The organism is Mesorhizobium sp. M1E.F.Ca.ET.041.01.1.1 (assembly GCF_003997355.1).
Taxonomy (GTDB): Bacteria; Pseudomonadota; Alphaproteobacteria; order Rhizobiales; family Rhizobiaceae; genus Mesorhizobium.
Map to the genome: position 1 here is coordinate 1 of NZ_RZSL01000003.1, position 57,671 is coordinate 57,671.

At 59.4% G+C, this 57,671-nt stretch carries 51 protein-coding genes and 3 pseudogenes (1 of these 54 running past the window's edge); 31 read left to right on the plus strand and 23 right to left on the minus strand.

What is annotated here, in order from left to right; translation table 11 throughout:
• A partial coding sequence (groEL, locus tag EOA38_RS00760) for a chaperonin GroEL (RefSeq protein ID WP_127298276.1) occupies positions 1-852 on the plus strand: 852 nt, incomplete at its 5' end.
• A gap of 157 nt (positions 853-1,009) precedes the next feature.
• On the opposite strand, the gene EOA38_RS00765 is transcribed toward groEL, so the two are convergent.
• The gene (locus EOA38_RS00765) at positions 1,010-2,011 is read right to left on the minus strand and encodes a zincin-like metallopeptidase domain-containing protein (RefSeq protein ID WP_126059319.1); all 1,002 of its coding nucleotides are present in this window, start codon (positions 2,009-2,011) and stop codon (positions 1,010-1,012) included.
• Positions 2,012-2,622: 611 nt separating this feature from the next.
• Between EOA38_RS00765 and EOA38_RS40065 the strand changes: the two genes are divergently transcribed.
• Positions 2,623-3,192: a hypothetical protein gene (locus EOA38_RS40065; protein WP_245454735.1), complete on the plus strand. Its 570-nt coding sequence runs from the start codon at positions 2,623-2,625 to the stop codon at positions 3,190-3,192.
• Positions 3,193-3,198: 6 nt separating this feature from the next.
• Here the strand turns inward: EOA38_RS40065 and EOA38_RS00775 are convergent, their stop codons facing one another.
• Positions 3,199-4,398 (minus strand): cation:dicarboxylase symporter family transporter, encoded by a 1,200-nt coding sequence (locus EOA38_RS00775; RefSeq protein ID WP_306462679.1) that lies wholly within the window; start codon positions 4,396-4,398, stop codon positions 3,199-3,201.
• Positions 4,399-5,105: 707 nt separating this feature from the next.
• Here EOA38_RS00775 and EOA38_RS00780 point away from each other — a divergent pair.
• Complete coding sequence (locus EOA38_RS00780) at positions 5,106-5,495, plus strand: hypothetical protein (RefSeq protein ID WP_024505560.1); 390 nt, start codon at positions 5,106-5,108, stop codon at positions 5,493-5,495.
• A 189-nt stretch (positions 5,496-5,684) separates the two neighbouring features.
• Here EOA38_RS00780 and EOA38_RS00785 read toward each other — a convergent pair whose 3' ends face one another.
• The 3 genes from EOA38_RS00785 to EOA38_RS00790 form a co-directional block, all read right to left on the minus strand.
• On the minus strand, positions 5,685-5,930 hold the full coding sequence (locus tag EOA38_RS00785; RefSeq protein WP_063169243.1) for a hypothetical protein: 246 nt from the start codon (positions 5,928-5,930) through the stop codon (positions 5,685-5,687).
• A 174-nt stretch (positions 5,931-6,104) separates the two neighbouring features.
• Complete coding sequence (locus EOA38_RS40915) at positions 6,105-6,239, minus strand: hypothetical protein (RefSeq protein WP_256754986.1); 135 nt, start codon at positions 6,237-6,239, stop codon at positions 6,105-6,107.
• Positions 6,232-6,702 (minus strand): hypothetical protein, encoded by a 471-nt coding sequence (locus tag EOA38_RS00790; protein ID WP_245454734.1) that lies wholly within the window; start codon positions 6,700-6,702, stop codon positions 6,232-6,234. The genes EOA38_RS40915 and EOA38_RS00790 overlap by 8 nt, the downstream gene beginning before the upstream one ends.
• 599 nt (positions 6,703-7,301) lie before the next feature.
• Between EOA38_RS00790 and EOA38_RS40070 the strand changes: the two genes are divergently transcribed.
• The gene (locus EOA38_RS40070; protein ID WP_063169245.1) at positions 7,302-7,550 is read left to right on the plus strand and encodes a DUF6074 family protein; all 249 of its coding nucleotides are present in this window, start codon (positions 7,302-7,304) and stop codon (positions 7,548-7,550) included.
• 366 nt (positions 7,551-7,916) lie between these two features.
• Here EOA38_RS40070 and EOA38_RS00800 read toward each other — a convergent pair whose 3' ends face one another.
• From EOA38_RS00800 to panB, 4 genes are all read right to left on the minus strand, one after another.
• Complete coding sequence (locus tag EOA38_RS00800) at positions 7,917-8,549, minus strand: acyl-homoserine-lactone synthase (RefSeq protein ID WP_126057769.1); 633 nt, start codon at positions 8,547-8,549, stop codon at positions 7,917-7,919.
• Between the two features lie 92 nt (positions 8,550-8,641).
• Positions 8,642-9,361 carry a LuxR family transcriptional regulator gene (locus EOA38_RS00805; protein WP_126057768.1) on the minus strand — a complete coding sequence of 240 codons (720 nt, stop codon included), beginning with the start codon at positions 9,359-9,361 and terminating at the stop codon, positions 8,642-8,644.
• Between the two features lie 98 nt (positions 9,362-9,459).
• Positions 9,460-10,368, minus strand: coding sequence for a pantoate--beta-alanine ligase (gene panC / locus EOA38_RS00810; RefSeq protein WP_024505565.1), 909 nt, complete (start codon positions 10,366-10,368; stop codon positions 9,460-9,462).
• Entirely contained in the window at positions 10,365-11,201 is an 837-nt protein-coding gene (panB, locus tag EOA38_RS00815; protein ID WP_126063927.1) for a 3-methyl-2-oxobutanoate hydroxymethyltransferase, read from the minus strand. Before panB ends, panC begins: the two co-directional genes overlap by 4 nt.
• Before the next feature lie 171 nt (positions 11,202-11,372).
• Here panB and EOA38_RS00820 point away from each other — a divergent pair, with 171 nt between their 5' ends.
• The 10 genes from EOA38_RS00820 (at position 11,373) to EOA38_RS00865 (ending at position 22,766) form a co-directional block, all read left to right on the plus strand.
• Positions 11,373-12,335, plus strand: a complete 963-nt coding sequence (locus EOA38_RS00820) for a hypothetical protein (RefSeq protein ID WP_126063926.1) — start codon at positions 11,373-11,375, stop codon at positions 12,333-12,335.
• A gap of 62 nt (positions 12,336-12,397) precedes the next feature.
• A complete protein-coding gene (gene nadA, locus EOA38_RS00825; RefSeq protein ID WP_126063925.1) occupies positions 12,398-13,372 on the plus strand; it encodes a quinolinate synthase NadA in 975 nt (324 codons plus the stop codon).
• Positions 13,369-14,910 carry an L-aspartate oxidase gene (locus EOA38_RS00830; protein WP_024505569.1) on the plus strand — a complete coding sequence of 514 codons (1,542 nt, stop codon included), beginning with the start codon at positions 13,369-13,371 and terminating at the stop codon, positions 14,908-14,910. The genes nadA and EOA38_RS00830 overlap by 4 nt, the downstream gene beginning before the upstream one ends.
• 1 nt (position 14,911) lies before the next feature.
• Positions 14,912-15,793 carry a carboxylating nicotinate-nucleotide diphosphorylase gene (gene nadC / locus EOA38_RS00835; RefSeq protein WP_024505570.1) on the plus strand — a complete coding sequence of 294 codons (882 nt, stop codon included), beginning with the start codon at positions 14,912-14,914 and terminating at the stop codon, positions 15,791-15,793.
• Positions 15,794-15,967: 174 nt separating this feature from the next.
• Positions 15,968-16,936, plus strand: coding sequence for a biotin synthase BioB (gene bioB / locus EOA38_RS00840; protein ID WP_245454882.1), 969 nt, complete (start codon positions 15,968-15,970; stop codon positions 16,934-16,936).
• Entirely contained in the window at positions 16,933-18,072 is a 1,140-nt protein-coding gene (locus tag EOA38_RS00845) for an 8-amino-7-oxononanoate synthase (protein WP_024505572.1), read from the plus strand. Before bioB ends, EOA38_RS00845 begins: the two co-directional genes overlap by 4 nt.
• Positions 18,069-18,704, plus strand: a complete 636-nt coding sequence (bioD, locus tag EOA38_RS00850) for a dethiobiotin synthase (RefSeq protein ID WP_063169254.1) — start codon at positions 18,069-18,071, stop codon at positions 18,702-18,704. Before EOA38_RS00845 ends, bioD begins: the two co-directional genes overlap by 4 nt.
• Positions 18,704-19,969, plus strand: a complete 1,266-nt coding sequence (locus EOA38_RS00855; protein WP_126080683.1) for an adenosylmethionine--8-amino-7-oxononanoate transaminase — start codon at positions 18,704-18,706, stop codon at positions 19,967-19,969. Before bioD ends, EOA38_RS00855 begins: the two co-directional genes overlap by 1 nt.
• Positions 19,966-20,949, plus strand: a complete 984-nt coding sequence (locus EOA38_RS00860) for a beta-ketoacyl-ACP synthase III (RefSeq protein WP_126063924.1) — start codon at positions 19,966-19,968, stop codon at positions 20,947-20,949. Before EOA38_RS00855 ends, EOA38_RS00860 begins: the two co-directional genes overlap by 4 nt.
• 173 nt (positions 20,950-21,122) lie before the next feature.
• Positions 21,123-22,766: an MFS transporter gene (locus EOA38_RS00865; RefSeq protein WP_126063923.1), complete on the plus strand. Its 1,644-nt coding sequence runs from the start codon at positions 21,123-21,125 to the stop codon at positions 22,764-22,766.
• A gap of 234 nt (positions 22,767-23,000) precedes the next feature.
• Here the strand turns inward: EOA38_RS00865 and hemN are convergent.
• Positions 23,001-24,327: pseudogene (gene hemN, locus EOA38_RS00870) on the minus strand (oxygen-independent coproporphyrinogen III oxidase).
• A 470-nt stretch (positions 24,328-24,797) separates the two neighbouring features.
• On the minus strand, positions 24,798-25,154 hold the full coding sequence (locus tag EOA38_RS00875; protein WP_024505577.1) for a hypothetical protein: 357 nt from the start codon (positions 25,152-25,154) through the stop codon (positions 24,798-24,800).
• Positions 25,155-25,836: 682 nt separating this feature from the next.
• Here EOA38_RS00875 and EOA38_RS00880 point away from each other — a divergent pair.
• On the plus strand, positions 25,837-26,976 hold the full coding sequence (locus EOA38_RS00880) for a porin (RefSeq protein ID WP_126063922.1): 1,140 nt from the start codon (positions 25,837-25,839) through the stop codon (positions 26,974-26,976).
• 482 nt (positions 26,977-27,458) lie between these two features.
• On the opposite strand, the gene EOA38_RS00885 is transcribed toward EOA38_RS00880, so the two are convergent.
• The 9 genes and pseudogenes from EOA38_RS00885 to glyA form a co-directional block, all read right to left on the minus strand.
• Positions 27,459-29,330, minus strand: coding sequence for an acyltransferase family protein (locus EOA38_RS00885; RefSeq protein ID WP_126080682.1), 1,872 nt, complete (start codon positions 29,328-29,330; stop codon positions 27,459-27,461).
• An 83-nt stretch (positions 29,331-29,413) separates the two neighbouring features.
• Entirely contained in the window at positions 29,414-29,974 is a 561-nt protein-coding gene (locus EOA38_RS00890; protein WP_063169261.1) for a CpaD family pilus assembly lipoprotein, read from the minus strand.
• Positions 29,975-29,986: 12 nt separating this feature from the next.
• Complete coding sequence (locus EOA38_RS00895) at positions 29,987-31,408, minus strand: type II and III secretion system protein family protein (protein ID WP_050580548.1); 1,422 nt, start codon at positions 31,406-31,408, stop codon at positions 29,987-29,989.
• Positions 31,409-31,479: 71 nt separating this feature from the next.
• Complete coding sequence (locus tag EOA38_RS00900; protein WP_127298277.1) at positions 31,480-32,166, minus strand: response regulator transcription factor; 687 nt, start codon at positions 32,164-32,166, stop codon at positions 31,480-31,482.
• Between the two features lie 812 nt (positions 32,167-32,978).
• A pseudogene (locus EOA38_RS40075) lies at positions 32,979-33,147 on the minus strand (transposase); the annotation flags it as partial.
• 714 nt (positions 33,148-33,861) lie between these two features.
• Entirely contained in the window at positions 33,862-34,896 is a 1,035-nt protein-coding gene (tdh, locus tag EOA38_RS00910; RefSeq protein WP_126063920.1) for an L-threonine 3-dehydrogenase, read from the minus strand.
• A 65-nt stretch (positions 34,897-34,961) separates the two neighbouring features.
• On the minus strand, positions 34,962-35,975 hold the full coding sequence (locus EOA38_RS00915; protein WP_126063919.1) for an adenosine kinase: 1,014 nt from the start codon (positions 35,973-35,975) through the stop codon (positions 34,962-34,964).
• Between the two features lie 100 nt (positions 35,976-36,075).
• Positions 36,076-37,251 carry a methionine adenosyltransferase gene (metK, locus tag EOA38_RS00920; RefSeq protein ID WP_063169265.1) on the minus strand — a complete coding sequence of 392 codons (1,176 nt, stop codon included), beginning with the start codon at positions 37,249-37,251 and terminating at the stop codon, positions 36,076-36,078.
• A gap of 57 nt (positions 37,252-37,308) precedes the next feature.
• A pseudogene (glyA, locus tag EOA38_RS00925) lies at positions 37,309-38,629 on the minus strand (serine hydroxymethyltransferase).
• Between the two features lie 100 nt (positions 38,630-38,729).
• On the opposite strand from glyA, the gene EOA38_RS38900 reads away from it, so the two are divergent.
• Positions 38,730-38,930, plus strand: a complete 201-nt coding sequence (locus tag EOA38_RS38900; protein WP_024505365.1) for a hypothetical protein — start codon at positions 38,730-38,732, stop codon at positions 38,928-38,930.
• A gap of 1,137 nt (positions 38,931-40,067) precedes the next feature.
• Here EOA38_RS38900 and EOA38_RS00940 read toward each other — a convergent pair.
• Entirely contained in the window at positions 40,068-42,002 is a 1,935-nt protein-coding gene (locus EOA38_RS00940; RefSeq protein ID WP_024505366.1) for an HrpF/NolX family T3SS translocon protein, read from the minus strand.
• Positions 42,003-42,303: 301 nt separating this feature from the next.
• Entirely contained in the window at positions 42,304-43,002 is a 699-nt protein-coding gene (locus tag EOA38_RS00945) for a secretin N-terminal domain-containing protein (RefSeq protein ID WP_024505367.1), read from the minus strand.
• 187 nt (positions 43,003-43,189) lie between these two features.
• Between EOA38_RS00945 and EOA38_RS00950 the strand changes: the two genes are divergently transcribed.
• From EOA38_RS00950 to EOA38_RS01005, 12 genes are all read left to right on the plus strand, one after another.
• Positions 43,190-43,699 carry a nodulation protein NolB gene (locus EOA38_RS00950; RefSeq protein ID WP_024505368.1) on the plus strand — a complete coding sequence of 170 codons (510 nt, stop codon included), beginning with the start codon at positions 43,190-43,192 and terminating at the stop codon, positions 43,697-43,699.
• A 9-nt stretch (positions 43,700-43,708) separates the two neighbouring features.
• Positions 43,709-44,572 (plus strand): type III secretion inner membrane ring lipoprotein SctJ, encoded by an 864-nt coding sequence (gene sctJ, locus EOA38_RS00955; RefSeq protein WP_024505369.1) that lies wholly within the window; start codon positions 43,709-43,711, stop codon positions 44,570-44,572.
• Positions 44,517-45,203 (plus strand): nodulation protein NolU, encoded by a 687-nt coding sequence (locus EOA38_RS00960; protein ID WP_269470858.1) that lies wholly within the window; start codon positions 44,517-44,519, stop codon positions 45,201-45,203. The genes sctJ and EOA38_RS00960 overlap by 56 nt, the downstream gene beginning before the upstream one ends.
• Positions 45,200-45,823: a type III secretion system stator protein SctL gene (sctL, locus tag EOA38_RS00965; protein ID WP_024505371.1), complete on the plus strand. Its 624-nt coding sequence runs from the start codon at positions 45,200-45,202 to the stop codon at positions 45,821-45,823. Before EOA38_RS00960 ends, sctL begins: the two co-directional genes overlap by 4 nt.
• Positions 45,820-47,178, plus strand: a complete 1,359-nt coding sequence (sctN, locus tag EOA38_RS00970; protein WP_127298278.1) for a type III secretion system ATPase SctN — start codon at positions 45,820-45,822, stop codon at positions 47,176-47,178. The genes sctL and sctN overlap by 4 nt, the downstream gene beginning before the upstream one ends.
• The gene (locus EOA38_RS00975) at positions 47,154-47,666 is read left to right on the plus strand and encodes a hypothetical protein (RefSeq protein ID WP_032899688.1); all 513 of its coding nucleotides are present in this window, start codon (positions 47,154-47,156) and stop codon (positions 47,664-47,666) included. The genes sctN and EOA38_RS00975 overlap by 25 nt, the downstream gene beginning before the upstream one ends.
• Before the next feature lie 89 nt (positions 47,667-47,755).
• On the plus strand, positions 47,756-48,784 hold the full coding sequence (gene sctQ / locus EOA38_RS00980; RefSeq protein WP_095769044.1) for a type III secretion system cytoplasmic ring protein SctQ: 1,029 nt from the start codon (positions 47,756-47,758) through the stop codon (positions 48,782-48,784).
• Positions 48,777-49,442 (plus strand): type III secretion system export apparatus subunit SctR, encoded by a 666-nt coding sequence (sctR, locus tag EOA38_RS00985; RefSeq protein ID WP_029354851.1) that lies wholly within the window; start codon positions 48,777-48,779, stop codon positions 49,440-49,442. The genes sctQ and sctR overlap by 8 nt, the downstream gene beginning before the upstream one ends.
• A gap of 29 nt (positions 49,443-49,471) precedes the next feature.
• On the plus strand, positions 49,472-49,720 hold the full coding sequence (locus EOA38_RS00990; RefSeq protein ID WP_081714428.1) for an EscS/YscS/HrcS family type III secretion system export apparatus protein: 249 nt from the start codon (positions 49,472-49,474) through the stop codon (positions 49,718-49,720).
• Between the two features lie 8 nt (positions 49,721-49,728).
• Positions 49,729-50,547 (plus strand): type III secretion system export apparatus subunit SctT, encoded by an 819-nt coding sequence (sctT, locus tag EOA38_RS00995; protein ID WP_024505376.1) that lies wholly within the window; start codon positions 49,729-49,731, stop codon positions 50,545-50,547.
• Entirely contained in the window at positions 50,544-51,581 is a 1,038-nt protein-coding gene (locus tag EOA38_RS01000; RefSeq protein ID WP_024505377.1) for an EscU/YscU/HrcU family type III secretion system export apparatus switch protein, read from the plus strand. The genes sctT and EOA38_RS01000 overlap by 4 nt, the downstream gene beginning before the upstream one ends.
• 356 nt (positions 51,582-51,937) lie before the next feature.
• Entirely contained in the window at positions 51,938-52,741 is an 804-nt protein-coding gene (locus EOA38_RS01005; protein WP_024505378.1) for a hypothetical protein, read from the plus strand.
• A gap of 525 nt (positions 52,742-53,266) precedes the next feature.
• Here the strand turns inward: EOA38_RS01005 and EOA38_RS01010 are convergent.
• Complete coding sequence (locus EOA38_RS01010; protein WP_245454733.1) at positions 53,267-55,381, minus strand: hypothetical protein; 2,115 nt, start codon at positions 55,379-55,381, stop codon at positions 53,267-53,269.
• Between the two features lie 1,348 nt (positions 55,382-56,729).
• On the opposite strand from EOA38_RS01010, the gene EOA38_RS01015 reads away from it, so the two are divergent.
• From EOA38_RS01015 to EOA38_RS01025, 3 genes are all read left to right on the plus strand, one after another.
• Positions 56,730-57,059, plus strand: coding sequence for a hypothetical protein (locus tag EOA38_RS01015; protein ID WP_081714433.1), 330 nt, complete (start codon positions 56,730-56,732; stop codon positions 57,057-57,059).
• Between the two features lie 71 nt (positions 57,060-57,130).
• Positions 57,131-57,373, plus strand: a complete 243-nt coding sequence (locus EOA38_RS40080) for a nodulation protein NopA (protein WP_224570034.1) — start codon at positions 57,131-57,133, stop codon at positions 57,371-57,373.
• Between the two features lie 117 nt (positions 57,374-57,490).
• Positions 57,491-57,671 carry the beginning of a hypothetical protein gene (locus tag EOA38_RS01025; protein ID WP_024505382.1) on the plus strand. The gene runs 710 nt beyond the window's last position, so the window shows 181 of its 891 coding nt (coding positions 1-181); its start codon is at positions 57,491-57,493; its stop codon lies beyond the right edge, outside the window.

Here is a 57,671-nt window from a genome sequence, read left to right on the forward strand (position 1 = left end):
GGTGGCCTGAAGATCGCCGCCGTCAAGGCGCCGGGCTTCGGTGATCGCCGCAAGGCCATGCTGGAAGACATCGCCATCCTCACCGGTGGCCAGGTCATCTCGGAAGACCTCGGCATCAAGCTCGAGAACGTCGGCCTCAACATGCTCGGCCGCGCCAAGAAGGTGTCGATCTCCAAGGAGAACACCACCATCGTCGACGGCGCCGGCAAGAAGGCCGAGATCCAGGGCCGCGTTGCCCAGATCAAGCAGCAGATCGAAGAGACCACTTCGGACTACGACAAGGAGAAGCTGCAGGAACGTCTGGCGAAGCTCGCCGGCGGCGTTGCGGTGATCCGCGTCGGCGGTGCGACGGAAGTCGAAGTCAAGGAAAAGAAGGACCGCGTCGATGACGCCCTCAACGCGACCCGCGCGGCCGTCGAAGAAGGCATCGTTGCTGGTGGTGGCGTCGCGCTGCTGCGCGCTTCGGCCAACATCAAGGCCACCGGCGTCAATGCCGACCAGGCCGCCGGCATCAACATCGTGCGTCGTGCGCTTCAGGCTCCGGCCCGCCAGATCGCGGCCAACGCCGGTGCGGAAGCATCGATCGTTGCCGGCAAGATCCTTGAGAACAAGGGCGCGACCTTCGGCTACAACGCCCAGACCGGCGAGTATGGCGACATGATCGCCATGGGTATCGTCGATCCGGTCAAGGTTGTCCGTACGGCTCTTCAGGACGCGGCCTCGGTCGCCGGCCTGCTGGTCACCACCGAAGCCATGATCGCGGAGGCTCCGAAGAAGGAGTCGGCTGGCGGCGGCATGCCTGGCGGCATGGGCGGCGGCGGCATGGGCGGCATGGGCGGCATGGATTTCTAATCCAGCTCTGGCAGCTTTCGCAACGAGAGGGCGGCATCAATGCCGCCCTCTTTTTTTGCGAACCTCGGTCCGATGAACGATCGACGCCAACGCCGGCCATCGGCGTTAGGGCAACCTCAAAAGAACTGTCGAGTTGGTTGCGCGCGGCTTTGCGTCATCAGAGGCGCAAGGCGGTCGCGTGTGAGGATTGCGCGCTCCCATAGGCGGTTTCGGCATGTGCCTCGCCTTCGACATCGACATTGCGGCCAAGCAGGAAATCGGCGGCTTTCGAGGCATGGCTTGCGGCGCGGAAGATGGCGCGGTTGTCCTCGCGCAAAACCGTCAGCCATGAGCCGATGTAGTCGGCATGGCGCACGCTCGGCTCGATGCCGAGACTGCTGCAGATGAAGGCTGATGCGATTTCGGCGACCAGTTCCTCGCGCGCATAGGTGTTGGACCCGAAGGAGCCGGACAGGTCGCGCGCGAGTCGCCTCGGGTGGCCGGTCCAGTGTCCAAGCTCGTGAAAGCAGGTCCGGTAATAGTCGATCTGGTGGAAGAAAGCCGGCTGCGGCGGCACCTGTATGGTGTCGCTGCCGGGCATGTAGAAGGCGCGCTCGCCGCCGATGCGAAAATCAGCGCCGGTTGCATGAATGAGCGCCTCGGCCTGCGGGACCATCTCGCGCTCAGGCAGAGGCTCGCCGGCGGCGTAAAGATGTTCGGGCAGATTATCGCACTGCGCGACATCGAAGACGGTGAAGCGCTTCAGGAAGGGCACCGCCTGCGGTTCGTCGCCATCGGTGTCGGCGCGTTGCTTTTCGTTCTTGGGAACAAAGCGGTCAGCGTGAACGATGGTGGTGCCGTGCTCGCCCTTCCTGACATTGCCGCCAAGCGAAAGCGCCTGCCGGAAGGTGAGCCAGTTCTGGCTGGGGAAACCGCGCTCGATGACCGCGCCCCACAGGATCAGGATATTGATGCCGGAATATCGGCGCTGGGTGGCCGCATTCCGCGGCAGGCCGAGGCCTGTCCTTGCCCTGCCCCACGGCTTGACCCATGGCACGGTGCCGCGCTCCAGTTCGGCAATGATGCGGTCGGTGATTTCCTGATAAAGGCTGGCGCCGGTGCGCCCGCCACTGTCTGCGCCAGCCTGTCGGCTGCCGCAACGTTTGTTGTTTGCACGCATCGTGATGTCCTCCGCTCTACAATCGCGCGCCCTCCCCGGAAGCGGGGTGGGCGGCAAAAGCGACCGGAAAGGCCCGCCGTCGGAGGCGGACTGCATCAGCAGGACCGGAACGGAGTGGAGGACCCGAAAGCGACAAGCGAAGGGTTGCGGGACGCCGCGGCGGGCCTAGAAGGGAGTGCTGCCCACCCTGCGCCAGGGGGAAGGCCACAATAGAAAGACGCCGGCCGACAGGCCGGCGACCGTCAGCAGCCGAAGGCTGCCCCGCGCCAGGGGGCGATGCCGCAGGGCCAAGACCGCCTGAGCTTGCCGAAGAAAAGCGGGCTCGGTTCACGAGCACCCGGCCAGCGACTTCAGGCGCGGGCGCTCAGGATTGTTGTTGGCGCCCACGGCAGCTGGATGACCGCAACAAGATTACGAGGAGCGACAGCAAAGCCAGCTGCCACAAACGGCACGCTCCGGCAACAACAGCGTGGCCGGTCTACAGATGCTGCCCCGCACGAGAGCCAGCACGCTTTGAGCGCGCATCGGCGATGCAAGCGTTGCAAGCTGGCCATGTCCACAAGGTCGGCGACCACTATATCGCCGACCACCAACGCGGGCGTACCGTCTAAGTGCAGACCTTTCGCGAGTGCGCGGACCGCGCATTTCATCTGCGATGGCCGGATCTTGCATTCCCGCTTGAGCTGCTCAACGTCAAGGCCTACACGCGCTGCGATCTTGAGAGTGACCCTTCAACTGGGGGAAATCATAAGGGCGCGGTGGAATTCGTCGAACTTTCCCTGTTTTCTCGAGGCGAGTGCGGCGAAGGCTGGGAATTGGGAATCCGGTCCCAGGACCGGGAACTGTTTGATCACAAGCTTCAGATTGGGTTCATGCTTGAAGGCTTTTTGGTAGTTGATATCAGCCAGTCTGCAATGCGGACAGTTGTGGTAGTCATTGAATATGACCAGAACGGCATCGCCTTGCGGGTTGCCGGCGATTGGCGAAGGAGATCGTTGTCGAATGCGCCGCTCCACTTTTGCCTGTCGGTCGACCACGCCTGCCGGTGCAGGTTCGCGCTATATTGGCTCGCCAGCAAGGCGAGGAGTAAAAGAAGAGCTGCGACAGTGATGGCAGTCGGCTTAGACATGAGTCTCCAATCCATGGACGGCGTGGCAGCAACGGCCGCCTTTTTGGTGTAAAATGGGTCAGTTTTGATCGTGCCCCGCAGTTGCTACAGGCGCACAGGTGCCGGTGCGATCTGGCGGTTTCTCAAATACGGCTTTGCGCCATCGGGTCCACCCCAATAGCTGAGCGTCGTTCGCACGGGGAATTGTGTTCACCACGCCGGGCGACTTGACCGTCCACCGCCGGAGCGCTGAACGGTCCGCTAGTGAGGCGCTCCCCGAATCGTCGTTTATCCCGCTCGCCCCGGACCGGGTGACAGCCAGCGTTGCCGCTACGCTGCGGAGAAAAACCGTCAGCGCGTGGCATTCGGACATAAGCTGATCGACGCCAAGAATAAGCCCCACGGAGGTGACCGGTGCGGCCGGAACAAGAAAGAGCGTTGCAGCCATTGTGACGAGGCCTGCACCGGTAATGCGGGTTGTTCCGTTCGAAGGGAACAATGCGACAAACAGCATGAGGATCCGGCAGCCGATCGGGAGATCAGTTTTCGTCGCTTGGGCGATGAAAAGGGCGGCGAGCATCATATTCGTGCCGTCCAGATTGAATGGAATGAGACCCACGACCGAATGCGTGGCGCCGGCCCTTTCCATCTTCTCCATGAGCGAGGCCAGCGCGGCCTCTGAGGAGGACATTGCGAGCAGCAGCTCGTCCTTGATGTATCGGACGAGAGAGAAGAGCGAGCGGCCGTTGTAGCGGCAGACCGCGCCGAACAGGACCGAGAGGAACAAGACTTGCAGGATGTCGCCTTCCGCGAAGGCATTGGCAATCGTTGACGGGATGATGTTCATCAGGAAGCTGGTCACGGACTGCTCGTGAGCCGTGGCCACATAGCCCTTAACGGCTTGGACATCGAGCGAGGCCGGATCGATGTTGAGGCCGGCGCCAGGCTGAACGATATTCGCGACAATCAGCCCGACAACAAAAGCGAGCGTCGAAAAGGTGAGAAAATAGACCATCGCCTTGGCGGCAACTCGGCCGACCTTCTGCAGATCGCTCATGCCGGCAATGCCGGTCGCCATTGTCAGGAAGATGACAGGTACGGTGATTATCTTGACGACATCGACGAAGGCATCGCCGAGCGGCTTCAGGCTGTGGCCGGTCTCCAAATGGAAATAGCCGATTGCGGCACCCAGGATTATGGCGGCAAGTACCTGCACGTAGGTCCGGGCAAAATGGCGCTTGCGGGGCGCTGCGATCGCGCGGGGAACTCTTGGAACCAACACCGTCTCTCTCCTTGACCGGATCGGGGTGGGGCTCCTCCCTCTCCCATGCAGTGCTCCGGTCGAACGCTGCGCCCACTTCGGCGCAAACGATGTGCCAAATAGCAAAGAGGGGAAAACGCGCAGGACCTCACGCAATGCTTGCGATTCGCTCTCCCACACTCGTGCAGTGGTTGCCTGTCGCAACTATGGAAGGGTCGATTCTTGGGAACTCCAAAGGCCGCTCTTTGCGTCGAGCAGCTTGGCTGCCTGGAAGGTTCCCTCTTTGCCTTGCGGTCTGCGAGCTGAGTCCAGATCGTCATCATTTGGCTGCGCGCCGCACGGGGCTCGAAAGATTCAATCGAGGACGGGTCCTCTTGGAAAACGGGGGCAGCGTTGGTCAAGCCCTTCCACCCTGCTGTCCCAATGGTGTTCAGAAGCTCAGTTCACGATCAAGCGATGGATCAGCGTCATCTGGCGTTTGCGCCATCGCGGCGGCGTTGCAACGGGTCTGCCAAAGATGAGAAGGCCGCGAGGCAGGGTCCGAGACCTAGACTCCAACCTCATAGCGCGCTCGGCTCGCGTTCGGAAGGTTCGAACCGCAGCACGATCAGGTGGCGACACCGTTGGTCGGAACCGGAACCCGACGAATGATCGTTCGTGACCGACATCTGTGAACAAGCAGTATGTGTCATTGCAATCACCACCCGTTGCGCGGAAATGCCCATATGGCCGTGAATGAACTGGATTTGGTGATTTTCCAGATGGCGGTGGAAAGCGTCCGCTTGCTCTCTTCAAGCTTTGATGAGAAGGCGGCTGAGATAGCCACGAGGAGCCGTGGTAGCCTTCTTTTTGACGTGCGGGTGGACGGTGACCTGGAGGTCCAGCGAGTCGCAGCCATTGGATATCCAGGCGACAAGATCGGTGTGGTGGCATTGGACCGAGAGGGCCTTGTTAGCTGTTGTTGCCTAGTCAATGGCACCTTCTCACCTTTCATTGCACCGTTGGAGAACTGGACCAGCATGCCCCTTTCGATGCAGGCCCAGATCGATGTCACAGGCTATGCGAGGCTCCTTCTGGCCGCCTTGCGAAATGCTGGACATATGCTGGACAGGTAGCATCGCGATGATGTCTGTGATGAGATGGTGCAAACGGCTGGATGAGGCGATCGCTTGCTGGCAGCTTTGGCAACAAAGCGATCGGTGAGTTCGCAATGCTGGAACACGTCCTTTAGACTCTGCAGTTAAGTTAGCGGACTACCATCTGACGAATGCCCTCTGACAGTCTGCATGGCGCGGCATGCCCTCTTAGGAATGCAGCCGTGGTTCTACACCATCGGCTGTTTTTGTGTCGAAGGCGACGGGCACGCCATGAACGAAGGAAGCGGCCGCCAACAGTTCCTCCAACTCGCGGTCGGTGGCCTTGCATGCCGGCATTAGTGTTCGGATGGCGCGGATCGCCTGCGCCATGGAGAGAAAGCGGACCCTTCCCCTGGAAAGGACATAGGCTTCTGCGGCTTTTTCGACGGTGACGGTGTGAAACGAATTGGTCATGACGAATTCCTCCCTGAACCCTGACCAACCCGACTTATGGCACGAATTCGACCGCCTTCAAGCCTATGTCCGATTGCGGACAATAGCTGCGATTCGTTCAAAACCGCTGATGCTTTTGGGCGACCTGGTGAGGGGCAAGGAGACGTCGGCTGAACCCGTTTCAACCGACATGCTTCAGGCAGCGGCCAGGCCGAAATAACGCTGCTCCTCCTTGTCATAAGCGCCATGTGTGAGCTTTATCAATCCGGCACGGTCGATGATCGTGATCTCGCCGCGCTTGGCGTGCACCAGTCCTCGATACTCAAGCATTTGCAGGGCCGTGGTGACCCCGGGCGGTGGGCGCGAGCATGGTCGCCAGAAATTCATGCGTCGGGAGGATCTTATCTCCTTCCGCACGGTCGTGGACCATCAGCTGCCAGCGGGCCAGCCGTTCTTCGATCTTGGAGTGGCCATTGACCAGTGCCGTCCGGCATGATTGGACGAGGAACGCGTGGGCATAATCCAGCACTGAGGTGCGAAGCGACGGGCTAATCGCAGGGCGAAGGTTTTCAACCGGCAGGCGCCAGGTAGTGCTTTCCTTTCCGAGAATGACGGCAATTCCTTTCATCCCGTCATAGCCGACAATGCCGACTTCACCTTGCCGCCCGCCGGTCATGGTGGCGACCACCGACGCGATGCCCCTCTCGGGAAAATATACGTTCTTGATCGGCTGATGCGCGACCTCCAACTGGTCCTTGATGCCCGGTTCGACGTGATGCAGCGATGGTCGCAAAAGCGCGAAGTCCTGCGGGGTGAGGGCTTCAGCACCTGGTCGCGAAAGAGGGATCGGGCAAGGCTCTCTTCCAACGGGGCAAGAGCGCGTACGTCTTACTGTCGGCTGCACCGAAGTAAATGCCGGCCGATGCCAAAGCATAGGCTTCGAAACGCGCGATTGCAAAGCCCTGTCGGGGCAGTGCAGTCATGCTAGAAGTCGCGCCGCCTACGATAGGCAGCGGATGACATGATTCCCTTCTGCGGCGGCCACCAAGAACGGCTCGGGCACGCTTTAATCGTTCATACACAAGCTCGCAGGAATGTAAGCAGCGGAACAATCGGGTGATTCGTACCGCCCTGCCCTTTCAGAGATCAAGTCATTGGACGTCAATTCGGCTGGAACGCCTCGTCGAACGGCCCAGGAAAATGCAGCCGGATGAGCAATGGTGGTTCACCTTATGTGCGGTCCCGGATATGCGGTCCGGCGGCTCATCTCCCAATAGCTTGTCGATGGGGAAGTGGAACTCGTCATGTCGCCGCGAACCGTCACCGCGCTAGCGGGGCTCTTTTGAAGACGCCGGTGTTTTTCTTTGTGGAACTGAATCTGTGAGGTGATTGATGCATGAATCAAACATTTGCGTATTTCCGCTGCATCGGCGACGTATATTGGTCGAAAGTATCGCCCAGGCCCTCGAGACCAAGAACGGCGAGGCGGCGAGTGCGTTCTGGCGCTGTGCTGCCAAGAAAATGCTCATTCAATTGTCCGATGTAGGAATTGCGCCAGAGCTCGCTGCGCAGGAGGTTGGAAGCCTTCTTCATGCGGTCTTGGACGACATGGCCAACCGAACGGTAATGCACAAAGCATAGGCTCGGGCGCTGTTGGACCGCGCGTCAGCTCGGGTCCTTATCAGGGGACTGCTCCGACTGGCCGACGGTCCGGCCAAACCGGCATACCGGCAAAGGTTTGAGGTTGCGATCGCTCACGGCGGCCGGTCCAATATTCTAAGACGACCTCAGAAGCCACGTTGGCTTCTTTGGACGAAGCGGAGGGGCGCCATTTTGGCGTGCTCACGCTGGACTGCGGGTTGCGCCTACGGAAATCCAAAGTCCGGCCGCGCGAGCCAATCGACCGGAACAGTCGAAAGCTCGTGGGGGCGGGTCCGCTCACCCTCACGGCGGCGGTGGCGGCCGTGAGCAGACTTAACTCAAGTCACGGCTGAGCATCCGCAGGCGCTATGCCGATTGGATGAGAACTGGTTGCCACAACACCGGCCCGTTGAGGCGTCCCCTCCAGCGGATGCGCAAGAGACTGGCGTAGGAAATATCGAGGAAGCCGGCGACTGCCTCGGTGTTGCCGACCTGCTTGGGCTGTCCGATACGTGACAACGGCCAGGTGGCGAGACGAAGGATCCTTTCGATGCGCGTATCTGTCACCGTTACGATCCCGGAGAGATTGTTGGCCAAGCCGAATTCGATGATCCCCGCGAAGAGCTCGTAGGTTGCTTGGGCCAGGCCGCCAGCTGCCTTCGGCGCTGTCGCAGGGAGATCGAGCGCGAAACGACTACTCTCCCAGATATCGGCACTCGCAGGGACCACCATCTCATCCAGCAGCGTCGGAAACGTATCGCGCAACATTGTCGGTCCGGTGGTCGGCAAAAGGCGGACGCAGCCGCAAGTTCGCCAATCGGACCCCTTGAGAAGCAGGTAGACGGGGTTCAGGCTGTCAAACGGGTCCGTTTCCATTTCGCCTTCGGTCTGCACTTCCCAATCGAGCCGCTTCTTGAAAACCCGATACCTAAGTCCGTGCATTTCCTTGAGTTCGCTCGCAAACTCGGCGTAGCAGTCGGGTGTTATCAGCTGCATCATTGTCGTCTCCGTGCGGGATGTGTCCACGCAATCGAAGGGCAAAGCCGTCATGAATGCAGCCTGTAGACCTTTACAGCTAGACTTGGAGAGGATCAGGATCTCGCCCGAGCAGCCATCCGCACTACGGCCTGGTTGATGGTTCGCACGCCAAGCTTCGCCTTGGCGTTTTCCTGATGGAAGGTCACGGTGCGTTTCGAGACACCGAGAATCTGGCTGATATCCCAGGCCGACTTGCCGCACGCCGCCCATTTCAGGCACTCGAACTCCCGCCGGGTGAGCGTTATGCCATCTACCACGCAATCTTCGGCGAGCCTGCGCCGGGCATGGATATGAACGTTGATCGCAACCAGTTGCATTGCTTTTTCGTAGCGCGTCAGCGACCTCAGAAATGGCGGATGCGCCTCGTTGGAGGCGAAGGTCAGTGCGGCGAACCGGCCGCGATGATCATGCATCGACATGGTCAGTCCGCCGCGAATGCCGAACTCAGCTGCTTTTTCCAGGACTTCCTGCTGAGAGGTCGGCAAATAACGGTGATCGCGGTCCACACCCCAGTCGAAGGTATCCCAGCCCCGCAGTCCCCGCAGGATCACGGGATCCACGCTGTGGTAGCGCTGTTGCAGGTAATGTGATGTCCATGATGATGGATAATTCGAGATCAATCGCGGCCTGTCGCCGGAAGCGGATGGGTAGGTGAAATAAGCGAAGAGCGGAAAGTCGAACCCGGCTGCGGCGGACGCCATTGCCTCATGGAGATCGACGGCATCGACGCTTGCAGAGAGTTGCTCGACCAAGGTTTCAAATACGCGATGCATCTGCGCTTAGCGTACCTCGCGGAGGTTGCTGGAAGCCGACGGAGACGTGGTTCTAAATGATGGCCTGTCCCTGCAGGGCATACGACGCGCCGCCGTCATCACCGCAATTGCTGTGCTGCTTCCGATTGGAGAGAGCTCCGCCCACCTGACCAACTACCGATGGGTGATATTGCGACGTTATCGATGAGCCGCGTGTCGCCAAGCCAAGCCGCAGCAAGCAAGCGTGCCGGTCGGTCAAGGCTTGCTAACGATTGCAGGTCTGTTTCTCCGCGCAGCTCCAGGTATTCGAGCTCGCGATAGCCGGCAGCCAGAATTGCTGCACGCGCTTCATCAAGCGTAGGCAGGATGGGGGAGCCGCGTGCAAGCCGCTCGGCCGTATCGAGCAGGACCGATGCTAGTTTTGGGGCAATGGCGCGTTGGGCTGGGGAGAGCCGCACGTTACGCGACGATAGCGCAAGACCATCGGCTTCGCGGACTGTCGGACAGGGCACAATAGTGATCGGAATGTCGAGATCCCGGACCAAGCGCCTGACAAGCTGAAGTTGCTGAAAATCCTTTTCGCCAAAAAAGGCGAAGTCAGCGCCGGCCTGCAGGAAGAGCTTGGCCACGACCGTCGCCACGCCATTGAAATGGCCGGGCCGGAATGCGCCGCAAAGGCATTCGCTGATGCCGGACACTGAAACGGCCGTGGCGAAGCCCACCTGGTACATTTCCTCTGTGTCCGGCACATAGAGCAGATGCGTGCCCAGCAGAGCGAGCTTGGCAGCATCGTCGCTTTCCGTCCGAGGGTAGGCAATCAGGTCGGCGGGGCTGTTGAACTGCTTGGGGTTTACGAACAGCGTCACGATCACCCGCTCGGCCCTTTCGAGCGCCTTCCGCACGAGGCTCAGATGCCCGTCGTGCAAGGCTCCCATGGTCGGCACAATACCGATCGTGGCACCCGAGCGACGCCATTGCGCAACGACGCCGCGCAGCTCGCTCACGGTTCGAGCGATCGGCACGCTCATGTGAAGTCACCGGCCTTCAAGGCGTTGACATAGAGATGTTCGACCGCCGGAAAGTGCCGGTTCCGCACATCGGTGGCGTAAGCGGCGATTGCCGCCTCAGCCTGCTCACCGAGCTCGGCATAGCGTTTGACGAACTTCGGCCGAAATGAGGTGAAGAGCCCGAGCATATCGTGGCTCACCAGAATCTGGCCGTCGCAAGCTGGCGAGGCACCGATGCCGATTGTGGGTATGTCGATATCGGCGGTTATCTGCCGTGCAAGCTGCTCCGGTATCTTTTCCAGCACCAAGGAGAAGGCGCCCGCTTCGGTTACCGCCCTGGCGTCGCGCCTGATCCGCTCTGCATCGGCTCCCCGGCCCTGCACACGATAGCCTCCAAACGTGTTTACCGCCTGCGGCGTCAGGCCCACATGGGCCATGACAGGTACGCCGCGCGCGGTAAGGAAGCGGATGGTTTCCGAGATGGTCTCGCCGCCCTCGATCTTTACCGCTGAACAACCGGTCTCACCCATCACGCGCGCAGCGTTGCCGAAAGCGTGCTCTGGGCTTTCCTCGTAGGAACCGAAGGGCAGGTCGACGACCATCAGCGCGTGTTCAAGGCCGCGGCGAACGGCCTGTCCGTGCATGATCATCATGTCGAGCGTGACCCCCAGCGTCGACGACAGGCCGTGCAGCACCATGCCGACGCTGTCGCCGACAAGAACGATGTCGCAGTGGCGATCGAGCAGCCTCGCGACCGGCGTGGTGTAGGCCGTCAAGCATACAAGTGGCGTCTGGCCTTTTCGCGATCGAATATCTGGAGGAGTCATCCCTTTTATCTCACCAGCCGCGCTCAACCGAGGCCCCTTCCCTTACGTTACCAACAGCGGGTGTCGCGTTTGGCATATTTTTGTGCGACTGCGAAGAGCTAAAAACAGCGCTTGAGTACTCTGGTGTTGACGTGCTGGCTTCCAAGGTTACATTCAATCGATTAAGGCGCTCCGTTGGGCCAACCCGCTTTCGCAAACATGGATCCTCAGACAAGAAGAACCAAGAAAGGCAAAGCCGCCGTCAAAGCTGACGAAGCCAAAGTGGACCTGACTGCCGTCGTGGTCGCCGTAAACGACAGTGAGCCCTGTGTCCTCACAGTCGGTCATGCGGACACCCTCCCTTCTGGACCTTTTGCCCTTGAGCATCGATCACTGCAGTCGGGTTTGAGGGGGTGGGTGGAGCAGCAGACCGGCCATGCACTTGGATACATCGAGCAACTCTACACCTTCGCCGATCGCGATCGCATCGGCACTGAGCGCCACCAGCGCGTCATCTCAATCAGCTATCTCGCATTGACCAGGAAGGAACAGGCAACGAACTCGGCCGCGTGCGGCTGGCAAAGTTGGTACGAATATTTTCCCTGGGAGGACCACCGCTTCGGCACGCCGCCTGTGCTGCTCGATAGATTGCGGCCCCGCCTGATTGAGTGGGCCGGCGGCGCCAGCGAGCCGACCACTCAACGCGAGCGCCGGCAGCGCGCTGCGATAGCCTTCGGCTTCGACGACCGCCATTGGAACGAGGAACTCACGCTCCAACGCTACGAGTTGCTCTATGAAGCTGGTCTGATTGAGGAGGCCGGTGGCGGCAGGGACGCGATTGCGGCCGCGGCTGGCAAACCAATGGTCGCTGACCACCGTCGTATTCTGGCAACCGGGATCGCGCGGCTGCGTTCGAAGATCAAATACCGGCCGGTCGTGTTCGAGCTTATGCGGCCTTCCTTCACGCTGCTGCAACTGCAGCGAACCGTGGAAGCTTTGGCTGGCAGGCTGATCAACAAGCCGAACTTCCGGAGATTGGTCGAGCAGCAGGAACTTGTTGAGGAGACCGGGGAGACCTCCCTCGACACGGGCGGCCGACCGGCGAAGCTTTATCGCTTCCGGCATGCCGTCCTCGACGACAGGGCTATCGCCGGGACAAAATTACCGCTGGCGCGGGCTTGACATACTTATAGTCAAGGTAGATATATTCCCTTATTGTCAAACCGAATATAATCGAGGCGCCAATGACTGGGGCGTTACCTATGGCTGCGTCCCTGTATGAGCGTGTCCGGCGGGTGATCCCACCCGTTGAATGGCTCGCGTTCGCCGGCGATATTGAAGCCATCTTAGCGCTGAAGCGTGAGCGCAATGCGGTGGTGCTGGCGCACAATTACCAGACGCCCGAAATTTTTCATTGCGTGGCAGACATCGTCGGCGACAGCCTGGCGTTGGCCCACAAGGCGGTGACGGTCGACGCCGACATCATCGTGGTTGCCGGCGTTCATTTCATGGCCGAGACGGCAAAACTGCTCAATCCGAACAAGACCGTGCTCATCCCGGATCTCCGCGCCGGCTGCTCGCTGGCCGAATCGATCACGGCAAACGACGTGCGGCTAATGCGGCTGCGGTATCCGGGGGTCCCCGTTGTTACTTACGTCAACACTTCCGCCGCCGTAAAAGCGGAGTCCGACATCTGCTGCACGTCCGGCAACGCCAAGGCGGTGGTGGAATCGCTTGGCGTGGCGCGTGTGCTGATGCTCCCGGACGAATATCTGGCGAGGAACGTGGCAGCCGATACAGACGTCGAGATCATCGCCTGGAAAGGCCATTGCGAGGTGCATGAGCGCTTCACCGCAGCAGACATCCGGGAACTGCGCGATGCCCATCCAGGCGTCATCGTGCTGGCCCATCCAGAATGCCCACCAGACGTTGTCGCGGAGGCGGAGTTCTCCGGCTCGACCGCGGCGATGTCGGATTATGTCGAGCGTGAGAAACCGACGCGTGTCGTCCTTCTGACCGAATGTTCGATGAGCGACAACGTCGCGGTCGCGCATCCCGACGTCGAGTTCGTTCGCCCATGCAATCTGTGCCCGCACATGAAGCGCATCAACCTGGCCAACATTCGCGCCGCACTCGAGCAGAACCGGCATGAGGTCCGGATTGATCCCGAAATTGCCGGCCCCGCCCGCCGCGCGGTCGAGCGCATGCTTTCCCTATGAGTCTGGAGGTTCGCGACATCGCCGGGGCGCCGGTCGTCATCGGCGGCGGCATTGCCGGCCTGATGACGGCGCTTCATCTGGCGCCGGAACCGGTCGTGCTTTTGACCAACGCGCCGCTTGGAACCGGAGCCTGCAGTGAACTTGCCCAGGGCGGTCTTGCGGCAAGTCTCGGGGGCGACGACGGCCCAGATTTTCACCTTTGCGACACGATAGCTGCCGGCGACGGACTCTGCGATGAGGCCACGGTGCGGCGAGTGGTACGAGCTGCACCCGAAGCGATTAGGACGATCCAAAGGTTCGGCGTCGACTTCGACCAGCACCCTGACCGCGCGTTGCGACTTGGGCTCGAGGCGGCACACTCGCGACGGCGAATTGTGCATGCAGCCGGCGACGCCACCGGTCGCGAGTTGGTGCGCGCGCTCGTCGCCGCGGTTCGGCGTACAGCCTCGATCACCATTATCGAAAATGTGGAGGTCCGCCGGCTGGTCGTGCAGGACGGGTCGGTCATCGCCGTGGTCGCAGCAGGACGAGCCGGCGCGCTCGCTCTGCCCACGCGTCGCGCGGTGCTGGCGACCGGCGGCGTCGGCGGGCTGTTTTGCGACACGACAAACCCCGCTGGCTCATGGGGTCACGGGCTGGCGCTCGCCGCATGGGCGGGGGCGGAACTCGCCGACTTGGAATTCATACAGTTCCATCCAACTGCGCTCGACGGTCCGCGCCGGCCGATGCCGCTGGTGAGCGAAGCCGTGCGTGGCGAAGGCGCGGTGCTCATCGATGAGCGAGGAGAGCGCTTCCTCGCCGACACACCTGGCGGTGAACTTGCGCCTCGCGACGTCGTAGCGCGCGCCATTTGGCACCAGCTTGCCGTTGGACGCCGCGTATTCCTGGACGCACGGCAAAGTCTCGGCCCGAGATTTGGCAAGCGTTTTCCAGGCATCGCCGAATTGTGCCGGAGCGCAGGAATCGACCCCGCGACCGACCTGATCCCGGTGCGCCCGGCGGCACATTATCACATGGGCGGCGTCGCCGTAGACAGCGCCGGCCGCAGCTCCATCGAGGGATTGTGGGCCTGCGGTGAGGTGGCCTGTACCGGCCTGCACGGCGCCAACCGCCTGGCCAGCAACTCGCTCACCGAAGCGGCGGTCACCGCGAGCTGGGTTGCCGAAAGCGTTGCCGGCACGTCGTATACCCGGCGACCGCGCAGATGCTCCACATTCGTCCCTCCACGACCAGACGCTTCCGTGGTCCGCCCGATTGTCTCCGCCGCCCTGGGTATCATCCGCGACGGCGAGGCAATGCGCGAAGCGGTGGCGACCCTGCTGCCGATCGCAGCCAATAGTGTCGCTGCCTCTGGTCCGGCTTTGGTCTCACTGATGATCGCCGCGGCGGCCCTGAGGCGGGAAGAGAGTCGAGGCGCGCACTGTCGGTCCGATTTCCCGCTCCACGATGCCAACGTGCGCCCATCACGGCTGACACTGCACAGCGCAATGCGGGCCGCGGCCGCACTCGATTGCCGGGCTACCATACGGAGCACTTGATATGACTTCATTCTCCCCCCTCCCCGCGACCCTGATCGAACCGATTGTGCGCGTTGCGCTCCTCGAAGACCTGGGCAGATCCGGCGACCTGACCACCGATGCGGTTATCCCGTATGATTGCACTGCCACGTTGGTGCTCAAAGCGAGGCAGGCGGGCGTCGTTGCCGGGCTCGATCTGGTCTCGTATGCCTTCCTTCTCGTGGAACCGGCGATCAACATCCAGATCTGGCGCCCTGATGGCAGCGAGGTTGGGGCCGGGGAAACCATTGCAAGATTGTCCGGACCCGCACGAGGCCTGCTCACGGCCGAACGCACGGCCCTCAATTTCTTATGCCGGCTGAGCGGCATTGCCACTGCCACAGCGGCCATGGTTGAGGCCGTGCGCGGTCACAAGGCGAGGATTGTATCGACGCGAAAGACGACGCCCGGGCTGCGGGCATTGGAGAAATACGCCGTGCGCGTCGGCGGCGGTGCCAATCACCGGTTCGGCCTCGATGACGGCGTGCTCATAAAGGACAACCACATCGCGATCGCCGGCGATATCCGCACAGCAATAGAGCGGGCGCGCGCCGCAGCAGGGCATATGGTGAAGGTCGAGGTCGAGGTCGACACGCTGAAGCAGCTCGATGCAGCGCTCGCGATTGGTGTTGACGCGGTGCTGCTCGACAATATGTCGGTCGAGGATCTTGCCCGCGCGGTTTCTATAGTGGATGGCCGTACGATCACCGAGGCGTCCGGTCGGGTGATGCCGAAAACGGCGGCGGCGATTGCGGCGACCGGTGTCGATCTCATCTCCATGGGTTGGCTGACGCACAGCGCCCCGATCCTCGACATCGGCCTGGACATGCCGGACCACCAGAACATCTGCAAGCACTTGAACTGAGGATTACGGCGTGAGGAGCAACATCAGCTCGGCAGGCGTAGGAGGTGCTGGAAAGACGTGCCGCAGCTCGCCTTTAGCGAGTGCGCCCCAAAGCCAAGAAGGCGTACCGGACTAGCAAACAAAGGTTTGACGATGACGATTGGAATGAACTCGGAGTTCGACGTGAACCAGACCATGCAATCGGTCGATGGAACGCCTCCGCGATGGAACCGCAAAGAGGCCGAGGCCATCTACGGCATGCCATTCAACGATCTGCTGTTCCTAGCTCAGACGATCCACCGCCAGAACTTCGATCGAAACCGAGTGCAGCTGTCGCGGCTCCTTAGCATCAAGACCGGCGGGTGCCCCGAAGATTGCGGCTATTGCAGCCAGTCTGCGCATTACGAAACCGGTGTGAAGGCGTCGAAGCTGGTGGACGTCAAGCATGTCATCGACGAAGCGGCCATGGCGCGTGATGGCGGCGCAACGCGCTATTGCATGGGCGCGGCGTGGCGAAGTCCCAAGGAGCGCGACATGGAGGTTGTGGTCGCCATGATTGAGGGCGTCAAGGCCCTCGGCATGGAGACCTGCATGACGCTCGGCATGCTCGATCTTGAGCAAGCTGCTCGCCTGAAGCAGGCCGGTCTCGACTACTATAACCACAACATCGATACCTCTGAGCGCTACTATGGCGAGGTTATTTCAACCAGGACTTTTGCCGACCGGCTGGAAACGCTTGGGCACGTGCGCGCGGTTGGGATGAAAGTCTGCTGCGGCGGCATTGTCGGGATGGGAGAAGAAAAGACCGATCGCATCGACATGCTGGTCACGCTCGCGAACCTGCCCGAGCCGCCGGAAAGCGTGCCGATCAACATGCTTATTCCCATCGAAGGCACGCCGCTTGCCGCGGCCGACGCCATCGATCCGATCGATTTCGTCCGCATCGTTGCGCTCGCGCGGGTGATGATGCCGAAATCCTATGTAAGGCTGTCCGCCGGCAGGACGGCGATGAGCGACGAAACGCAGGCGCTGTGCTTCTTTGCCGGGGCCAATTCGATCTTTGTCGGCGACACGCTGCTGACGGCGGGAAATCCCGGCGAGGACAAGGATACCCTTCTGTTCCGGCGCCTCGGCATTGAGCCTATGGAACTCGCCACGCAATGAAGGAGGCAATTCTTGCCCGCTATGACGCAACCTTGCGGGGACTGGGGCGCAAGGACCGGTTGCGGACGCTCGCACCGCGCGCCGGGCTCGACTTCTCGTCGAACGACTATATCGGACTTGCCGCCTCCAAAAGACTGGGCGATGCGGTTTCGACGGCGATTGCGCGGGGCACGCCAGTGGGCGCCACCGGATCGCGGCTGTTGCGCGGCAATGCACCGGAACATGAGCAACTGGAGGCGGACGCAGCGGCATTTTTCGGAGCCGAGCGTGCACTGTTCTTCGGCAGCGGCTATATCGCCAACTTCGCTCTGCTGACGGCCCTGCCGCAGAAAGGCGACCTGCTGGTCCTCGACGAGCTCGCTCATGCCAGCATGCATGAGGGTGCCCAGGCCGGGCGCGCTGAGTTCAAGCTGGCCGCGCACAACGACGTCGACGCTGTCGAGGACGCAATCACCCGCTGGCGCGCCGAAGGCGGCATGGGGCGGGTGTGGATCGCCTTCGAAAGCCTTTACAGCATGGATGGCGACCGTGCGCCGATGGAGAGCCTGGTCGCGCTGGCTGATCGGTACCAGGCATTCATCGTCGTCGATGAAGCGCATGCCACCGGCGTCTGGGGACCGGACGGCCGGGGACTGGCCGCCGCGTATGAAGGCCGCGACAACATCGTCACGCTCCACACATGCGGCAAGGCGCTTGGCGCATCCGGCGCGCTCGTTACCGGACCGCGAACACTGTGCGACTATCTTATCAACCGGTGCCGGCCATTCATCTATGCGACCGCACCATCGCCGCTGATGGCAGTCGCGGCACGTGAGGCGCTGACTATTCTGTCTGACGAGCCTATGCGTCGTGCTCAGTTGCACGAGCGTGTCGCTTTCGCGAGCCGGCAATTGGCCGAACGCTGCGGCGTGATGCCCAGCGGTTCGCAGATCCAGCCGCTTGTGATCGGCGATAACAGCCGCACCATGGCGGTGGCGGCAGGACTGCAGGCACGCGGCTTCGACATACGCGGCATTCGCCCGCCGACAGTGCCTGAGGGTACGTCGCGCCTGCGCATTTCGCTGACTCTCAACGTCGACGAAGCCGACATTTCCGCCATGGTCGAGGCTCTCGTCGGAGTGTTGGCCACAGCATGACCAAACGCATCGTCGTCACCGGAACAGACACTGGAATTGGCAAGACAGTGTTTTCGGCCGGACTTGCCGGGCTGCTCGACGGCTTCTACTGGAAGCCGGTGCAATCGGGCCTCAACGAGGAGACCGACAGCGAGGTCGTCGCCCGGCTTTCCGGCTTGCCCGACGGACGCGTGCTGCCCGAAGTCTATCGACTGACGATGCCGCTGTCGCCGCATCGATCAGCCGAAATCGACGGCGTCGCGATCGAGGCCGACGATCTTTCATTTCCGGTCCTGCCGACACCGCTCGTCATCGAAGGCGCCGGCGGGCTGATGGTGCCGCTCAATCGACAGACAAGGTTCATTGACATATTCGAACAATGGCGGCTGCCGGTCATACTGTGCGCCCGCACCGCGCTTGGCACCATCAATCATACGCTGTTGTCGATCGAGGCCCTGAGAGCCCGCTCCATCCCGCTCATCGGCATTGCCTTCATTGGCGAAGAGGTGGCCGATACACAAAGGACAATCGTGGAATTCGGCGGCGTGCCGCAGCTGGGCAGGCTGCCGCACCTCGGTCCGCTGACGGGTGAAACGTTGAGAGATGCAATGATTTCCGGCTTCGACCTGGCCATGATTGCCGGAGGCGACTGATGGCGGAGTCTCGAGTCTGGCATCCGTTCACGCAGCACGCGCTAGAGCCCTCGGTCCCTGAAATCGTGCTGACTGAAGGCGCCTATCTCCACAAGGCCGACGGCTTCCGCATCCTCGATGCGATTTCTTCCTGGTGGGTCGTCACCCATGGCCATCGCCACCCCCGCATCATGAAGGCCATCGAGACGACCGCGTCGAGCCTCGACCAGATCATCTTCGCGGGCTTCACCCACGAGCCGGCCGAACGGCTGGCCGAGGCGCTTATCGGCATCGCACCCGCCGGCCTCGACCGGGTGTTCTATTCCGACAGTGGCTCCACCTCAGTCGAAGTCGCGCTGAAGATGGCGCTCGGCTATTTCCGCAACATCGGCGCGCCGCGTTCGCGCATCGCCGTCATGGAGCACAGCTATCATGGCGACACGATCGGGGCGATGAGCGTCGGCGCCCGCGGCGTCTTCAACGCCGCCTATGATCCTTTGCTGTTCGAGGTCGACGCCATCCCCTTCCCGGCCGCCGGGCGCGAGCAGGAAACGCTGGATCGGTTCGAGGCCGTTAGCCGCGACCGGCGCGCAGCCGCGCTGATCGTCGAGCCGCTGGTGCTTGGCGCCGGCGGCATGCTGATGTATCCGGCCTGGGTTCTTGCCGAATTGAAGAGGATCGCCGAAGCCTCCGGCACGCTGCTGATCGCCGATGAAGTGATGACCGGCTGGGGGCGCACCGGAACCATGTTTGCCTGCGAACAGGCGTCCGTCTCGCCCGACATCTTGTGCACCTCGAAAGGTCTGACCGGTGGTACCATCCCGCTGGCCGCCACGATCGCCACCGATGCCATCTTCCACGCTCACTTTTCGGAGGATCGCAAGAAGACGTTTTTCCATTCGAGCTCCTACACCGCCAATCCGATCGCCTGCGCGGCAGCACTTGCCAATGTCGAGATCTGGCGTGACGAGCCGGTGGCCGAGCGGATCGCGGTCTTGAGCGCGAGGCAGGCCGCCGGGCTGCAACGCTTCCGGGTCAATCCATATTTCACCGACTGCCGGACAACCGGCACCATCGCGGCACTCGACCTACGCACCGGCTCAGCCGGTTATCTGGCCGAGATCGGGCCAAAACTGCGCGCTTTTTTCCTTGAGCGGGGGCTACTTGTGCGCCCGCTCGGCAATGTCCTCTATCTTCTACCGCCCTATTGCATCACCAGCGACGAATTGGGCGGGCTCTATGACGCGATAGAGGAGGCCGGCGAACGCTTCGGCTCGCGGCCATGAACCTATCGTCGCGCGTTCTCGGCTTCGGCCATCATGCGCCGGCGCGCAAGGTCGAGAACCCGGAAATCGAAGACCGGCTCGGGCTTGAGCCCGGCTGGATCGAGCGGCGCACCGGAATTCGCTCGCGCTTCTGGGCAACAGACGAAGACACGCTGTCGGGCCTTGCCGCCTCTGCCGGCGACATGGCGCTGACCAATGCCGGTATCGACCGCGGCGACGTCGGTCTACTCTTGCTCGCCACGTCGACGCCCGATCACCTTCTGCCGCCAAGCGCGCCGCTGGTCGCACATCGGCTGGGGCTAGGCCGCGCCGGAGCGATCGACCTGACCGGCGCCTGCGCCGGCTTCATCTATGCGCTGATGTTCGCCGACGGGTTCACCCGCCTGCACGGCAAAGCGAGCCTTGTCATCGCCGCCAACATCCTCAGCCACCGCATCAATTTGGCCGAGCGCGCCAGCGCCGTGCTGTTTGCCGATGCCGCCGGCGCCATGGTGATCAGTCCTTGCGATGACCCGGATCGAGGCATTCTCGGCGCTTCGGTGGATTCCGACGGCTCGCGCTACGGGCTAATCCAGATTCCCGCCGGGGGAAGCAACACTCCGTTCCATGCCGACCTCGACCTCGCGCAGACACGGATGACGATCACTGACGGCCGTGAAGTATTCAGCAAGGCCGTGGAGATGATGACCGCCTGCTCGAGAGATGCGCTCACTGCTGCCCGACTGAGGCCGCAAGACCTCGATCGTTTCGTGCCGCATCAGGCCAATGCGCGCATTTTCGACGCGGTCGGCAGGAACCTCGGCATCGCTGATCACTCGATCGTCAAGACGATCGCCGAATATGGCAACTCTTCCGCCGCGACGATCCCGCTCTCATTGTCGCTGGCCCATCGGGCGCAGCCGTTTCGGCCTGGCGAGAAAGTCCTCTTGGCGGCAGCGGGTGCGGGTCTCAGCGGCGGCGCGCTTGTGGTGGGAATTTAGCAAAGCAATGCTTGCGCACAGGACTGCTCATGAATGAGACTATGAGAATGGCTCAATACGTAAATAGTCGCCGGCAAGCTCCATAGAGCTGGGTTCCGTGCGGTGCTCCGCGATGTCTAAGTATCGACCCGCTTGCTCAAATCGCAGCGCTCATCGAAGGCCAGCAATACCTCATGCAGAGCGAAAATCCTCAACCGCCCGTTTCAAAGACGCTCGCCCCATTTCGAAACAAGGTGTTTCGCTCAATTTGGGCGGCCACCCAGATTTCCAGCCTCGGTTGGCTAGTGCAAACGGTCGCCATCAGTTGGCTTATGGCAACGATTTCAGCGTCCGACCTCATGGTGGCACTCGTCCAGGCCGCATCCACATTGCCGGTGTTCTTCCTCTCAGTTTTCGCCGGAGCCATTGCCGACAACTTCAGCCGCCGGTGGGTGATGTTTGCGGGACACTGCCTGATAGCATCGGCGTCGACGACGCTGATGATTTCTGTGGGTCTGGGATTTGTCAGTCCTTGGCTGATTCTCGGGTTAGGTTTCCTGGCCGGCTGCGGCTTTGCCTTGAATGATCCGGCTTGGCACGCTTCGGTCGGCGATATCCTTCACAAACGCGACATTCCGGCCGCAGTGACGCTTATGTCCGTCGGATACAACATTGTGCGCAGCGTTGGTCCGGCCTTGGGGGGCGTGATCCTGGCCGTCTTTGGGCCGCTGGCCGCTTTCGCCTTGGCTGCGGTGAGTGATCTGGCGCCCATAAGCGCGATATGGCGCACCAAATGGGAGGTCCGCTCTTCGCCTCTCCCTCGTGAGAGAATGACGACGGCAATTCATGACGGAGTGCGCTTTACTGCGATGTCTTTGGAGATCAGGGCAGCGACCGCCCGAGCCGCTCTTTTCGGATTGGCAAGCATCTCCATTCTGGCGTTGCTCCCCCTCGTCGTCCGGGATCAGTTGAAGAGTGGGCCAATTGTCTACGGTATCTTATTGGCCGGCTTCGGCATGGGTGCTTTCATCGCGGGCATGGGCAACGGCTTCTTGAGGAAGGTCACGTCTCAAAACAGGCTGGTGGCCTTCGCCTCTGTGGCTTGTGCAGTCTGTTGCCTCTCCCTTGCCCTTACATCGTCGATTCCTGTGGCGGCCATTTCGCTGGCGCTCGGCGGAGCGGGTTGGCTTATCACCTGGACGGGCATTGACGTGTCGGTGCAGTTGGCAAGCCCAAGGTGGGTTGTAGGCCGCACGCTCTCCATTTACTACGCCTTGAGCGCAGGCGGTATGGCTGCTGGCAGCTGGATCTGGGGTTCTGTCGCGCAAAACTATTCCTTGACCTTAGCATTGGAGGGCGCCGCAGGCGCTCTGTTGCTGGTTGCAGCAGCGGGGATCGTGTTGCCGGTCCGTCCCTGGGAAGAAACCGATCAAGAAAGTTCAGTTTTTCATCCGCCGGACGTGGCTCTCGATCTGAAACCCAGAAGTGGCCCTATCGTGGCCAAGGTCGAGTATTTGATATCGGAGGAAAATATCGAGGCCTTTCTGGGCTCCATGCGCACGCGGCGACACGTCCAGAGCCGTGCCGGTGCACGAAACTGGACGCTCCAGCGAAATCTGCAAACACCGTCACTTTGGACGGAGACATTCCGCACCCCCACCTGGATGGACTTTCTCCGCCTAAATCATCGACTCACCGCAGCAGATAAGGAAGTCGCCCAGCATCTCCTGTCACTGCATGAAGGAGAGGTGCCTCCGCAGACAGTGCTTTCGATTGAACGGACGACCGAGGCAATTCGTACCCGTACCTCGACAATCTTTTCTCGTCCTCCAAGATGACGCCATCAAGCTGCTGTCCAGGGACAGGGTGGATCACCGGTGCTTTGCAGAGCACAGCCTCACACCGAGAGCAGCGTGCTCCGGGTTGTGCGCTTTCGCGCGCACCCAGGCGAGATGATGGTGAACGCGGCGTCAAGTGGAAGTCCCCTGCATACGCTTGCGGAGTCTTCTGCGAGAGCCCATGCCGACGAGCGCCAAACAAGGTTTGATGCCTTTCGGCGTCGTGGCCTCAACTCATCGATTCGCGAGAAAAGCATCGAATGCAGCAGCAACGGCGCGAACAACAAAGCGGTGCTCCGGCCGCACGCGGATGAAGCCGTTTTCGACGTCCAGGATCCCCTCCTCAGCCAGCGTCACCAAACTCTCAACTGAATCGAGAAAACGAGCTGGTTCGATTTCGTGGGCGGCACAGATGGTCGGCACGTCGGCCTCCAAATCGCACATCAGTCGCTCGATGATCGCTGCGCGCACCCGGTCATCGTCGGTCAGACGGTGACCCTTTGATGTCGCCAGACGTCCACTTGCGATGTGCCGGGCGTAAGAATCCCGTGTTACTTCGTTCTGAACATACCCCTCGCGGACTCGGCCAATAGCCGACGCGCCTAAGCCGATCACGTTTTGCAAGTATCGGCCGAGTATCCCAGCGAATTACGCCGTAGGCGCGCCCGGTCTTCTGCGCTAGCGCGAGTTCGTCGTCCGGCGGAGCGAAATGATCGAGCCCGATCTCCCGGTAGCCAGCGCCAACCAGTGTCTCGGCGACAGCTGCAGCCTGTTCGGCGCGAAGATCGCCGTCCGGTAGACCTGCCTGCTCGATAGGCGCTGGTTCTTTATCACGGAAGGAATATGCGCGTATCCGAACACCGCAAGCCGGTTGGGGCGCATGGCGACCGCAGCCATCGCGGTCTGGATGCAGGACTGCACAGTCTGTTTCGGTAGACCGAAGATGAGGTCGAAGTTGATATGGCCAACGCCATGCCGGCGGAGATTTTGGACTGCAGCGGCCGTCTGCACCTTACTCTGGATCCGATTGATCGCCTTTGCACATCGGGATCAAAGCTCTGCACGCCGATGCTCGCGCGGTTGACACCGTTAGCTGCCAAGGCTTCGGCCATTTCCGGTGTGAACGTTCGGGGATCGATCTCCACGGTGATCGCAGCAGTTTTGCTGAAAGCGAAGTGGCGGCGTAGAAATTCCATCAGCGCCAAGTGCTCGGCTGGCCCGATAAGGTGAGGCGTTCCGCGCCGAAATGCACATCGCTCACCGGCAGCCCTTGCCGCACTTGCTCCGACACCAAACTGATCTCCTGACGCAGCACCGCTAAATAATTAAGGATCGGGCCGTTGCGACGGATGACCGCGGTAGGGAAGCCGCAATACCAGCACATGGATCGGCAAAACGGAATGTGGAAATAGAGCGACACCGATTCGTCGGCCGGGAGGCCCCCCAGCCATTCCTCATAATCGTCAGCACCAACTGCCGCAGAGAAGTCTGGCACAGTCGGATAGATGGTATACCAAGGCGGCCGGGGGTCCCGGTACTTTGTCAGGATTGAGGTGTGCAAGGAGCTGTCATCCCACGTCGCTGATCCATCATTCTTTCGTTGCGCGCTCGTCCTGGTCTCTGACCTAAGTCAGTGCGTCCCGCTTATGTCGCAGTCTCGTTTGGACAGGATGGGGTCAACCACGCCGGGGAGCGCGCGTGCCATGGTTGCGCCTGAGGTGATGGTGCGGTGCCGCATTCAACGTCTGAGTAGTACGTGACGCCAGTGCAGTGTGCTTGAGGCGTCTGCGGAAGAACTTTGCAATGCGAAATTCATGTCCGACGCAACGGACCTGTCAAGCCTCGTTCAGACGCCATCCAGGTCCAGCCAGCGGCCTTCCCTGCCGGCCGAAAAACCATACCGGCTTTAGCCACCGAGACGCTCTAAAGCTGACGTCGGCTCATTTGATGAAAGGAGGACGCCGCTAGGGGGTGCACAAGGTTCCCCGGCTTGACGTCGCTTCGAGCGAAGAGCGGCGGTGTGGCTTGTCGTCAAGCGCCGGGCAGCGTGCCCCCTACCGATATCCCGAAAAGATCGACCAAGATGGCCATGCCGACGCCACACGCGGTCTGGATGAGGCCGACCATGAAAATGCGATTGGCGCGTTCGTAGATGGGGCGCCGCAAGGAACTCATGTCGAGCAGCATGGACAGCGCTCTCATCTGCAGTGCGATGCCGAGCAGGATCGGCACTACGGCGAACAGATCGTAGAGTTGCCATGGCAAGGGGTTCGCGGCCCAATGAGTGAGGAAGCCGAGCGAAAAGGCAAGCAGGATACCCACGGCAGTGATTGTGCCGTTGCGGAAAATGGTCTCGATCGGTTCTTCCTTCGGATCGTGCTCGTCCAAGCGGCTTCCTTTCGTTGCTCTTTCCGTCGAGACTAAGTTCTCGAGAATGCTGTTCATCGCCAATTACTCGAGGCGAGCCGTAGGCAGCCGTTTCAGGGTGCGCTCCCTCTCGCTTCCGGCCGCGCAATGTACCTGCACGGCGAACTTACAGCGGCGAAAAGGTGCTGCGGCCACCATGCGACGCCTCGGACGCGCACGCCCTCTGTTCCTGGCGCAGCCCTTGCGGAGCGTACGCGCAGTGATCCTTCTCGGTAGCGCATGGCGCGGCCTCCGTTGCGGTCAGACGGGAAGCCGTCGCTGTTAAACGAGACTGTCACATATCGAACATGGCGAACCGTGTCGCACATTGCTTTTCGCAGTGACCCTCAAAAAAAGTGATTCCAGCGAGACGAAGGCGCGTCGGCCCGATTTTGGTGTCGGCCGCATTTACGCTTCAGGTTGGCATGTCGCTTGCTGCTCTATTTCGGAGAGCTGCAGCGGTCCGACCGGAGTGTTTCACATGTAAACGATAATGAATCTCCTAACAGAAAACACTATTATAAGTACATGTGGCTTTTACGCTGGCTCACCTCTCGTGTCAAGCGCTTTGGCGTCCACATATTGGAGACAACACGCACAAAATTTAGAGGAAAAGCTTGCTCTTTCGCCTCTATCCTTTTTATTCCTTCATGGAGATCTAGACATGTACATCAAGAGTCCTCTTCTCGGCTTAACTGCTCTGATGACCGTTTCCGTCGGTCGAGCAGCTGGCGCCGAGCGGGAACCGGCCGAGTACATCAAGATCTGCGACGTCCTCGGCTCGGGATATTCCTATATTCCCAACACCGAGACCTGCCTGCGCATCGGCGGCTATGTCCGTTACGATATCGGCCTGGGTGACGTCCGATCGTATGACAGCGCAAGAACCTCGGACGTGAGAACTGGCGAGGACCAAGGCACTTGGCGAAACAGCACACGCTTCACGTTCAAAACTTGGACCGGCCAGCAGACCGAGCTCGGCGCGTTGACGACCTATACCGAAACCCACGTGAATTTTGGCAACAGCGCTAACTCGCATGACAGTCCTCAGAACTATGATTTCAACAGCGGCCTCGCACTGGCTTCTGCCTGGGTCGAGCTGGGAGGCCTGCGAGTTGGCAAGGAGGGGTCGGCCTTCGATACGTTTGTAAGCTACGCTGGCGACGTTCTCGATAGTATGCTCGTTCCGTCGGCCGGCTTCGACACCAACGTGGCTCAGTACCACTTCGACGCCGGCAACGGCATTTCGACTGTGATTTCGCTCGAACAAGGATCGGGCTCAGCCGGTACTATCGACAGCTATATTCCGCACGTTGTCGCCGGCTTGAAATACACGCAAGGCTGGGGCTCGATCACCGGCGTCGCGGCTTATGACAGCAATTACGAAGCTTTTGCCGGCAAGATCCGCGTCGACGTCGCTGTCACAAACCAGCTGTCGCTGTTTGGACTCTTCGGCTACGGTTCCAATGCCAGTCTCAACGAGGACTCAAACGGCGCAATTGCCAATCATGGGCGCGGCTCGTACAAAATCTGGAACGGCCAGTGGGCTTTCTGGGCGGGCGCCACCTACGAGTTTGACGAGAAAACTTCGTTCAACCTTCAGGTCTCGGGTGATCAGCTCAAGGATGCTGGTGTGGCTGCAAACGTCGCCTACATGGTCGTTCCCGGCTTCACGGTCACAGCCGAGGTCGATTACGACCACTACGGCAACTCTGGCCTCGGCCCTGCCGAGCCTACCGCCGTCAAGGGCACGAGCAAGCCGAACAGCGTCGGCGGCATTCTCCGCTTACAAGGCTCATTTTGAAATCTCTCCAGTCGCGAGCATGGCAAAGGCACTTGCCTCGACAACGCACGCATGGAGAGCTTCGTTCGCCATCTTGAAGTCTGCATCGACCGTCCACGGCCCATCGTACCAACTAGAAACTGAAAGTTATGAGCCCTGTGTACTACACCTAGCCCTTGACCTGCCCGATGAACCGGCCAGGGGCCGTCAGTTCAAATTCGGGGCCGCTTAGAGGGCAGTGTGAGGCCGTGTTAGGTAAGCGCCACTGCAATGTCGAGGCCGCGACACGCCTGTCGCTTTGGACGGCTGGAATTGCCCTTCGCGGCGCCATTCATTCTCTCAACATTTACGTGATAATGCACGCTGAGTCCGAGCCGCGTGGCAGCACCCATCCTAGGTCACTATCGGGGGGCCTTAAACCTGAACAGCTCCATCGTCGCGGCTGCTGCGGAAGCAGGAGCTATCACTGGGACCCGTACTGGTGCTTGTCAGCCGCTGAGCCGCTACTTCGTCTTAGGAAGAGCATTGTCCTTGCCAAAAGCCGGCCAGTATTTCGAGATTGCCAGTGTGGCGCCGGCTGAAGAGAAATGACCATAGTCGAAATATAAAAACTCTCCTCTATCGGAATAGGCGCAGCGTCCTGCGCTGCACAGGAATTTCAGCGGATCGATGAATGTGGCGCCTTTGGTAAATGAGCGCACACGTTCGTTGATGTCGGGGTCCATCGCGATCGGCCAGGACGTATCGTCCAGATTTTGGCGCTTGGCGAAGAACGCAATTTTCCGGACGTCAGTTGGGAACTGCGGAGACTGGCCGATGACAAACACGCGCACGCCCAGGGCACGAAGCGTAGCGATTGTTTGCTGAAGACCGTCGAAACCTCTGACCTCATAGTCACTCCATCTACCGCTGAGGATAACCGTCTTGATGTCCGCTTCCAAGATGACGTCCAAGGCCTTGCGATTGAACCGGACACAATCAAGACGATCGTAAGGGTAGTAATAGAGTATCGGCGCGCAGCTGGCGTACGTATATTCAACGATGTTCGCCTGCAATCGATTTATGTTAGCACCCAAGCCGGAAACATAGTGCGCGGCGAAGGAGTCGCCCCACAAAAAAACCGTTGTTGGAAAACCGCTGGTGCGCGTGCAATCCTCCATATTCCAGCTTTCGATCCGGCTGGTGCCCTCGTTGAAACAGATGCCATTCCTCCAGTCCCCGACGGAAATGCGCCGCTGGACATAGTCCGGAAACCGTTGCGGAAAGCCATTGCCGAGCGCCCCCGCCGCTCCGCCGGCACAAAGGACAACGATCGCGAGCGCTGAAAAGGCGAAGATAGGCCCCGGGGAGGTGAAGGCCCTCTTCTGTCGAAACGGCTGCTCTACAAACTTCCAGGAGAATGCAGCCAATGCGAGGCTTGCCACCAACATCGCACCGGTCATCAACGGATCGAGTTTTTGGAACGAAAGATAGTGCGCGAACGCATTGAGAGGCCAGTGAACAAGATACAACGAATACGAGATGAGCCCAATCCAGACCAGCGGCCGGACTTCGAGCATGCGGGTGGCGACCGTCGAGGGGGTATTTTGGCCAACATAGATCAGAAGGGCCGTTCCGATGCATGGATACAAGGCGTTGTAGCCTGGGAACGGATCACTCGCCGAAATCGCGAAGAACCCGATGGCGAGAAGGCCAAATCCGGCCACCCCCACCGACTCCATCAGGAATCGGTTGCCCAGCGGCGAGGGGCATTTGAGCATGAGCAGGGCGCCCAACATGAGTTCCCAGATTCGGGTCGGCAGCAGATAGAATCCGGCGGTGGGTGCCAGCGATGTCGCCATCACCGCCACTACGAAGCTGCAGAGAATTATCGGAAGAAGTGTCGTCAGCCAGCGCTTCCCGATGTAGCGATAGATTAGGAACATCAGGATTGGTGCGAAGATGTAGTACTGCTCCGCTACGGAAAGCGGCCAAGTGTGCAACAGTGGTAGAAGCGCGGCATCGATAGAGAAGTAACTTGACGTTTTCCAGAAGAAAACGTTCGACCAGAAGGTCGAGGTAGCTATGATGCTAAGACTGAATCCGCGCAGATCCGGTGGCAGAAGAATGAACAATGCTGCAATGCAGGTGAGAAGCATCACAAAGACGAGCGCCGGCAGAATGCGCCGGGCACGGCGCCAGTAGAAGTTGACGATGGAAAATTGGCCGCGTTCAAGGTCATCCAGGAGGCTTCCGCTGGTTAGGTAGCCGGAGATGACGAAGAAGATATCGACCCCGCTAAAGCCACCCGGGATCGCCGAAATTCCGAAATGAAAGAGTACGACCGGAAGTACAGCAACGGCCCTAAGGCCCTCGATATAGCGCCTATATTGCATCCAGCGGTTCCTTTTATTTTAGATCAGGACGCGATTGGAAGCTTTCAATCTCCGGTAGGAGTGCTGCCGAGATAAGGGCGGTATCAGCCACCTTTATCCGTCCCGAATGTTCTGTAAGTTGCAACTGGTACAGAAGCACGATCGCCATCGCCGGCCTTGACGGCCTGATTGTCGAGCAGATCGCGCGGATCGTTGACCATCACGGCCAGGTTATGTCCTGTCGAACAACCAAGCGGCTGTTTGAAGGATTCTTCATTGGGTAAGGCACCATATGAGGGACAGACCGGCGGACGGGCGTGATAGACAATCGCCTCAATTCGCACTGAGCCGGCGTCGTGTTGATCGCGCAATTGAATGTTGTCTTCTTCGATTGCCAACTGCCTGGCCTGATGGGCTACCCCTGCGCTGAGCTGGGGCGAACCGCTGATGAGGAGGTGGATGGCATCGAACCGGCCGCGACTGGCCTTGTCTAGGAAAACACGCAAACGCTGCCGTTCGGAAGCGCGCAGGCTTTGCAACGTCAGGACGGTGGTCTCCTCTCGGACAAGCATTGGTGCCGATGGTTCGACATCAACTGGCGTAGTGCTTGTGCAGCCACTTACGCTTGGTGCCAGAGCGACAAAGAGGATTATAAAACGCAACATCTTTGGATGACACTATTCGATGATGAAGCCGAGACCGCCCTGGGCGCTTGGCGCGCCCGCACGGATAGCAGCGCGGTCTCGCGGGGGACTTGTCACGGAATTCGTCGGAGCGCCCCCTCCGTTCAAAGCCGGTGCCGCCCGCTCGGTCGGTGCGCTCATCTGGTTTGGGTTGGAGCCTGGTCTTACAATGTAAGGCGTAACTAGAATGACCAGTTCTGACTCCTCTTTTTGAAACGAGGTCGAGCGAAAAAGCGGTCCCAGGATCGGCAGTTCTCCGAGCCAGGGAAAGGCCCTGACATCATTGTTGACGTTCCGCCTGATTAGACCGCCGATTGCGAAGCTCTGGCCGCTGGCGAGTTCGACGACCGTATCGGCTCGGCGCGTGGAAACTGCCGGCACGGAAATTCCGTTGATTTGCACGGCACCTTGCGTCGACAGTTCACTGACTTCGGGCGTTACGTGAATGTTGATTTGATTGTTGCTGAGAACTGTCGGCACAAATTCCAGACTGACGCCGAAGTGACGGAATTCAACCGATACCTGCCTGTTTTCCTGCAGGACAGGAATGGGAAATTCGCCGCCCGCGAGAAAGCTGGCCTTTTCACCCGACATAGCGGTGAGGTTCGGCTCAGCCAGGACGGAAGCTATATGCTCCTTGGCGAGCGCGTCGAGAACCGCGCTGACGTTGACGGCACCGTTGTCGAATCCGATTTCTGCTGTACCGCCACCCTGGGTTGAACCAGACCCAGCGCTTGCAGCGCTTCCGCTTAGAACGCCCACTTTGAAATTGCCGATTTGACCGAAGGCGGACAAGTTGACGCCGAGTGACTTCATGGCGCTGCGTGAGACTTCGGCTACGCGCACGCTGAGGTTAACTTGCAGGGATCCAGCGACCTTGATGTTGTTGACGACTTGCGCTCCGTCGCCCAGATATTGCTCAGTGACTCTTTTTGCGGTGTCGGCGACCTCTGCGTCGGGCGCCGTCCCGCTAAGGATTGCGCCGCGCGGCGTATAGTTGACGCGGATGGGATAGTCGCCGACCTGCTCCCGCAACATGGCGCGTAAATCCCCGATCGGTTGCGTGACAACGATACGCAATTCGGCGAGAGGCTCGCCATTGCCATCCAAGGCGAATAGGCTGGTCCGCCCCGATTTCTTGCCAAAGACGAAGATTGTTTTGCTCGATGGCGCCTGAAAATCCGCGATCGTGGGGTCAGCAACAAAGATGGTCGTGGCTGGCGCGGGCAGATGAACGGTCTCCCCGAGCGAAGAGGAAAGGGTCAGCGTGGCGTTGATGCTATTCGAAGCCGCATGCGGCGGGCCTTTGTCCTGCTTGTTTTGCGCCGCGACACCAAGTGGGAAAGTCACAATAAGCGCGCAGAGGAGATGGCCCAGGTAACGGGGAACTGCAGGTCTTGTAACCTTGTTGGCGATCGCCCGCCAATTGAGCGCATGGCAAGGATGTTGAAGGATCAGCAAAATAGATCTTCTTTCGATTCGACAAACTATGCGGACGAGGCGTCAGTCAATTCTAGGATGTAACCAATGCCTCGGATGGTCTTGATCCGTGGCGTTGCACCTGATCTGGTCAGATGTCCCCGTAAACGATAAATTCCGACTTCAAGCGCGTTGGCAGACACGTCGTCGTTGAATGAATAGAGGTGATCTTCCAATTGCGCACGGAGCACGATGCGGCCTGCCCGGTTAAGCAGGTGCTCTAGAATACAGAGTTCGCGACGTGCGATCATCATTGGGTGCCCATCAACGAAAACCTGGCGGGCGACCGGATCAAAGTCGAGATTGCCAAATACGAGCCTCAGGTCGGTCATCTGTGTCGCCCGGCGCAGAATGGCTCTCATTCTGGCAATAAGCTCATCGGTAGAGATGGGTTTGAGCAGAAAGTCGTCCGCACCACCGTTGAAGATCGCAATTCGCTTATCGAGATCGTTAAGGCTGCTCATAATGACGGCAGGAACTGAATGCCCGTGGGTCCTCAACTGCCTCAGCCAACCCAAGCCATCGCCATCTGGCAGAGCCAATTCCAGCAGGAGAATTTCATAGCTGGCGCAAGAAAATGCACTCGAAGCCAGTTCCAGAGTACCAACGACATCAACGACGAAGCCGCCATCCCCGAGCGCAAGTCGCATGGCGCGCGCAAGATCCGCATGATGATCCACGAGCAGCGTTCGCATTTCATCTCCTCTCGAAGAGGGACGGCCCATCGAACGCGTCACCGGCGGCCATCTGATCGGAGCACACGGCGCGCAACTCGTCGCAGCTCTCGGAACTGGTCCGAGTCGGAGGGACATGCAAGTCGCTCGGTGGCAATAGGCGCGGGTGAGGACCAACTGACGGGCTCAAATACGCCGGTCGGCGAACCCACGAGGCCAGCAACCCGCGTGCGATTTCTCGTTGCATCATCTCTCCTACGTGCAGCCCCTGCGCTCGCAAGGCAGCGTCGCGGCTCAGAGCCCGATTCCCACAGAGGGTAGGGTTAGCTTTCGAGAAACTGATTGAACAAATCGATTATTTGGATCGAATGCATCCACGGTATGGATGCAGCGCACCATCTTCAACGACTGCGGCGTCCTGATGCACTGTTGTGTCTGTCGTGCTCTGCTTTTTTCGCTGTCCTTCAAGGCTGGCGAGCCTGGTGGAACCTGCGCGTCATTGGCTTGGTAGCTTGAATGCTCAACAACGGAGCGCCCTGCGCAAAGCCGCTCTCATTTCCAAAAAGCCTTGCAATCTGGTTGGAGCACTTCGCGCTCGACACCAAAATAGGCGAGGAAAACTGACGTCTGACAGGGATGTACATGCAACAGCCGATTTGCGGCACCAGCAAACGACCGCGTTCAGGCTGAAGATCGACGACCAACGGCTCCTCGATTTCCGCACCGACCGCTTTTACAAGCTCTTCCTGTGCGGGCGGATGCCGGCAAACAGCAGCACAGGGTCAGCGAAACCGGGAGCGGGCCTGCTTGATCGCCATGATCACATTGCCGCTGTCGCGCGTGCGGAGCGGAATGCAATCGGTCCAGCCGGCGGCAATCCGGTCAGCACCATCGTCTGCACGAAGCTCCCTGACGAAGACGTGCCCGAATGCGCTCAACAAAGCCGGGCGGCGGATCTTTCCAATCGCCGAAGGTGCGGGCTGGCACCGAGCGGCGAACTGCGAACTCATTCCTGCCCGGCGGCGCTGGCCGCCGCGAGCGTCGATGCGGACCCAGCCGCTCCGAATCCTCCCACAACACGATGAGCGCGTCGCGGACATCGCTGCCGTAACAGCGGCTGCGGCTCTTGCCCGCAGACGGCCTCTGCTCACGACGGTTCATAAGACGGATCGCGCGCTTGCGAATAATAGCCGGTTACCGCCTCGAACTCATCCAGAATGCGCCGCTTGTCAACGCCGCAATAAAGCTCCACGATCGCCGCTTCACCGTGTCGCCATGCTGAGCCGCGCCATCCTTCCCCCGAACCGGAATGGCACGACCTGTCCATCCCCTTTGGAACAGGACACTATTGGTAACATTTTGCTTGAGGCAATGCGGCTCGTTGCCTTCCTTTTCGCTGACCGGAAGGGTACCGGAAGTCGTCTATCGCATTTTACCCGCTGAAAGCGGCAACACCTCGACCTCAATCGCAGATCATAGGAAATAGACGATCGCGTCGGGGCCTCAGCATCGGTTCACCGGGTTTCCGTCATCGACTGAAGCGAATTGCCCCATCGACCGTCACCGGGTGGGCCGCGATACGTCGCCGTGTATGATTAGCGAGCGCACGTAGCGGAGCCATAGCTCTCCACCCAGCCATGTTCCCCTAGTTGGAAAATGTCCGGCGGACCAGAGGTGCTGTCGTCAGCTTTTCCTGAATAGCGGCCAAGGCAATCCCTACCAGTCCATCACCACCTTGCCGGAACTGCCGCTCTTCATCGCATCGAAACCGATCTGAAAATCGTCGATGCCGATGCGGTGGGTGATCAGGCCGGAGACATCCAGCGGACCCTGCACAAGCGCGATCATCTTGTACCAGGTTTCGAACATCTCGCGGCCGTAGATGCCTTTGAGATGCAGCATCTTGAAGATGACCTTGTTCCAGTCGATCTCGAAGCCGGTCGGCGCGATGCCCAGAATGGCGATCTTGCCGCCATTGTTCATGGTGTCGATCATGTCGCGGAAAGCGGGGGCGGCGCCTGACATTTCGAGCCCGACGTCGAACCCCTCGGTCATGCCGAGCACCGGCATGACGTCGCGCAGCTTCTCCTTCGAGGCGTCGACGACATGCTGGACGCCGAGTTTCTTGGCTAGCGCCAGCCGCACCGGGTTGATGTCAGTGATGACCACTTTGCGCGCGCCGACGCATTGGGCGACGAGCGCGCCCATGATGCCGATCGGCCCGGCGCCAGTCACCAGCACGTCCTCGCCGACCAGATCGAAGGACAATGCGGTGTGGACGGCATTGCCCAAGGGATCGAAGATCGCGGCAATCTCATCGGGCACATCGTCGGGGATCGGCACGACATTGTGCTGCGGGATCGCCAGATACTCGCCGAAGGCGCCTGGACGGTTGACGCCGACGCCGAGTGTGTTGCGGCACAGATGCCCTCGCCCGGCGCGACAGTTGCGGCAATGGCCGCAGACGATGTGGCCTTCGCCCAATACACGCTGGCCGACCTTGTATTCGGTGACCGCTGCGCCGAAATCGGCAACGGTGCCGACGAATTCATGGCCCGTCACCATCGGCACCGGCACCGTCTTCTGCGCCCACTGGTCCCAATTGTAGATGTGCACGTCGGTGCCGCAGATCGCCGTCTTCTTGATCTTGATCAGCACGTCGTTGGGGCCGATTTCCGGCACCGGCACCTCTTCCATCCAGATGCCCGGTTCGGCCTTGGCCTTCACAAGCGCCTTCATCATGTTCGACATCAGGATTTCCCTATTCCGTGATTGCGCTTCTGGCGAGATAGCCTGCACAACGGGAAGGTAGGCCACTAACTCGTTTGAACGTCCGGAATGGTCAGCCCCGCCTGCTCGGCCTCGCGGCGCAAATTCTGACGGGGCCTGGGGCCGATCTGCTGGATCACCAATCCGGCTGCCAGTGAGCCAAGGTCGCCGCAAGTCTGCAGGTCGCGGCCTTGCGTGTAGCCATGCAGGAAGCCGGCGGCATAGAGATCGCCGGCGCCCGTCGTGTCGACCAGTTCCTTGATGGCGGTCGCCTTGATCACCACGGTCTCGTCGCCGCGCACGATCACCGAGCCTTTTTCCGAGCGGGTGACGGCGGCGATCCGGCAATCCTTGCGGATCTGGGCCAGCGCCTCGTCGAACGACGATGTCTGGTAGAGCGACTTGATCTCGTGGCTGTTGGCAAAGACGATGTCGACCGTGCCCGAGCGCATCAGGTCGAGGAATTCGTCGCGGTAGCGGTCGACGCAGAACGAATCCGATAGCGTCATCGACACTTCTCGGCCTGCCGCGTGCGCCAGCTTCGCCGTCTGGCGGATTGCCTCCTTGGCGCGCGGCGGGTCCCACAGATAGCCTTCGAAATAGGTGACCTTGGCGCCGGACGCCTTGTCGGCTTCGACATCCTCAGGGCCAAGCTCGACGCAGGCGCCGAGATAGGTGTTCATCGAGCGCTCGCCGTCGGGCGTGACGAAGATCATCGAGCGCGCCGTCGGCGGCTCACCCTTGAGCGGCGTGGTGCCGAAGGCGACGCCCTGCGCATGGATGTCGTGGGCGTAGATTTCGCCCAGCGCATCGTTGGAGACCTTGCCGAAGAAGGCCGCGCGGCCGCCAAAGCTGGCGACGCCGGCCGCCGTGTTGCCGGCGCTGCCGCCGGACGCTTCGATCGCCGGACCCATGCGGCTGTAGAGCAGTTCGGCGCGTTGTGTGTCGATGAGGTTCATCGCGCCCTTGATGATGCCGTTGGTCTCGAGGAATTCCTCGTCGCACTGGGCGATGATGTCGACAATGGCATTGCCGATGCAAAGCACGTCATAATCCGGCATCAAAATCTCCGCCAAAACCCGAGCCGGCTTCTTGCCACGCCGGCCGGGCGTGGTCTCGCGAGTTGAAATGGGTTGCCGCATGCGCTTGATCCAGCCGCCCTCACGCAGCTGCCGGTCCGGCTTCACGCAGCAAATCGTCAGCTTTGTCCGTCTTCTCCCAAGTGAACTCAGGCTCTTCACGCCCGAAGTGTCCGTATGTCGCCGTCTTGCGGTATATCGGCCGTAAGAGATCAAGCATCTTGATGATGCCTTTCGGTCGGAGATTGAAAACCTCGAGAACAAGGCGCTCGATCCTTTTTTCCTCGATCCTTGCGGTTCCGAAGGTATTGACCATGACAGAAACCGGACTGGCCACGCCGATCGCGTAGGCAAGCTGAACCTCGCAGACCTCTGCAAGGCCGCTGGCAACGATGTTCTTCGCGACATACCGGGCGGCATAGGCCGCCGAGCGGTCAACCTTGGATGGGTCCTTGCCCGAAAAGGCACCGCCGCCGTGACGCCCGGTCCCACCGTAGGAATCGACGATGATCTTCCGTCCTGTGAGGCCGCAGTCGCCGGCAGGCCCACCGACCACGAACCGCCCTGTTGGGTTGACCAGAAATCTGATCCCCGAAGTATCCAGGTGGGCCGGCAGGACCGGTTTTATGATCTCCTCAATGACGCCTTCGCGGACCGTGGCTTGTGAGACCGCTTCGTCATGCTGCGTTGACAGGACTATGGTATCCAGCGCCACCGGGCGGAGCCCTTCGTAGCGTACCGACACTTGAGATTTCACGTCCGGACGCAGCCAGCCAAGCTGTCCCGCTTTCCGGACCTCGGCCTGTCTTTTCGTCAAATGGTGAGCGAGTTGGATCGGCAGGGGCATCAATGTATCCGTCTCGTTGCATGCGAATCCAAACATGATGCCCTGATCCCCTGCCCCTTGCCCGAGATCCTGCCCTCGTCCTTCATCAACGCCCTGGCTTATGTCGGGCGACTGCTCGGTGAGGGCCAGAACGACGGCGCAACGTCGACCATCAAAGCCAATCGCATCATCGTCGTAGCCAATATCGAGTATCGTATCGCGGGCGACTTGGCTGTAATCGATGTGGGCATGGCTGGTGATCTCGCCAGCCACAACGACCATCCCCGTCTTCACCAACACTTCACAGGCGACGCGCGCCTTCGGATCGGTGCGCAGGACCGCATCGAGAATGGCATCGGAGATGTTGTCTGCCATCTTGTCGGGGTGTCCCGCGCCGACGGATTCGGAAGAGAACACGAACTGCCTGGTCATAAAAATGCCCTCGCTTCAAGTGCTGGAGTTAGTGAGGAGTTTCTGGATTGGGGTGGCTTATCGGTCGCGGATGCCGGGAACATCGAACGCAGTGCAGAAGTCGGCAACGTCTCTTCGTACGCTCGCATGAACTTCCTGGTCATCGGGCTGGCGGCAGACCGAGTCGATGAAAGCGGCGATCTGCACCATCTCCGTTTCGCGCATGCCCATGGACGTCACCGCTGGTGTCCCTAAGCGGATGCCGCTTGTCAGCGCCGGATGCCGCCGGTCGCCCGGGACCATATTGAAATTCGCAATGATGCCTGCACGCGATAAGCGCTCCGCATAGGCTTTGCCTGACAGCGGCCGGTCCCGAAGATCAAGGATCAGCATGTGATTGTCAGTGCCCCCAGTGACGAGTTCATAACCTCGCTCCAGAAGCGCCTGGGCCAGAGCCTTGGCGTTGTGGACGATCTGCTGACCGTAGACACGAAAGGACGAGTTCGCTGCTTCCTGCAAAGCGACGGCAAGCGCGGCGATAGTATTCATATGCGGTCCGCCTTGCAGAAGAGGGAACACGGCGCAGATTGTGTTTGCTCTTCGGATGATGGAGGGGCTGATAACGGTCTTCATTCCTTGATAAAATGAAGCCACCCCGGGGACCGCGGATCGACTTGTGAGAGGTGCTGGTGACCACATCGCAATGGGACACGGGGTTCGGATGCACTCCTGCGACAACCAGGCCGCAGATGTGGGCGATGTCAGCCACCAGATACGAGTTCACCTCCGAAGCAATTTCGGCCATTGCCGCGTAGTCAAAAATACGCGGATAAGCAGTTCCGCCGACCCAAATTAGCTTCGGGCGTTCCCGCTTGGCGGTCTCGCGCAAGTGGTCATAGTCAATTTGCTGTGTCTTTTCGTGCAGCCTGTACGGGACGCGCTGATAATCGCTGCCGGAAAAATTGACGGACCAACCGTGAGTCAGATGGCCGCCTTCGGGTAAAGGCAAGCCCATGACTTTGTCACGGGGGCTCAAAAGCGCGCGATAGACAGCCTGGTTGGCTGGCGAGCCTGAATAAGGCTGGACGTTGGCGTGTTCACTGCCAAATAGCGCTTTCAGGCGCTCGATCGCGAGGGTCTCAAGCTCATCGACGATCTCGTTTCCGGCGTAGTAGCGCGCACCGGGGTATCCCTCGGCATACTTGTTGGTGAAAATCGACCCGGTCGCTTCCAACACCGCCGAGGAGGCAAAGTTCTCGGAGGCGATCAGTTTGAGAGTTGTCCGCTCCTGACGCTCCTGTCTTAGAAGCAGTTCGTGAACGCGGGAGTCGACGGCGGCTAAGTGAGGCCGCCCGTAAGTGTCGGGCTGCGCGATGGCGCCGCCGGCGGAGTTATCCATGGTAGTCGCGCTCCATTTGGACTGATCTATTTCACGATCAAGCAGGCGGTCCCTTCAACCGCGCGTCTTGTATTGCTTCCAGGCGTTGTAGGTCTCTTTTATGATGGCCATCATCGTGGGGCAGGAGATCGACCACCAATTGAGCCAGCCCGCCATCCTTGCCTCCTGCTTGCATATGGTACGAAGACTGCGGACGTTGTTCGTTGCAGCAAAGAAAGTTGGCTCTGCCCAGCCGCCGAACGTGGCGTCGAACCTGCTCGCGAGGCAGACTGGTAATATCGGCCAGCTCGCCGACGGTTAGATCCGCATGCGCGCAAAGGCCCAGGATTCGAAGGCGATCAAGATGCGCTGCCGTCCTTAGGCGATTTACCAGTGTCAACATTGGTTGGCATCAACCCGGACGGGATGCAGCAAGCCGCTAGCCCTTCTATCCCCATCAATCCGCATGAGACCTCTCTCGTCATTTGCTGTAAATCCGCTGGTATGGATGCTAATGGAAGATGGATCACAGTCCTTTCTACGACTAAGACGCCAGATATTGGGGCTAATGTACCACCTGACAGGAGACTACACTCACGAACATTATGTGAATTTTTTTTAACGTTGCTGAGAATCAAGGGTGAGGTTTGGCGAATGTCTCGCCGTCGACTGTCGAATCCTGCCCGACGGGATTATGGGGTGCGTAGCCTGCTTGTCCTTTCCACATGACCAGCGACGATGGGGCGGAGGCGGCAGACATAGCTCTGGAGCATGCTGCGGTATCTTTGGCCTGAAGCCGAGGAAGGCGGACCGTGGCTTCCGCGCCGCTGCCGGGAGCCCGCGAACAGGCCAAGTTGATCAGCCGGGTGTTGCCGTCATAGAGCGTGAGACCCAAAGCTGGCCAGCCGCGCCCTGAGGCTGACGCACCGCTCAGCGTCCACCTTGCTCTCGAAGCCCATCGGCATAGCGCCGATAACGACTTGACCGCGTGCGTGTCGACGAGCGATCGGTGAGCGCAAGGATCGAGGGTGCAGTGCAGGATAATGCTGTTTTAAATCAGCGCTGTTTTCAGCCGACTGCCTTGAGCGTGGGCACAAGGATATAGGCCCAAGGCAGGAGATCATCGTCTGCTGTTCGGGAGGCCGCCCTGGGCGCGCGACAGCCGTTCCTTCGGCTGCGCCGCTCCGCCACCATCCGCGCCGTGCCTTCCGGAGACCATTCCCGCTGCCGGCCGGCGCCCGTGAAAACCTCGACCCGGCGCACCGGCTCGAGATGGCTGGGCTCAGCGTAACTCTGAAGTCGTCATATACCGAAGCCTTCACAGACTTCGGACATCCCCCTCACAGTCCGATCCAGATGGCGTCAGGAACACCGCTGCGTTGATGCGGATGAACCCCTGCTTGTGCCACAATGACCCTTATGTCAGCGCGCGAGCCAAAGCTTCCGCGCAAGGCGACGGCTAGGATAAGGCAATGCCGACGAAGGGCACATTGCTTGCCACACTCTGGAATGATGGCATGCTCGGAAGGCCTAGGCTTTGCTCAGGGCCGCCTGCAAGGCGCGCTTTGAGGTTATTCACATAGCCTTCTGCGTAGTCCTGCGCCGTCGAGACCGAAAGATCAATGCCTGCCGCCAAGGCCTCTTCCATCAGGTGCTTTACGAGCCCATTTCGAATGGCCAGCTTGACCTCGGGGCCTGCGATAAGGCCGATCGCCTGCGCGGCCATATTGAGGCCAGCTTCCTCCAGCGCTCGCTTCATATCGCCTCCGTTAATGGCCGTACGCAGGAGATTGGCTGCTTGCGACTCAGCCTCGAGAACCATCGAGGCAAGATCGGCTACTTGTCCGAGGCCCGGAATGAAGCTGAGCAGTCCCACCGCCGTTGCCGCCAAGTCGAGCACTTTCGTCTCGATTTTGAGCACGGAGTCGACGACGTGCATGACGGCCCCGCCGTTCTTTTTGGCTGACTTAATGTCAGGCTGGTCCATCAGGCCCATCTTCATGTCCGCGACGGCATTCTGCTCTTCTGCGGTTTGGGCGCCGTGGGTGATTGGCTGCTGAACGTTGCGGTTCGCAGACGACATGTTTGTGCAAAAATGGGCAAAGTCTTTTTTGCTGATATTGCCGGAATCAACCGTATGCCCGCCGCCAAAGTCGAAGAATTTATGATGGGTCTTATAGCCCGTGATCGAATTGTTCAGGAGGCCAAACAGAAGAGGATCTGAAAGGAGCTGAGAGGCTGCTTCCCGCACTTTCGGATCAAGGCTCTTGTCGTCTTTCATTTTCGCCAGTTTGTCGCGAGTCAGAACACCGCTTCCAAAGAACGTGTCCTGATGGTCCTTGATCATCTCGACCGTATTCAGCTCAGTTTGCGTGAGGCTCATCGACGATGAGGCGACTTGCAGGAAATCCTCTTTGTGCATCTTCCCTTTCGAGCCACCGCACAACTGGTTCCAAGCATCGGGGTGATCGAGGAAATATTGCGCCGCCGCAATGACCTGGGGCGGAAATTTGCCGTTTTTCGATTCGCCGCCGACCATTTTCTTGAACTCATCCAGACTCAGGTCCTTGGACAGATTTTCGGAGTACCGGTAAAACTCCCGCAAGGCATCGCTCAAGGTCATGACCGAAGGCTGCAAACCTCCGCTGCCGTCGGATGGTATGTAGTTCTGCTCGTAGCTTCGCGCTTGGGCTTCCTGAAATGCAGCAACTTGTGGGTGGTGGTTTGAAAATCCGGCCAAGTCCTTGGCGTTGATCTTGCCTCCACAGCGGCCGTCGCCCTGCGAGCCAATCGCATAAAAAAGTCCCGAATCCTGCTGCAGTCCCTGGATCGCCGCTTTCAGATCCGGTGGCGTAGAGGGATCATTGGCTTTGTCGGTCAACGACTTCCAAGTAAGCGGGCATTGGTCCTTGTGACGGTTGAGTACCGCAACAATCTGCAACTCAGCCGTGGTCAGCGACCCACCGTTCCACGTGATTCCGGGGCTCGGCCTGGGAGCCGGCTCGATCTTCGGAGTGACGCCGAGCAGATGTTGGGCTTCAGTCGCCTTGGAGCGTTGCGATTGGTCCTCCTTGAGAGCCGCCCTCATATTTGGCGGCAGCAGATCCAGTGGGTGTTGCTCCAAGCCATTCAATGTCAAGACATCCGGTGCCAGATGGCCCAAAGGGTCCTGCCGCAATTTATCCATTGTCGAATCAAGATTCGACGCTGGCAGATCCCCTTGCGCGAAAGAGCCGGGCTTGTCTGCCAGCACACAAGTGGACAGCATCGCTTCGAAGCACGATGCACTTTGCTGATGCTGGGTCGCAAAATGGGAAACTTTCAGGCCCGGCCAACCCCTTGCGGACTGTAGCGAATTTGAGCGGTAGAAAGTTGAAAGATTACTGGCCGACATTATGCATCCTCAGACGTGACGTTGAAATCCCCACAAGAGACCCCGACAGAAGATCCCTTGCGTTTCACAAAATTCGACAATTCCAAGCGTCGGCAGGTCACGAATGCGCCTGCCCTGCCTTCAATTGCTGTGTTCCGGGCCGGCTCCAAGGTTCGGTCCAACACAATGGCCGGAGTCACCGCGAGAGCTGCCGGGACTCATCATGAGCGGATTAGCTTTCGAGAAACTGACGAGTTTGCGAAGAGTTCACAAAGGGGTAGCCGCAGTCATGTTCTTCAGAGCTGCGGGAAATCCTCAATGTTCATTTCTTGCCCAGCTCAGGCTTCCCGCCAACGCTATCCTGTTGTGGGATGTCAGAAGAATAAGAAGCATCCGGTCGTCCGTCGCGAACGACCGTAGTGGAGGAGCCGCGAAACAAGATCAGCACTGATTCCTTTGGCGTTGCCGCTATGTGAGTCTGCGCCTGCGCCTGCGCCACCAAGCCGTTAAAGGTCTGCTCCACGAGTGCGACGAAGCGCGGTGGACCGGAAACGAAGACGAGGCCATTGCCTGGCACGGGTTTGACCACATAGCGCTCGTCGGAGATATCAAGCTTGTCGAGAGCCCCCTTGAACGCATCGAAGCGAATCGACGTCATCAAAAGCATTCGAGTTTGCGATTCTTGTGCAGCAGACACATAGAGCACAAGGCCGTCATAGTACCATTGTAGACCGTAAAGGTTCGTCAAGCGGTCGAGGAACGCGCGCGGTGGCAAATCAGGCATACGTCCGCGAATTCGCCCCTTCACCGCAGGACTGATGTTGACCCTGATATTCAGGTTGTTGCCGAATTCCTGCAACGCTGCAGCGAGCTCCTGATCCAGAACCGTGTATCTATAGGGTGTCGCCGGAAGGGACAGCGGGACTGCATGCGCCGGGTGAATCCCGGTGGACAGAAAAAACCCGGCACAAAGAAGTCTCAAAACATGCAGGGTGACGGGTTGGATAAGCGTTCTCGGCATGTCGCACTGATAAACCAAACGCTGAAATCATCACAAGTGACTAAATTGCCGAAGAGATTTTAGATTGTCGAAATGACGCCGCCGTTAGTCAGCTTGTTGTCAGCTTGCCCCCCTAGGAGTGTTGCGCCGACACCGGGTGATGAATGGGCGGGGCTCGCCCGGTCAGAGAGAGCAACCGAGTCCTTACATGATGATGCCTGTCACGTCGATCTCTGCCACTCTAACGGCTGGCCTCCCCAGGGTCGGATCACCGTCGATTGTCGAGCAGGCCCAGTTTGAGCGCGCCTTAGGGCATGCAGCCGACTCGCTGAAAAACGATGCCGCCGCGGGGCCAGCGAGTGCGGCGCCAGTTGCTGCGGCGATGGATGTTCAGCGCGCGGCTGCGCCGACGAGCGGCATGGGCGATCGCGTGTTGCAGACGATTTCCTCCCTATATCCACACAACACTGTTTCCTTCCCCGCGCTCGACCATGACATAGCCCTTTCGAAGGGCGCTCTACCGGGACCGGCGCAGAAGCTTCCCGTTCCAGGTGAGGCGGGAACCGGAATCTCGGGCATTCCCCAACAAGGGCAAGACTTCGAAACGATGATGGCTGGTCTTCGGGATGTTTACAACGGCGTCACCCAGGTGGCGCTTATCTCCAAAGGCGTCAGCGGCGTCACATCATCCGTGAATAAACTTTTGAAGGAAGGCTGAACCGCGCGCATGATTGGCTTGGCCGAGGGCGAAATCATGCGTGGCCTGTCAGGGTGGCGGTCGGTTAGACTTGTCATGCTGCCAGTTCTCGTCGCCCTCACTGCTTGCAAAGCCGACCTCTACACGCAATTGCAAGAGCGTGAGGCAAATGAAATGCTCGCACTTCTTGAAGACAACGGGGTCGCCGCGATCCGGGTGGTCGCCAAGGATGGAACCAGCACGATCCAGGTTGACGAAAAGCTGCTCGCCTTCTCAATCAACCTTCTGAACGCCAAGGGGCTGCCGCGCCAATCCTTCAAGAACCTCGGTGAGATATTCCAAGGATCAGGCCTGATTGCCTCGCCGACCGAAGAGCGTGCCCGTTACGTGTATGCCCTGAGCGAAGAGTTGTCGCGGACGATCAGCGATATCGATGGCGTTTTTTCTGTACGTGTTCACGTCGTGCTGCCGCATAACGACCTTGTGCGAGCCGGTGCCACGCCATCCTCGGCCTCGGTGTTTATCAGGCACGACGCAAAAACAAATGTCGCGGCTCTGCTGCCAAAGATAAAGATGCTTGTAGCCGACAGCATCGAAGGCCTGTCCTACGATAAGGTGGAAGTGGTTTTGGTGCCGGTAGAACGGTCCGCACACGAGCAACGGCCCGATCCGACTGCTGTTTTGCCACAAGCATCACTACCTCTTCCTGCGCCACTTCTGGCGACCGTAACAGGTTTTGCCGCAGCCGTATTCGCCGTGGCCTGTTATCTCTTGATCGGCGTTGTTACGCGTCGGCGCAAGCAATCAACCGGCGTTTCCAAGGTCGAGGGGCGCCGGGATGCTTCTGCTGTCGAGGCCATTCGCAAAAGAATGCCTGCAATTGGACGTGGGTGACATCTCATTGCCAATGCCTATACAGACCGCCCGACCTGATGGTCCGCACTTTCCGGGCGCGAGCGAGCTTGCGGCTTCGGCCCATCCAACCCGTCTTGCGGCGCGTCTTGATCCAGCGTTATCGGCCGAAACGTTAGTGAAGTTGCAGAAGTGTTCCAGACTGCATCCAAGGCTGGCAGAATTGCTGGGCAACGATGACGTGGATCTGAACCACATCGGCTGCAGGCCGGACCTTCTACGCGGGCATGATCCATATCGAGCGGCCCTTCTTGCTGGTAGTATCTGGCATGCCCGTTCGCTGGTCGCGTTTGTCTCTCAGCCTGAGCTTGCCATCCTTGTTAAACGCATCGGCGTGGATGCACACGCATTCGGAATCCGACACCTGCTGCATGCTGTTGACAAAAGACTGATCTCGGACCCAGAAAAACTCGCTCAGCAAATCGAATACGATGGACACGCATGTCTTGGAGCTTGGCTCCAGGACAGTTCAGCGACCGAGCGTAACCGCGTGCTTCTTCGATTGCCCGAGGGGACTGCCGCGGAGACTCCAGCACATGAGCATTGGACCGCCGCCGGCCAATTGCTTTCACTTGTAGTAGCTCATTTTGAGACAGAGACCCCGGTGAAATGACAGTCGAACTTTCCGAGGGGCCAATAGCGCCGCAGATGCGTCCAGTCGGACCACTGATACCCGCGAGCGAGCTCGAAACCTGGCACAGCGCCGCGCAAGCCCTTGCCGCGGCAGAACGGCATCGGCAGCGCGTTCGAAACTGGGCACGCGCGGTTTACCAGCGGGCGTGGGCGCGCGGCCACATGGAGGGCTCGAATGCAGGCACCGAGGAGATGGCAGGGTTGATTGCGGAGACAATCTCCGAAATCGCGCGACGAAAGGCGGCTCTGGAGCAGGAATTGCCGCAGCTCGTGATGGAAATATTGAGCGATCTTATCGGCGCTTTCGATCCGGGCGAGCTATTGGTGAGGGCTGTTCGTCACGCCATAGAGTGTCAATACAGCGGCGCCGACGTTTGCCTTCATGTTTCTCCCATGCAAGTCGACATGCTTGCACGAGAGTTTGCTCGATGCGACGGCCAGGATGGTCGACCAAGGGTGCGGATCGAGCCCGACCCGACATTGTCGCCGCAACGCTGCGTGCTGTGGAGCGAGTACGGCAATGTTGACCTTGGACTTGACGCCCAGATGCGCGCGCTGCGCCTTGGTTTCGGGACGCTCTGTGAGAAAGGCGAGCTATGAGAAAGCCCGTCCCAGAACATAACGCTGACGCCGACACTCGAGCTCTCGTTCCAGCAATCTCGTCTTTGAGGGCTGCGGCCAAGCGAATTGACACGCGTGCGGTGCGCGGTCGGATCACGCGGGCTATCGGCACACTGGTTCATGCCGTCTTGCCAGACACTCGTATTGGGGAACTTTGCCTCCTAGAGGACCCGCGAACCGGGCTGTCGCTCGAGGCCGAGGTGATCGGCCTGTCGGGTGATGGTGTATTGCTGACACCGATCGGGGACTCGGTGGGCCTATCCAGCCGCGCAGAGGTCGTGGCCACTGGCCGAATGCGTGAGGTGCCCGTCGGCGGCGATTTGCTCGGTCGCGTGATCGACAGTCGTTGCCGCCCATTGGACGGCAAAGGCGAAATCAAGACCGTCGAAACTCGGCCCCTGCATGGCAGAGCCCCCAATCCGATGACGAGGCGCATGATTGAGCGGCCATTCCCGCTTGGGGTCCGTGTCCTCGATGGTCTGCTGACGTGCGGCGAGGGCCAGCGGATCGGGATTTATGGCGAGCCAGGTGGTGGCAAGTCGACGCTGTTGTCACAGATCGTAAAGGGTGCCGCCGCTGACGTCGTCATAGTGGCGCTCATAGGCGAACGTGGACGGGAAGTTCGTGAATTCATCGAAAGGAATCTTGGTGAAGAGGGCCTTCTCCGTACGGTCGTCGTGGTTGAAACATCCGACCGCTCGGCGGTAGAGCGTGCGCAATGCGCTCCAATGGCGACTGCGCTCGCGGAATATTTCCGCGATCAAGGCCTACGCGTTGCTCTCATGCTGGATTCGCTGACGCGCTTCTGCCGCGCTATGCGCGAAATAGGCCTTGCTGCGGGTGAGCCGCCGACGCGACGGGGCTTTCCTCCTTCCGTTTTTGGCATGCTGCCAGGCCTGCTCGAGCGCGCCGGCATGGGTGAGCGGGGCTCAATCACGGCCTTCTATACGGTGCTTGTAGAGGGTGATGGCACGGGTGATCCAATCGCCGAGGAATCGCGTGGTATTCTCGATGGCCATGTCATCCTCTCACGCGCTATTGCGGCGCGATCGCATTTCCCCGCTATTGATGTGCTGCAGAGTCGCAGCCGCGTCATGGATGCAGTCGTTTCGGGGACACATCGCAAGGCAGCATCCATTTTCCGCGAGCTCCTGTCGCGCTATGCCGAGACCGAGTTCTTGATCAATGTTGGCGAATACAAGCCAGGTGGAGATCCCCTGACTGACCGGGCTGTCGCGTCAATCGACGAACTGAGGGAGTTTCTGCGCCAGAGCGAAGATGACGCGTCAGATTTCGAGGAGACGGTCGCATGGATGTCGCGTCTGACCGCGTAAACTGGATTCAGTCTTCGAGGTTACGGCTTCTGAAGGAAATGCAAGAGCGTCGTGCCCTTGGCGAGCTGTCCAAGAAGGAAGCCCAGCGCGATGTGGCCGCCTCAGCCGTACAAAATGCCTCTAGGGAGCTTGCAATGATACAGCAACATTGTTCAAGAAAAGAAGCAGCGCTCTATCAGCATCTGATGTCACTCGACAACTTGTCTAGCGCAGCGCTCGACCGTCACCGCCTTCACACTGAACAACTTGCCGCTGAGATCAATTCCAGACGGCAGATGCTTGATGATACCCAAATCGCTCAAGAGGAGGCTGAGATGGCGGCGTCCAGGACGAGGGAGCTATGGGTCATATGTTCGGCGGCAAGGGACAAATGGCAACAAATCGAGGACGACGTGCGGCGCGCCGTCGAGACTCATTCGGAGGCCGCAGCCGAGATCGAGGCCGACGATGAGATACTGCTGAAATATGCGAGGGGGTCGCTTGCCTAAATGCCGCGCAACCGGATCCGACGGTCGCAAGAGGTCGTCCGAATGACACGACCGTGCAGTCTTTGATAGGCGCTGCGGTCACACCCGCCATGTTCGAACCAGTTCTGAAACTGTCCCACACGGTTGTCTCGTGGCTCAATGATACAGCAGCGCCGCGCACGCCGTTTCAAAGCCGGATCAACGAGGTGCCGCTATCGGTGCGAACGGCAGGGCTTGTCTGGCAGCAGGAACCTGCTGCCATTCCGATGCTTGACTGCGTCTGGAGAGTGGGAGCCGAAACGGTCATCTTGTCACTGTCGCGCCCGCTCGTAGAGGAGTTCATCACGACAGTGCAGAACGGCTTGGCCTTCCCTTCCGAGCCAACTGCTTCGCTAATTCTCGAACTCGCTCTGGAGCCGCTTGTCACTCGACTGGAGGAGACGACGCGTCTGAACGTGCAACTCGTGCGGGTATGCGAAGCCACGATGCTGGCTCCTCATCTTGAACTCGACATCATTTTCGGCGCGGTCAAGGGCAAGGGCCGTCTATTCCTGTTCACGCCACTTGACGGCTTAGTACCGCCTGCGTTTCGCGCGCTAGGCGAACTGCTTGCCCAGTTGCCGCGGCAGCTGGGCGGGCTGCCTCCAGAGCTCCCGCTCATTGTTGCAGGAGAGGTCGGCACGCTTCGCCTTCCTGCGGCGCTTCTTCGAAGCGCATGTGTCGGTGATGCATTGTTGCCCGATATTGCGCCGTTCGGCCGCGGCCAGATCACCCTAGCTGTCGGCCAGTTGTGCGCCGAGGCGGATCTTGACGGCGATGAATTAATCTTGCGGGGGCCTTTCCGCCCGCGACCGTGTCCTTTGGAGAGTGCGCATATGACACAACCCGGATCGCAACTGGAGCTTACTAAGGATCTCGACGATGTCGAGATCGTGCTTGTCTTTGAATGCGGCCGCTGGCCTATTTCTCTTGGGGAATTAAGAAGTGCCGGCGAAGGGCATATTTTTGAACTTGGATGGCCGATCGACGGCCCGGTCGACATAGTGGCCAATGGTCAGCGTATCGGGCGTGGCGACATTGTCCGCATCGGAGAAGAGCTGGGCATCAGGCTCCGTGGCGGGTTTGCATGCAATGAGTGAAGCTCAGCCGACAATCCTGGCGCTTCTTGCGGTTACCGCCGGACTCGGTCTGCTGGTTTTAGCAGTTGCCACGACAACGGCCTTTGTAAAGGTATCAATTGTTCTTTTCCTCGTCCGCAATGCGCTCGGGACCCAGACCATACCACCCAATGTGGTGCTGTACGCCGCGGCGATGATCCTCACTATGTTCGTTAGTGCGCCCGTTGCTGAGCAGACCTATGACCGCATGTCGGATCCCAAGCTCCACTATCAGACATTCGACGACTGGGTAAGCGCCGCTAAAGCCGGAAGTGAGCCCTTGCGCGAGCATCTCAAGAAATTCACAAATGAAGAGCAGCGGCGATTTTTCCTATCTTCGACAGAAAAGGTCTGGCCAGAGGAAATGCACGCTGCAGCCACGCCTGATGACTTTGCAATACTTGTACCATCTTTCTTGCTATCAGAATTGAAGCGCGGATTTGAGATAGGATTTCTACTTTATCTGCCTTTTATTGTTATAGATCTGATAGTGACAACTATCTTGATGGCAATGGGTATGTCGATGGTCTCACCAACTGTTATATCTGTCCCGTTCAAGATCTTCTTGTTTGTTGCCATTGATGGTTGGTCAAAATTGATGCATGGGCTTGTGCTGAGTTATACGTTACCGGGAGGCTGATCATCACTGAATCCAGCATCATTACTCTTATGAGCCAATCACTGGTGGTTTTCATGATCTGGATTCTACCGCCGCTCATTGCATCAGTGGTTGTCGGCCTCGTCATCGGCATCCTCCAGGCGGCGACGCAGATCCAGGATGAAAGCTTGCCGCTCACCGTGAAGCTTCTGGTCGTTGTCGCGGTGATTGGGCTGTTTGCTCCTGTGCTAAGCGCCCCGCTCATAGAGCTAGCCGATCAGATCTTCACCGAGTTTCCCGCAATGACACTTAGCTACTAGTCCGCCCCATGGACGCGCCATCGGCCGATATTCAAATTCTGATCCAGACGGCTCTCGAACTCGTCGTTGCGGCAGGTCTTGGGGCAGCCCGCGCGATGGGCATCATGCTGATCTTTCCCGTATTCACACGCTCGCAGATCAGTGGGCTGATCCGGGGCTGTTTGGCTGTTGGCTTCGCACTACCATGCCTGGCACACGTCAGCGGCGGATTGCCGGCGCTGGATCCTGATACGCGCCTGATCCAGCTAACCCTGCTCGGATTCAAGGAAGTTTTTGTCGGTGTACTCCTTGGCACTTTTCTTGGCATTCCGCTTTGGGGCCTTCAGGCTGCCGGGGAGCTTATCGACAACCAACGCGGCATCAGCAGCCCGACCGCTTCGGCCGATCCCGCGACGAACAGTCAGGCTTCCGCGATGGGCGTTTTTCTGGGGATCACTGCGATTGCCATATTCGTCGGATCAGGAGGCCTGGAAACTTTGATCAGTGTCCTGTACCGCAGCTACTTGATCTGGCCGGTGTATCAGTTTCACCCGACACTGAGTGGGCCAGGAGCAATGGAGTTGTTGGGGCTTCTCGACAGCATAATGCGCACGGCATTATTGGTATCGGGGCCTGTCGTGTTCTTCCTGATACTGATTGATATATCGATGATGCTGCTGCGTCGCTTTGCCCCGCAATTTAAGGCGAGCCAACTGTCTCCGGCAATCAAGAACATTGTCTTTCCAGTTCTCATGGTCACCTACGCTGCCTATCTGGTGGAGAGCATGAAACTGGAGGTCACACGTGCCAACGGCGTGCTGGAGTGGTTCGACAAATTGCTGCCATGAGCGACACAAGTGAAGAGAAGACACACGCCGCCAGCCCGAAGAAGTTAAGTGAAGCGCGCAAAAAAGGACAGCTGCCACGTAGCTCCGATTTCGTCCGCGCGGTCGGGACTTGCGCTGGGCTCGGCTACCTTTGGCTAAGAGGCAGCGTGATCGAGGACAAATGCCGGGAAGCGCTCCTATTAGCCACCAAGTTGCAGAGCCTACCTTTCGATACCGCGGTGCCGCAGGCATTGGTTGTGCTCGTCCAACTCACAGTCGCGGCTGTTGGCCCGCTGCTTGGAACCCTTGTCGCCGCGGTGATTTTGGCCAGCCTGCTAGCCAATGGTGGATTTGTCTTCTCTCTGGAGCCGATGAAGCTCAGCTTTAAGAAAATTGACCCCTTTGAAGGGCTGAAGCGCTTGGGGTCTGCTCGTTCCATGGTCGAAGTCTGCAAGACCATGTTCAAGGTATTGGTTCTCAGCGCAACCTTTTCCATTGTCCTTCTCGGGATGTGGAAGACAATGGTCCCTCTGCCGATCTGCGGCATGGGCTGTGTTGGCCTCATCTTTATGGAGACAAAATTGCTGATGGGAATTGGCGCCGGCGCACTGCTGGTCGGCGGACTGATCGATCTTCTGCTCCAGCGCGCGTTGTATCTGCGCGAAATGCGCATGACCAATACCGAAGTGACGCGCGAGTCGAAGGATCAGCAAGGAGCGCCAGAGTTGAAAGGTGAACAGCGTCGCATCCGCGAGGAGGCGGCCGACGAGCCTGCGCTTGGCGTGCATCGCGCCACGCTGGTCTTAACAGGAAGGGCGGTCCTGATCGGTCTGCGTTACGTTCGCGGTGAAACCGGGGTGCCGTTCTTAGTTTGCCGTGCCGAAGGTGAGCGCGTTTCACATGTGTTGAGCGAGGCGCGGGCACTACGCCTGACGATCGTCCATGACCATGTCTTAGCGCGTCAGCTGATAGGCACTACAAAACTCGGCCACGCGGTTCCTATGCAATATTTCCAGCCTGTCGCGAAAGCATTCTTTGCCGCAGGCTTGGCCTAGTCATTGGAAGTCCACGACTGCCCAGTTCAAAACTGACCTGGCTCCATGCTAGTGGCAAATGTCGGCTGGCCATCCGTGCCCCAGTGTCTCTGTCAGGCCAACCGCGCAACCGCGGGCCTGGGGCAATCACTCCCCTCGGATCTGCCACCCAGCAACTACGGCAAGTCCTCCGGGCATGACCTTGCAGCCTCTGCTGGCCGGTGCGTGGCGCAGTCCGAGGTTTTGAGGCCGGCAGTGCGGATTTGATTGGTGCAGCCGTTGGAATGCCCTCGTCAGCTAGTCGTCAACTAAGCGCCCTATGTTGAACAGCCGTGCTAACTTGAGCTCGGTTGCGAAACATAGGAGTACGAATCGTCATGTATGGTCGAATTGGTGGCTCATCCGATAGTTACCGCGCGCATAATGCCGGCGAGCAATCGGATGCAGGAAGCGAAGGGTTCGCGGACACATTTGCCCGAATGCACTTATCCGGATCGGAAGGTAGCGGCGCCTCATCATCGGCGGCTCCCCAAGCATACTCCCTCAATTCCCGACCTCCTGTGGTGGAGATCAACAGGACTTCCTTCAGGAGACAGGTGAGGCAATTTCATGGTGATGAAATCACGCACATCGCCGACAATCCTCAAGAGTATTCGGAGTTCGTATCGTCACGAGCCAGGCGCACCGCGGACGTTGCTCAGCAATATGGCATCCGTCGAGATACGGAGCACGCGCGATATTTCAGTTACCAATTGGGAGACCGGAGTGCCGGACTGCTGAGAATGGAAGGCGGATTCAGCATGAACGAGTTCGAATCGGAAAGTTGGCGGGAACAATTTCCTGGTCGAACTGAGGTCACTTCCATAGTGGATCTTCAAGTCGCCCATCCGCTCGTCGAAAATGCGGGCGATATTCTGCTGGAGCATCAACTTCGGATAGACGGCGACCGACCGTTGCTGAATTGGCGTGCGGCTAATCCGGAAGCACAAGCGCGCGCGCAGACGATGGGGTTTGTTGAAGTGGATCATGGCGACCTGGTGCTTGACCCTACGCAGCATCCCGACAAATGGACGAAGAACAGTGCCGGTGAGTGGCAGCGTGCAGGCAAACCTCCACTCTATCTCCACAAAACCGAGGATAGCGACAGCAGCGATAGCGGGTCCGACGACGATTTCATGTGATTTGTCGACCCGCCGCCGAGCCTTGCAACTGGTGACGGTTGCAAGGCTGTTGGCAGTGAATGCTAATTGTCCGGCGACAGCCCCGCCTTAGCGCCAGCGCCGCCGAGCAATCCAGCCCATCTCCCAGACAATAAACTGCGGATGCGCATCGTGGGTGCTTGCGAGCGGATTGTATTCGGGCCGGAACTCCGCCTCTTGGAACCGAGCTCTCCCGAATCCAATTTTCTCCACCACACCGTTGGGTCGTTGCGATGCGCCGATCCCGATCGGATCGGCTATGCCTGCTCCGCGCTCGCAGGAAGACCTTCCGCCTCGATCTTGGCGGCGCGATCTCGGCGATAAGTTGGATGGGAGGCAAGATACGCCGCCACGTCAACAGCCGGTAACGCGACATCGCAAATCGGCCCTGACGGTAGCCGATCGACTCCAATCGCCGGACCGCAACTCGCGCAGCGGCATTCGCGGTTTGGCCAGGAGAAATGCTCGCTGACTCACAGCGTGGCCGGCCGCATTCTGAGTGCCCTGTCATGCAGCCTGCGCCGACGGGAGCTCGGCACGCGAATGGCGTGGTTGGCGGCCAAGCCCTGAGGTCAACAAGGACTTACAGAAAGCGGGGGTGAGTTTGCCGCGATGAATTATGACCTTCTCGCGACCGGACCTAGCATCGGCTTCCTCTCGCTCTCGATTGTAGCCGCGCTGTTCGTTGGATTTAACGTGGCAAGCGGTGAATTCGGAATCAGCCAGCCCTTCCAAGTTTCTGGCCATGACGGGGCGACTCGTGTGGATGTGCACCCACATCGGGCTCGGCATCGCACCATTGACCAGCATCTTGGGCTGCAGCTTCATCTCAAACAGCTTTCCTGGCTCGCCACGCAGCGCGACCGGTGCCTCCGGCGGCATCAATTCGTCGGCATTGCACAAATGTTCCAGGTATTTTTGCGCCGGAAATGCGTAGGTCTTCATGCAATCAGTCGTAATGCCGGCTTTTCCTTCATTCAATGCGTTGGCCTGTCCCAGCACCATGTTCAGCAACCCTTTGAGCTGGTCTGTGCGTTCGTGCACTTTGGGTAGCTGGGTGGAGGTGAGTAGCAGGCGTACATTACGCCCCTGCAACCCGGCGAGACAGGTTTGCATCTCAATGGCCTGGGCTCGCAGGTACTGGGCCACATCGTCCACGACCTTACCGGCCTCCTCAGGCTTCATCTGGCGCACTTGGGAGACGACGCTTTGCTGACCGGCCAGATCGAACTGCAAAAGTTCGTCCAATCGTTTGAGCCGCTCCGTCAATACCTCCATTGACAACGCGGCGCCCCCGATTGTCGAGCCTGCCCCCGACGAACTCGCAGCCACCTCTTGCGCTCTCACCTGTGTACTCGCAACTTGATCCGAGCGCGCGAGAACCTTGGCTGCTGGCACTGTGCCGGCGTTCGCAGCGACTGGTGTTGATGGCTGCCCGGCGGCAGAAGTCCCGGCGCGAGCTGCCGACTTATGCTTTGACTTCCCTTTCCTTCGCGCTGTAGTGCCTTCTGACACTGCAGCCGTACCAGCAGTGCCAGCCGGTATCGCAGCGCCTGCCCTGGCCGGCATCGCAGCGCCCGCCTGGGCCTGTGGCGCCATGATGGCTGACGGCGGAGACTGCAGGTTCAACAAGTGCATGGCATCGTGCGCAGTGATCCATGCATCGTCCACGATCCGTTCGAACAGTTTCAATGGGAGGCCGGCATCTGGGTAGGTATGGCTTAGCTTGGTATGCACCTCGTGCAACGCCAATCCAAAATCCGAAAGCCGCTCCATGATTTTTTCTACAACCGCGCAATCATGAGCGTTGAGTGTTTTGCCATCATCCATTATGCCCTTCGCCAAAGAGAGGGCGCGAAGAGCTTCTTGAGCGGCGCTTGCCATCAGCTGCACCACTCCATTTCGACCGACGAGGAGTTCCTTCAAATCTGGCTCGAACCTGCTCGCCCGCAGTTCAATCTTGGCCCGCGCAAGACCGATCCGCTCACGGACCAGCCAGATCCTGACACTCAGTACCGAGCCGGCACGCAGCCGCAGTGCGCACCGCTCGGCTTCCCGCATCACGGGCGTTCCACTGGATAGGCTAGCGGTGGCAGCGCAGGCGGATCGCTGCCGTTCGGAGCGCCATGCCTTTTTTTCCCACCACTTAATTGCCGCCGTATGGTGGTTCTCCACATTTAAAATCAACAGCTCCTGCCGGTCCGCCTGGGAGTAGGAGTAGAGTTTATCGACCATACCTGCCGCTTTCTTGGTCTTTTTGTCCAATTTCGTGATCGTCGACAGGCCAAGTTTGTCTACTTCATTCGCGGCGTCGCACACGATCTGGCAACATCTACGCACCTTGTCGTCTGGCATAATTGTCTGCGCCTCAGCCGCAGGCAGGCTAGCGCGGTACTCCAGAATTGCTGAGGCTGCATCGACGACCCGACTGATCAGCTCCACCGCCTCCTCGGGGACGTCGGTTTTCCTGGCCGCAGCCTCGCAATCAGTCAGTTGTTGAACAAGACTGTTCATTCTGAGCTGTGTCGGACTGATATCTTCATTTGACGATGAGCTGGTGCCTTCCACCTGCGCGGTTGATAGTTGGCTACCGACCGGCGCCATGGCTTCGCCCTCAGACATGGAGGGAGAACCGCGCCGCCTTGCGGCTGCGCCACGTGGCGCTACGGTTCCGCGTGGTGGCGCAGCGGCTCCACGTCGCGGTGTGTTCAGGATTTGATCTTCGCCAATCGAGGCGCCTGGCAGACTTTCGCGGGCATCGCCTGGACCGCGCGCAACTGGAAGGGAGGAGGGCCTCCTATCGGCGTCCCCAGAGCGCATCTGCTCCACAACGGAATCGAATGACTGTCCACCTTCTCCCGCAGCAAGACTTGATTGCGAAAGGGAACTGCTCGCCCGCCCCGCGCGGCTGGCTCCAGTTTCAGCCTGCGATTTCCGTGGTCGGCCAATGCCCTTCATATTGCGTCTCCGTAGTAGGCGAGAATGTGCTGCTATTGTGCTGGCGGCTGACGAGACCAGCGGCATCTTTCGGTTAACGTCACGGTCAGCCAGACCCGCGACGGCGTAATGTTCCCGCCAAAGTGCTTCTCAGTAGCAGGCCAAGATTGGCCCGAGCTCACAGGACTTTCGCAACGTTGCCATCGATGTCCTGAGATTATCAGCGCTTCAGTCCGCCGATTTCCAGGAACAGCGAATGAAATCAGACCAACTCGGCTAGCTCCCCTTCCTAGACACGTGCCTGACGATTTTATTGATGCGTCACTCCTCTCGTTCGCCACCGACAAAGTCACACATTTGCTTCAGAGAAGCGTGTGCGTTGCGTATCACGCGGACCATTTCGATCTATAGTTACAAAAAGTGTCGAGACGGGACCTTTGGATCCGAAGGTCAGGCACGGCCGGCCTAGATAGACCGCTTGGCTGACGATTAGCTGACGATGGGAGTTCTCACGAACAGGGCAAGAAAATCCGACCGCTTCAAGCTTTCGATATGGTGAGAAGAGGATCCGCACCGGCCTCCCAAAGCCGGCAGACCATCCCATGTTCGTACGGTCGCCGACCTTCTCGAAGCCAATGAGCTCACCGCGCCGGGCCGTGATGTGCAGGCGAGAGAATGGTGATGCAAAGACCGAGTTCCTGCTCGTTGCGTGCGCCCGTGGAGCCAGCAAGAATACGGTCATTGCGGTCATGCAGCACGTGGACCGTGTCTCCTGTTCGACACCACAGCATCGAGGATGCAAACGAGCTGCTGCGGCTGCCATTCGGTCGCGGCATGCGTGGACGGCGGGATTGGCCGAACAGCCGAGATCGTGGTCGACTGTTCGATGCGAGAGCAACATCCTGCAGAGCATACGTTTTTGCGCTGGCCGGTTTTTGTCAAAAGCCGTCAGGTTCTCGAAAGCTCCCGCCCTTAGCTTGATCGAGGCTAACCTTTAACACGTCGCCGCCAATGGCAAATGCCGGAGTACCTGATGATAGCAGCAATTGGGAGTGGAGTTGGCAACCTCGGGACTTCCTTGATCCGAAAGGGCCATGGGGATTCGAAATCCGAGCATTCTGGTGATGGCAAGCCGGCTGATGGCAATGATGGCAAGCCAGCTGGTGGGAATGATGGCAAGGCAGCTGGCGGGAACGATCGGGCGGATAACCGGACCGTTTCAAATGATCAACTTCAAGACAACTCACAGTCTGCAGCACAAAGTGAAGCCTTCCAAAGTATCCTGCGATCGTTCGCGTTCCAATTCGCGAACGATGCGATGGCTGAGGCCGATGAAGCTTTGGATGACACAGAAGATGCCTGACGCGGGAAATCCGGCGTGAGGTCATACAGGCCGTTATTGACGGCACAACTCCAACAGAAAAAGGAATGATCATGGCTGCAGTTGATAATAATAAAAAATCAGGCAATACCAATACCAGTAGCGCCGGCAATACCGATAAAACTAACAGTGGCACTCCCGGCAATACAAGCGGAGCTGATGCTACTGCTTTTCAGGCGCAAGTGCAGGAACTAACCAATGTTAGCTTGGAGGCGACGAAAAGGAGTGTCCAGTTGCGCACTCTAACGACCAATCTCCAGACCATCAAGAAGGCCGCCGACGAACGCGTTTCGTAATGTCGGAAGCGGGTTTTAGACTGCCCCCTAGCGCGTCTCCTTATTGACGCGACGTAGTCCCGAAATGAGCCGCATGGCAATTGCCATGCGGCTTCTATCCTGTTTGAGAGATGCTCTGTGGATGACGCCGTTTCCCTCCGTTTCGAAGTGCGTTCGGGGCACTATTGCGGTCTGACCGGCAAGACGGATCTTCAAAAGTGTTTAATCGGCAGCGGCTTCGATGCCGATTTGGTCTTTGTCGAGCAGGGACTGGCACCGCATCACCTTCGTGTAACTCTTCTTGGCAAGTCGATCGAAC

Excerpts from the sequence above, each read along its gene's own strand:
- EOA38_RS00975 (WP_032899688.1), top strand. The coding sequence starts at position 47,154 with ATGGATGTCGCGTCTGACCGCGTAAACTGGATTCAGTCTTCGAGGTTA.
- EOA38_RS38900 (WP_024505365.1), top strand. The coding sequence starts at position 38,730 with ATGATGGCCATCATCGTGGGGCAGGAGATCGACCACCAATTGAGCCAG.
- sctT (WP_024505376.1), top strand. The coding sequence starts at position 49,729 with ATGGACGCGCCATCGGCCGATATTCAAATTCTGATCCAGACGGCTCTC.
- bioB (WP_245454882.1), top strand. The coding sequence starts at position 15,968 with ATGCAATCGGTCGATGGAACGCCTCCGCGATGGAACCGCAAAGAGGCC.
- EOA38_RS00820 (WP_126063926.1), top strand. The coding sequence starts at position 11,373 with ATGGATCCTCAGACAAGAAGAACCAAGAAAGGCAAAGCCGCCGTCAAA.
- sctR (WP_029354851.1), top strand. The coding sequence starts at position 48,777 with ATGAGTGAAGCTCAGCCGACAATCCTGGCGCTTCTTGCGGTTACCGCC.
- EOA38_RS00800 (WP_126057769.1), bottom strand. The coding sequence starts at position 8,549 with ATGATGCAGCTGATAACACCCGACTGCTACGCCGAGTTTGCGAGCGAA.
- nadC (WP_024505570.1), top strand. The coding sequence starts at position 14,912 with ATGACTTCATTCTCCCCCCTCCCCGCGACCCTGATCGAACCGATTGTG.
- EOA38_RS00950 (WP_024505368.1), top strand. The coding sequence starts at position 43,190 with ATGATGATGCCTGTCACGTCGATCTCTGCCACTCTAACGGCTGGCCTC.
- EOA38_RS00780 (WP_024505560.1), top strand. The coding sequence starts at position 5,106 with ATGGCCGTGAATGAACTGGATTTGGTGATTTTCCAGATGGCGGTGGAA.
- EOA38_RS40915 (WP_256754986.1), bottom strand. The coding sequence starts at position 6,239 with ATGCTTGAGTATCGAGGACTGGTGCACGCCAAGCGCGGCGAGATCACG.
- EOA38_RS00805 (WP_126057768.1), bottom strand. The coding sequence starts at position 9,361 with ATGCATCGCGTATTTGAAACCTTGGTCGAGCAACTCTCTGCAAGCGTC.
- EOA38_RS01005 (WP_024505378.1), top strand. The coding sequence starts at position 51,938 with ATGTATGGTCGAATTGGTGGCTCATCCGATAGTTACCGCGCGCATAAT.
- EOA38_RS40080 (WP_224570034.1), top strand. The coding sequence starts at position 57,131 with ATGGCTGCAGTTGATAATAATAAAAAATCAGGCAATACCAATACCAGT.
- EOA38_RS00855 (WP_126080683.1), top strand. The coding sequence starts at position 18,704 with ATGGCGGAGTCTCGAGTCTGGCATCCGTTCACGCAGCACGCGCTAGAG.
- EOA38_RS40070 (WP_063169245.1), top strand. The coding sequence starts at position 7,302 with ATGCATGAATCAAACATTTGCGTATTTCCGCTGCATCGGCGACGTATA.
- EOA38_RS00885 (WP_126080682.1), bottom strand. The coding sequence starts at position 29,330 with ATGCAATATAGGCGCTATATCGAGGGCCTTAGGGCCGTTGCTGTACTT.
- nadA (WP_126063925.1), top strand. The coding sequence starts at position 12,398 with ATGACTGGGGCGTTACCTATGGCTGCGTCCCTGTATGAGCGTGTCCGG.
- EOA38_RS00860 (WP_126063924.1), top strand. The coding sequence starts at position 19,966 with ATGAACCTATCGTCGCGCGTTCTCGGCTTCGGCCATCATGCGCCGGCG.
- EOA38_RS00915 (WP_126063919.1), bottom strand. The coding sequence starts at position 35,975 with ATGCCGGATTATGACGTGCTTTGCATCGGCAATGCCATTGTCGACATC.
- sctL (WP_024505371.1), top strand. The coding sequence starts at position 45,200 with ATGACAGTCGAACTTTCCGAGGGGCCAATAGCGCCGCAGATGCGTCCA.
- EOA38_RS00830 (WP_024505569.1), top strand. The coding sequence starts at position 13,369 with ATGAGTCTGGAGGTTCGCGACATCGCCGGGGCGCCGGTCGTCATCGGC.
- EOA38_RS00960 (WP_269470858.1), top strand. The coding sequence starts at position 44,517 with ATGCTTCTGCTGTCGAGGCCATTCGCAAAAGAATGCCTGCAATTGGAC.
- EOA38_RS01015 (WP_081714433.1), top strand. The coding sequence starts at position 56,730 with ATGATAGCAGCAATTGGGAGTGGAGTTGGCAACCTCGGGACTTCCTTG.
- sctJ (WP_024505369.1), top strand. The coding sequence starts at position 43,709 with ATGATTGGCTTGGCCGAGGGCGAAATCATGCGTGGCCTGTCAGGGTGG.
- EOA38_RS00940 (WP_024505366.1), bottom strand. The coding sequence starts at position 42,002 with ATGTCGGCCAGTAATCTTTCAACTTTCTACCGCTCAAATTCGCTACAG.
- EOA38_RS00880 (WP_126063922.1), top strand. The coding sequence starts at position 25,837 with ATGTACATCAAGAGTCCTCTTCTCGGCTTAACTGCTCTGATGACCGTT.
- EOA38_RS01010 (WP_245454733.1), bottom strand. The coding sequence starts at position 55,381 with ATGTCTGAGGGCGAAGCCATGGCGCCGGTCGGTAGCCAACTATCAACC.
- bioD (WP_063169254.1), top strand. The coding sequence starts at position 18,069 with ATGACCAAACGCATCGTCGTCACCGGAACAGACACTGGAATTGGCAAG.
- metK (WP_063169265.1), bottom strand. The coding sequence starts at position 37,251 with ATGACCAGGCAGTTCGTGTTCTCTTCCGAATCCGTCGGCGCGGGACAC.
- EOA38_RS00845 (WP_024505572.1), top strand. The coding sequence starts at position 16,933 with ATGAAGGAGGCAATTCTTGCCCGCTATGACGCAACCTTGCGGGGACTG.
- EOA38_RS00900 (WP_127298277.1), bottom strand. The coding sequence starts at position 32,166 with ATGCGAACGCTGCTCGTGGATCATCATGCGGATCTTGCGCGCGCCATG.
- EOA38_RS00990 (WP_081714428.1), top strand. The coding sequence starts at position 49,472 with ATGAGCCAATCACTGGTGGTTTTCATGATCTGGATTCTACCGCCGCTC.
- EOA38_RS00890 (WP_063169261.1), bottom strand. The coding sequence starts at position 29,974 with ATGTTGCGTTTTATAATCCTCTTTGTCGCTCTGGCACCAAGCGTAAGT.
- EOA38_RS01000 (WP_024505377.1), top strand. The coding sequence starts at position 50,544 with ATGAGCGACACAAGTGAAGAGAAGACACACGCCGCCAGCCCGAAGAAG.
- EOA38_RS00945 (WP_024505367.1), bottom strand. The coding sequence starts at position 43,002 with ATGCCGAGAACGCTTATCCAACCCGTCACCCTGCATGTTTTGAGACTT.
- sctN (WP_127298278.1), top strand. The coding sequence starts at position 45,820 with ATGAGAAAGCCCGTCCCAGAACATAACGCTGACGCCGACACTCGAGCT.
- EOA38_RS00765 (WP_126059319.1), bottom strand. The coding sequence starts at position 2,011 with ATGCGTGCAAACAACAAACGTTGCGGCAGCCGACAGGCTGGCGCAGAC.
- tdh (WP_126063920.1), bottom strand. The coding sequence starts at position 34,896 with ATGTCGAACATGATGAAGGCGCTTGTGAAGGCCAAGGCCGAACCGGGC.
- sctQ (WP_095769044.1), top strand. The coding sequence starts at position 47,756 with ATGTTCGAACCAGTTCTGAAACTGTCCCACACGGTTGTCTCGTGGCTC.
- EOA38_RS00865 (WP_126063923.1), top strand. The coding sequence starts at position 21,123 with ATGCAGAGCGAAAATCCTCAACCGCCCGTTTCAAAGACGCTCGCCCCA.
- EOA38_RS00785 (WP_063169243.1), bottom strand. The coding sequence starts at position 5,930 with ATGACCAATTCGTTTCACACCGTCACCGTCGAAAAAGCCGCAGAAGCC.
- panC (WP_024505565.1), bottom strand. The coding sequence starts at position 10,368 with ATGAGCGTGCCGATCGCTCGAACCGTGAGCGAGCTGCGCGGCGTCGTT.